This is a genomic window from Marinomonas sp. TI.3.20 (assembly GCF_038155025.1).
Lineage (GTDB): Bacteria > Pseudomonadota > Gammaproteobacteria > Pseudomonadales > Marinomonadaceae > Marinomonas > Marinomonas flavescens.
Window position 1 is genome coordinate 1 of the sequence record NZ_JBAKAS010000011.1, and the last position, 57,671, is coordinate 57,671.

The window sequence follows — 57,671 nt, forward strand, 5'->3', positions numbered from 1 at the left end:
CTTCTTTTTTTGAAACGACAGTCAAAGAAGTAAAAGCGATTAATAGTAAGGTCTTTTTGATAAGCTTTACTGAAATACCAGAAGAGTTGCCATCATTCGAGATGACATTAGAAAATTTAACCTGGCAGCCTAATGTTATCTTCAAAAACAACACCATTGAAAAAAATAGAGCCCGTGGCGCTTTAACAACAACCAAAGGGAAGGTTGAAATCACAGATAACTATTTTAATAATCAAATGCACAGTGTTCTTTTAGTTGGAGATAATGACTTTTGGTATGAATCAAGCGGCACTAAAGATGTCACTATCCGTAACAATGTATTTGATCAAGTAGGATTTTCAGACATAAACGCTTATCCTTTGTATGCATTAGTGAAGTTAACAGAAAATCAGAAACACGGTATAAAACCATATCATGGACACATCTCATTTATAGATAACAAAATTAATAGCCTTAATGGACTGCTTGCGCACTCAAGCTCCGTGGATAGCTTAACAATTGAAAATAATAGCATCACATCGACCTCAACCACTTCAGAGACTATCAGCGAATCTCCTACGATAAATCTGATTTCTGTTAACAGCGCCTCTATTAAAAACAATCAATCGGTTAACTTTATAACGCCACGATTAATTAAAAGAGAAAAAGTTAACAACTTGATCCATGAAAGCAATATTGGTTTTAATTTAATTTAATCAACTCATCACCAAACAGTATAAAATAAAGATATACAGTTACCATCTCTATTTTATACTGTTTAATAACATATAAACTTCGCCACAATCCCTGACTAAAATCCTATACTTACAAACTATAAAAAAACAATAGGCATAACTTTTGCTTCTATCCATGTCGATAACACCTTGAAAACGTAGATAAAAGCAATTCACATCAAACCAATTCATATACAAATAATACTAATTTATTCAAAAATATAAAGCAGGATTACTCAATGAACCTAAAAAATATAAAACAAAAAAATATAGACTTATCCTCTTATGGAATATCAACTAATACAGATATAACTCTAAAGCTGAGTGAAATATTGATATCAATCGAAGGCATGGATAATGTAACCCTAAGCTTTCCTAAAGGCGTATATAAGATCTCAAGAAAGTATGCATTCGAAAGCTATAAAAACATTGCAAACCATGATAACAGCCTAAAGCGAATTGCATTTTTAATGAAAAATATGGATGGGCTTACAATCGATGGAAATGGCTCATTATTTATTTTTTATGATGAAGTCATCCCATTTGCAATTGAAGACTCTAGCAATGTAACGCTTAAAAACCTTAGCGTGGACTTCATTTTACCATTTCATTCCGAATTGGAAGTTGTATCATCTGATTTAAATAAAAAAAGCTTTACTGTAAAAATAAACACCGAACTCGATTGTTATAAAATTGAAAAAAAAACACATTCTGTTCAAACGATTTGACCAATGGCATCAAGTTGGAGAAAACATCGTATTTGATAAGAACACCACTGCCCCTATTTTTAACGCGTACGCTTACGAGACAACCAGCTACCCTCACGCCGTTGATCTCGGCAATAATCTGGTAGAATTTTCACAACTTGGAGAAAATGTACAACCCATTCCTGTAGGAGGAATATGGGTTACTTATGGCGAGATGTCATTAAACAGAAACACTCCTGGGATACATATTATTGATTGTAAAAATATTATTTTAGAAAATATTACCATCCATACCGCTGGCGGCATGTCTCTTATTGTCGAACGGACAGAAAATATTAAAGTTTCTCACTATAGCGTCACCCCTTCACATGACCGCATTGTATCAACACGAGCAGATGCAACTCACTTTATGAATTGTAAGGGCGAGATTATTGTTGAAAACTGCCAACTAGATCACATGCTTGATGATGGAATTAATGTCCATGGCGCTTATGTAAATATTGATTCTTATATTGGTCATAATACGTTTTTAGCATCTATAAGCCATTTTCAACAAGAAGGGATAGTGTTTGCAGACCCAGGAGACAAGGTAGCCTTCACCAAAAAAGAGACCATCTCTTCTTTTTTTGAAACGACAGTCAAAGAAGTAAAAGCGATTAATAGTAAGGTCTTTTTGATAAGCTTTACTGAAATACCAGAAGAGTTGCCATCATTCGAGATGACATTAGAAAATTTAACCTGGCAACCTAATGTCATCTTCAAAAATAATACCATAGAAAAAAATAGAGCCCGTGGAGTTTTAACAACAACCAAAGGGAAGGTTGAAATAACTGATAATTATTTAAATAATCAAATGCACAATGTTCTTTTAGTTGGAGACAATGACTTTTGGTATGAATCAAGCGGCACTCAAGATGTCATCATACGCAACAATGTATTTGATCAAGTAGGATTTTCAGACATAAATGCATATCCTCTTTATGTATTAGTAAAGTTAACAGAAAATCAGAAACACGGTATAAAGCCATATCATGGACACATATCATTTATAGATAACAAAATTAATAGCCTTAATGGACTGCTTGCGTACTCAAGCTCCGTGGATAGCTTAACAATTGAAAATAATAGCATCACATCGACGTCAACCACTTCAGAGACTATCAGCGAATTCCCTACAATAAATCTAATTTCTGTTAACAGCTCCTATATTAAAAACAACCAATCGGTTAACTTTATAACGCCACGATTAATTAAAAGAGAAAAAACCAACAACTTAATCAATAAAAATAACATTGATTTTAATTTAATTTAATCAACTCATCACCAAACAGTATAAAATAGAGACATTCAGTTACTATCTCTATTTTATACTGTTTAATAACATGCAGATCTCATTACACGCCCTTCTTAAAACCTTATCCTTAAAAAAACTGTAAGAGATATTTTTTACCAATGAAAAACAAACCAATTCAGAATCAAACTCTGAACAAAATAATTCAATTACCTATTATAAAAACCAACCACCATTGAAAAAAACAATAGGCATAACTTTTAGTTCTATCCACACAACTAATACCTTATATCCATGAAAATTTTACGAAATATTATTAAAAACATGGTATACAAACATAAAACAGTACTGCATAATTAATTTTTCAAGATAATATAATTAAAAAAATAGATTTAATCTTTATAGGAAAATCTCATGCTGAATAAACCTAACATATTTATTTTTATGACAGATCAGCAAAGAGGGGACACACTCACCAACCCCCTCATTAGTATGCCTAACATTCGATCCCTTATGAAAGATGGCTTACATTTCGCCAACACTCATTGCCCATCTCCTCACTGCTGTCCGTCACGAGCCACCTTTTTCACAGGTAAGTACCCTTCAGAACATGGAGTATGGAACAATGTTTGGGTGCAAAATACATTGTCCGATAGGCTAACGGCAGGAACTGAACTATTTTCTGAAAGTTTTGCAAAACAAGGTTACGAAATGTGGTTTTCAGGAAAATGGCATGTCAGCCGTGAAACAGGTCCTGAAGATCATGGATTTAAAGAAGCGTTTGTTACCTCTAATAAATATTCAAAGCCAAGTAAAGCAACAGCCCATATGAGCGCTGGGTGGAATGTTTATAGAGAACTTGCAAAAACAAGAGATGAAAATGATAGTACTCCTCGAAATGCAGGACAAATAAAAAGAGCGGGATACCCGAACTTCAATCATTATGGTATTAAAGAAGACCCATTTAATGACCTTAAGGTAGTAAATACTACAATAGATAAATTGAATGAGATCCCTGATAATGGCGAACCTTGGGCTTACTACGTTGGAACACTTGGCCCACATGATCCTTACTTTGTACCCCAAAGATTTCTAGATATGTATAAAGATCTAGACATAGAGCTTACAGATATTCATTTTGATAACCTTCTTGACAAGCCAAATTTGTATCAAAGAACTCAAAAAGCATTCAACCAATTAACAATAGATGAAAAGAAAGAAGCCATACGTCATTACATGGCATTTTGTACTTATGAAGACTATTTGTTTGGCTTAACCCTGGATGTACTAAAAAAACGAAATGATTATGATGACACACTCATTTTATTTACCAGTGACCATGGCGATTATAATGGTGAACATGGCCTTTGGTGCAAAGGCTTACCGGCATTTAAAGGCGCCTATCATATTCCTGCGGTTATCAGCTGGAAAAATGGTATTAAAAATCCAAACCGCACAATTGATGAACCAGTATCTCTAGCAGATTTCGCCCCCACTTTCTTAGACATTATCGGTGAAGAATCATCAAACCTTACTGGAAAAAGTTTGTTGCTATTCCTAAATGATAAAACTCCAGATAACTGGCGAGAATATTCATTCACCCAAACCAATGGTAATGAAATATACGGAATACAAAGAGCCGTATTTAATGAAAAATGGAAACTTGTTTACAACTCGTTTGATCATGATGAACTTTACAATTTGGAAAAAGATCCTGATGAATTAATCAATCTAGCAAGTGATAAAAAATATGATGAAATTAAAAAATCTTTATATACAGAGCTCTGGACTTTTGCAGAATCTGTTAAAGATAAATGCTTAAACCCATACATTATGGTGGGACTTGCTGAATATGGCCCCGCCTACGCATACAAATAAAAATAAGATTTCAATCCAATAATCTAAAAACTTTGTATAAATCTAATTCTATTGGTAAGAATAAGACAGGATAATAATAATATGAACTCTTGGGCAATACTTTCATTTATAGCATGTACCGCACTGGTTGCTTTTATTTCTTGGAAAATCACAAAGGAAGGAGATTTAACAACATCTCGTGGTTATTTTCTGGGCGGACGCGGCTTAACAGGCATACAAATTGGTACGTCAATATTATTAACAAATTGGTCAGCAGAACAGTTAATTGGACTTAATGGTCAAGGGTTTGCTGTTGGTCTTTCAAGCATGGGATGGGCAGTAACAAGTGGTATTGGCTTAATTATCATGGCCACTATTTTTCTACCCTATTTTTTAAGTCGTGGAATAACGACGCTACCAGAACTAGTTGAAGAAAGGTTTGGCAGTACTGCACGTAACTTCATGGCTTTTTGCATTCTTGTCGGCCTGGTAGTGATGCTACTTCCAGCTGTTCTATACACTGGCGCTCTGGCGCTGACTAAGCTTTTTAATATAACTGGTCTCCTAGATATTTCATATAATGTTGCATTAACCGGAACTATTGTTTTTATTGTAATAATAGGTAGTACCTATGCCATATTTGGTGGACTCAAAGCTGTTGTCATTTCTGACACAATCAATGGAATTGGCTTTTTCTTTGGCAGTATTTTAGTTCTTATTTTAGGCTTGAATGCATTAGGTGATGGTCACATCTTATCAGGCATACACAAGCTCTTAACAGTTCATCCTCAGATGCTTAATGCAGTTACACCAGTTAAAGCTACTGTTCCTTTTTCTACCTTATTCACAGGTATGATTTTGATGAATGTTTATTTTGCTTGTGCTAACCAGCTGATAATACAGCGCGCATTAGGGGCAAAGAATTTGGCTGAAGGACAAAAAGGTGTCCTCATGGCTGCGGTAATCAAGATCTTAAGTGTTGGTATATTATTAATACCAGGAGTTATTGCTTTCCATCTTTACGGTAATGAAGGGATCAATCCTGACCAAGCTTACCCTATATTGATTCATCGTTTAATGCCAAACTACATGGTTGGAATTTTTGGCGCAGTTTTATTTGGTGCTGTAATTTCAACGTTTAATTCTATCATCAATACATGCTCCACAATCTTTGCTCTAAATATTTACAAGCCACTACTCGGGAATTATGTTGAAGATATTAAATGCATCAATGCAGGGAAAAAATTTGGTTTTGCAATAGCGGTTTTTGCAGCTTGTGCGGCACCATTTATTCAATATTTAGATCATTCTGGTGTGTATATATTTGTACATAAGTTTAACGCCGCCCTGCACCTACCTGTACTATTTATTGTATTAGTTGGCATGGTTTCCAAACGAGCAACAGCTAAATCTACCATCACTGGGGCAAGTGTTTATATTGCATTGTCGTTATACTTTACTTATTTTACTCACTGGAAATTAAACTTCCTACACCAAGCAGCAATTATGTTTGCTATTAGTCTTATTATTACTTGGTTGATGACATTGAAAAATCCAGATTTATCAAACAAAAAGTTACTGCCAAAACTAGACACAGTAGATATCACACACTGGAAGCACATACGTTTAGGATGCGTCATTGTATCTGTGATGATGGTTGCCGCTTATGCTCTTGCATCATCGATTGGTGTTGTAACAAATCCTGATAATATAAGTCGTAATGTACTTATCATTCTAGCCACCTCTATAATATCTATTTTTATTCTAAATATTGTTGTCAAAACTTTTATGAATAAAATACAGGCTAAAAGAAAAGTTAATATGCAACTAGATCCAGTAGAGCAATGCTAAACGCTTATATTTAAAATTAATGAATATCTAAAACTCTAGTTATTCTAGAGTTTGTTTTCAAGTAGTGAGTTTTTTGACATAAAAATAATAAGGTCTAATGTAATGAAGAAAATAATTCTAACTTTTGCTATCCCATCGATCATAATGACATCCGCACATGCTGCTACACTTTTTCAAACATCAAATGGCTCCAATCTAAATTTGTATGGCCATGTACGTGCTGACCTGACTGATGCGGGCCACGGTACTAAAGGCACTGCTGTAGGCAATAGCAAGCAAGGTGATCTCACAACCACTGCATTACTTGGTATTCAAGGGCAGAAACATGTCAATAATGATGTTACCTTGTTTACTAAAGGCGAATGGCAAGTTGCTGGTCAGAGTAGTGACGGGAATAAATTTTTCCCTCGTAAAGTCTATGTAGGTGCTGATTTCGGCAAAGGTGGCACCCTGACTATTGGACAGCACCATGACCTTATTTATACCAGTCTCATTCACGCCGTAGATATCTTTGATGAATGGGGAAAAGGGACTATGAAAGGAATATATGGAAAGACCTTCCAGCCAAGTCAGGTTGTTTACTCCAACAATATTGGCAATCTAGATATTATGACCAGCTATCAATTCCGGAATTCTGATGGCTTAGACAAAGGAGGTATAGATTTATTTGCGCCAAGTACAACTCCTGAAACTGTTCAGGATAACGCTTATGCAATAGCTGCTATCTATCATACAAATTTAGGGCTAAATTTGCATGCAGCTTACGCTCGCCAGAACTATGGCTACTCTTCATTTGCAAAAAATTCTGATGGGAAAATTGATACCTATGGAGCAGGAGCTGATTACAACTTAAACGCTTTATACATGAGTTTTATTTACATAGGTTCAAAAACTAATACTGGCGAAGCCTCTAAAAACTTACTGTACATTAATACTTATAACTTAGTCGCTTCTTACCAAATAGATCAATACAAACTCTATACCGGTTATGGCATTCAACACCGCAATGGTAGTGAAATTTCTAGCATTGGTTACACACCTATTAAGTCTTATAAATTAGGCGTTCAATATTTTGTCACACCGCTCACTAAGGTTTGGCTTGAATATCGTCATAACAACGGTGACTTAAAACCAGAGGATAATTTTGATGATAGCACTCTTGGATATGCTAAAAATGAAATAGCGCTAACAGGCCAATACAATTTTTAGAATAATTGATAGAGGAATATAATTCAAAGTTAGAAATATAGATATTATTTCCCCTCAATTTATATTATTCGATCAATATTGCACTCACATCATAGATCTACACTCAACTTAAACAGGTAAAGAAATACGCTCAGTTGAATATAATATTCATCAGATTTTTCTTCGATGACAGATAAAAATGAGAATCTATATTCAACTGACCATTTACCTAATAGTTCGAATCTACAACTTAAAAAACATAGTTCAAAACAAGATAGCCAAAAACAAATAACCATTCAATTTTCTAGAGCATAAATAAAATTAACAAATAAATCATTATACAATTCGCTCAATTAAAAAAGATAGATAAGCTAGATTTTTCATAAAAAAGCTTATTTTTATACTCTCCACCTCCCCCTTAAAATATAAAAAATAATTATTTCATCTACTTTCATGGCGCATAATTTAAAAATAAAATCTTAGTAAATTGATGAACTTTAAAGCTCACTCATGATATCCTAAATTACTTTTATATCATTAAATAAAAACCTACTGAGACATAACCTTTTGGAATACCCATGAGACCAATATGTTATATCAATAGGAATTAATAAAACTTAACAAAATAAACATTTCTCTTTTAATATACAAACATGAAAACTCAATGCATAATCCCTTTATATCTATTAATAATAATTATAATACCTTCATTATAAACAGGAAGACTCATGCAAAAAAATCCTAATGTTTTAGTTTTTATGACAGATCAGCAGCGAGGAGACTCTGTTTACGATGCTAGAATATTAATGCCTAACACACGCAAATTAATGCAAGATGGATTGGCTTTTACCGAAAGCTATTGCCCTGCCCCTCACTGTTGCCCATCACGAGCCTCTTTCTTTACAGGTCAATACCCAACTCAACACGGTGTTTGGAACAATGTGTGTGTTCAAAACACGTTATCAAGACGCCTTAACCCTGAAACCGAATTATTTAGTCACCAACTAAAAAAACAGGGCTATCAACAATTTTTTGCAGGGAAATGGCACGTTTGTTATGACACTGGACCTGAGGATCATGGTTTTGAAGAGCTTTATGTCACCTGTAATAAAGAATCTAAAAATGATCCAACGAATAGATCAATGTCTCCAAGCTGGGAAATATATAAAAATATTCCTACCGAGTCTCGCGACAGATATGAAGGTGAAATCCTAAGACCTGGTTACCCTAACTACATTCATTATGGCGTAACGGAAAATCCTTTTAATGATGAAGATGTTGTCGATTCTGCTTTGGTAAAACTGAAGACGTTACGCGAATCAGACACGCCTTGGATGATGTATATAGGGACACTCGGCCCACATGATCCATACTTTGTTCCACAAGCGTTTTTAGATCTGTACGAGAATGTTGAAGTAGAGCTTTCTGATATTCATTATGATTCTATGGATAAAAAGCCTGTTTATAATAAAAAAATTAAAACACTTTTTGACCAACTTTCCATTGATGAAAAGAAACAAGCCATTAAACATTATTGGGCCTTCTGTACTTATGAAGATCACTTGATTGGCTTAGTAATAGATGAACTTAAATGTCATGACAATTTCGATGACACACTTATTTTATTGGTAAGTGATCATGGGGATTACAATGGTGAGCACGGTTTATGGTGTAAAGGGCTGCCTGCTTATAAAGGGGCTTACCACATCCCAACTATCGCACACTGGCCAAATGGGATCAGTGATCCAGGAAGAACCATAACCGATCTCATTTCTTTAGCTGATATCGCACCAACACTTCTCGACATTGTTGACTGCAAAATGACTCAACCAATTGTTGGAAAAAGCTTACTTCCCTACTTTTATAACCAACAGAAGCAGCCCTTACACCCATTCTTACACACACAAACGAATGGTAATGAAATTTATGGCATCCAACGGTCTGTTTTTAATAAAGAATGGAAGCTTGTATTTAACACCTTTGATAATGATGAGTTGTACGATTTAAAGAATGACCCTAATGAATTGAATAACTTAATAGATGAAGAATCCTCTTTACCTATTATCGAGACACTTTATAAGGAACTATGGAAGTTCGCAAAGGAAACAAATGACACTATTATTAATCCATACATATTAGTTGGATTAGCTAAATTTGGCCCAGCAATACTATAAAAATAAAGAGGTTTTACTATGAATACTTGGACTTTATTAAGCTTTATTGGCTTTACCTTACTCGTTGCTATTATTTCGTATATTGCGACGAAAAAAGAAGATCTAAATAGCAACGATGGTTATTTCTTAGGTGGTCGAAGCCTAACCGGAATATCGATTGGTTTCTCAATTCTTTTAACTAACTGGTCTGCTGAGCAGTTAATTGGCTTAAACGGTCAAGGTTACAGCGTTGGTCTATCTAATATGGGGTGGGCTGTGACATCCGCTCTAGGCTTTGTTTTACTTGCCTGTGTCTTCCTTCCTTTTTTCCTTAAAAAGGGTATTACTACAATACCTGACTATATCGAACAAAGGTTTGGACCTGTTGCACGAAACTTCATTGCTTGGGTTATCCTCATCAATATGGCCGCGGTTGCACTACCAACAGTTTTATATGCTGGTGCGTTAGGGTTAAGTCGAATATTTGATGTGGCCTCTCTGTTTAATATTTCTGAAAACTCAGCACTCATTGTCTCAATTATATTCATTGCTGTTGTTGGTAGCATCTATGCCATCTTCGGTGGTCTTAAAGCCGTTGTTATCTCAGATACTGTAAATGGTATTGGTTTCTTTATCGGTAGTATTCTCATTCTATTCCTAGGTTTGCACGCACTAGGTGATGGTGACAGCTTTGCCGGTGTAAAAACCTTAATCACAAAAGACCCACAAATGCTTAATGCGGTAAGCTCTCCTAAGGTTAACGTACCGTTCGCAGCTATTTTCACCGGCATGCTACTGATTAATATCTACTTCTCCTGTACCAACCAGGTCATTATTCAACGAGCTTTTGGCGCCAAAAGTGTTGCTGAAGGGCAAAAAGGCGTACTGTTTGCTGGCGTGATCAAAATTGTCAGTATTTTAATATTGATCGTCCCTGGCATTATTGCTTACCACCTTTATGGCAGTGAAGGAATCAAGGCTGATGAAGCTTATCCTTTATTGGTTAATCGATTATTGCCTGCTTCGCTTGTTGGTTTTTTCGGTGCCATATTGTTCGGAGCAATAATTTCTACTTTTAATTCGACCATTAACTCATGCTCAACAATCTTTGCTGTCAACATTTACAAACCACTTAAAGGTGGAAATATTTCTAGCATTCAAGACATTAAAGCTGGGAAGATATTTGGTACTGGATTAGCCATTTTTGCGGCTATCTGCGCACCTTATATTAAAAATGCACCTCAAGGGCTTTACATGTTTATGCAGGAATTTAACGCCTTATTTACCGTTCCTATTTTGTTAATGGTCGTTGTGGGCATGTTCTGGAAAAAAGCATCAGCGAAATCGACGATTCCAGGTATGGTTACTTATATGGTCCTCTATCTGTTCTTTAAATTTGGCTATACTGGTTGGGATTTGAACTTCCTACATAAAACAGCTATTTACTTTGCTGCTGGTTTAGCTGTTTCAATCGTACTTACTCACATGTACCCAGCTGAAGATAAAGCAAAAGAAGAGGAACACTCCCCTGTTAATATTGAGAACTGGAAATATTTGCGCTTAGGGAGTATCGTAACTATCGTGCTTATGGTTGTTACCTATGCTATAGCATCACCAATAGGCATAGTAGCACCTTGGGAAGAAATTCCAGGCAATCTTACTAAGATTTTAATAGCTGGGTTAGTTGCTATCTTTGCATTGAACTTTATAGTCAAGAAAGTTTCAAATTCATTTGATAAGAAAATACAATCTCTTTAATCAAGCAAAGAAGTTAGTTTATAAAGATATATTCTAGCTAGACAGAGTAAGTAATATAATAATGTCGAATACATACGTGTTCGACATTATTTTTATTTCATACTAAGATATGATAAAGATATTTAATCCTACTATTTACTGAATTCTTCAAAAGGCAATGTCATGAATAAAACCCTAATACACTTCACTAAAGCGGCAGACCATATGTCAATTAGTCAAGCTAGTATTGAATTAGGCATCAGTCAGCCAGCCCTTAGTAAGAGCATACGATCCCTAGAAAACAAATTAGGGGTTACTCTCGTAAAAAGACACCCTAGAGGTATCCGATTAACTCCTGAAGGGGAAATCGTTTACATGAGAGCTCAAAAAATAGAATTTGAAATGCAAGCGATTGAGCGTGACATTAATACTCTACATTATGATCGTCAAACCTTAAAGATTGGAGCTGGTCCAGCTTGGCAAAAACCAATTACTTCTATATTACCTTTTTTTTTAGAACGCTTTCCAAATGTTGATATTTCCATTAAATCAGCTCCTATTAGCGAATTAATGTTACCATTATTTGATGACAATCTTGATTTAGCTTTTGGCGGGGAAAATGGGCAAGACTTATCAAAAAATAATGGATTGGCATTTACCCCTATTATTGACAGTCATTTAACTGTCCTTAGCCGGAAAAAACATCCATTAAATATCAACAAAACCCATCAGATTAGTTCTTTATCTAATTTTCCATGGATTGCATTTCAATCATCATCCAATATATTAAATCACATTAATAATTTATTAGAGCGTGAAGGAGGGAGTCGAGTTAGGTATATTTTAGAAACTGAATTTCTTGATATGGCATTAGAGACGGTAAAAAACACCGATGCCTTATTATGTATTTCTGATCAATTATTTAAACAACTGAATGACGACTCACTCGTTGCACTAGATTTATCCGAACCTATTTGGCATTTCCACTTAGGCGCTTGGACTAAACCTAAACATAGCAGAAGTGTATTGGTAAATGAATTTTTGACTATGTTAGAAAAAAAATTACGTCCTCTATAATATATAGCTTTGGATTAAATTTGTCATACTAGATAGAAAAATCAACAGCGCTGCAATACATAAAATTGCGCTAAGAAGTCGCTTAACCCAGATTGCACTTTTAGTCGTTAACTCACCTTCAAACTCAAATCCTGCAGTACGATAGACATAGACAATATAAAAAATAAACGTTAATACTGCCAAAGTTATACCTGCATATAAAACCGCAGCATTCTGATTGCTATACCCTACCCTAATAACCACTAGAACATTAATTAATAATACAAAAATGGTTCTAGACCAAGATAAGGATGTTCTTTGCGGCTGTAAACCACCGTCAGAGACACGCTTTACTGTCATCACTATGTCCTATAGTAAAGCATCAAATATACGATAAAAATAATCACGGCAATCATCACAAAGCTAATAACAGCCAAAACGCGTGTATATTTTAGCTCAGCATCCTGTCGCATGGCCTTTTCATTGTCAGACCAGCGACGATAGGCATAAAACGACAGAACCGCTGAAAACAAGCTTAATACAAGGACTAAAATTTCTCGATATAATTCAGGCGCAATATTAGGGGCTAATTGATCAATACCAATTGATGCCGCTAAAAAAGCCAAAGCCGTGCGAATCCATGCTAAAAAAGTACGCTCATTTGCAAGTGTAAATCGATAGTCAGGAGCTTTTCCTGTTTTACGCCACATATTATATTTCCTTCATATAACTTATTATCTAATATCTGAATTAACCAGCAAAACAACAGCGCTTAAATTTTTCACCGCTACCACAAGGGCATTGGCTATTTTTTGACACCTTAAACATAGAATAAAGTAATTTAGGTTGCTGTTGAATAATCGCCATTATATTAGCTGGAGACTGTTTATTATTGATCAAAGCCGCCATCAATCTCATATAAGGCTCAGTATGTTTGAAAAAATTAGTGTAACCTGAGCAAAAATAATTATGGTTTAAGAAACCACTTCGGGACACGGAAAATCGGTGTTTGGGGCATCCACCATGACAAGCAAATTTATATTCACACTTTAAACAGTCATCATTAAGCGTTTTGGCTTTGTCTTGACCAAATTTCTTAGCAGCCGGACTATTGTTCATTTCTTTGATGCTAATCTCATGAATGTTACCTAATAAATGTTCAGGGTAGACAAAATGATCGCACTGATATAAATCGCCATTTGATTCTAAGGCAAATGCATGACCACAAGTTTCTGAGGTAATACAAGAACCTGATGAATGACCGCACCACGTGGCTAATGTTGAGTCGAACATATTCACAAAAATACGTCCTACATCGGCTTTCACCCATACATCAAAAACACCGTTTAAAAAATCACCATAACGCTTAGAAGGCACTGACCATGAAGTTACATTTGCTTCAATTTCATCAGGGAGCACCAAGGTCAATGCTTGAGTGTCTTCAGTGGTATTCACCGCTTCCCTTTCTACTAAAGGAATAAACTGGAGATATGTGGAGCCAATTTGCTTTAAGAACTCATACACTCGTTCAGGGTGCTGTGCATTAAGGTCATGAATGACCGTCAATGTGTTGAACTCTATACGATGTTTTTTAAGGTACTCAATGCCTTTCATTACCTTGGCATGTGTAGATTTATTCGTCCGTGTCACACGGTAAGCATCATGCAAGTCTTGAGGTCCATCGATGGAAACACCAATCAAGAAATTATTTGCCTTAAATAACTCACACCACTCATCGTTTAACAAGATAGCATTAGTTTGAAATGCATGACTAATCCGTTTATTGCCGGCATATTTCGCGCACAAGGCAACCACTTTTCGGTAAAAGTCGACACCCATTAAAGTGGGCTCACCACCTTGCCAAGCAAATTGCACTTCTAAGCCCATTTGAGCTTCAATATGTTGTTGAATGTACCGCTCTAGAGTGTCTTCCGTCATTCTCCAGTTTTTATTCTGCTCTGGGTACAGTTTTTCTTTCTCTAGATAAAAGCAATAAGTGCAATCTAGATTGCAAATAGAGCTACTTGGTTTTGCCATTACATGGCAGCCAGCTACAGTAGATTGAGTCATACAAACACCTTAGGTACATTCAATTTATTCAGCCAATTATCGCAACAGTGACATTGTCACGACGCAACAACTGGCTACAACACATTTCTTATATTTATTAATCGATAAGTCAGCTTAGTTCAAACTGATATGTCGTCTGATGGCGATAGTCATCGCCGGCTTTTAAAATACTATCGCTCATGGACCATTCTGGATGATTTGGAGAGTCCGGCAGAAATTGCGTTTCAAACGCAAAGCCCGCGTAGTTAGTATAATGTTTACCACCACGTTTCGGACAATCCTTTAGAAAATTTCCAGTATACAACTGCCCTGCAGGCATCGTTGTCATTACTTTCATCGTTACTTTTTCATCAGGTGACTGGACGGTACTGACAATAGGCGCACCACCAGCAGGAAATAGATATGAGTGATCATAACCTCCTACACTTTTCTGATGATCGTCTTTTAAAAAGTCTTGGCGAATGGTTTTCTTTGTTTGGAAATCAAAACCTGTACCATCGACAGAGACAGCATCTGAAATAGGCACCCCTGAATCATTCGTTGGTAAATATTTATCTGCGTTGATAACCAACAAATGATCTCGACAATCCATTAAGTCACTCTCACCTTGTAGATTAAAGTAAGCATGGTTAGTCAGATTGACAGGACAATCTTGATCACAGTGAGCATGATAAGAAATTTCAACGCCATTAACCTGCGATAAACGGTAGCAAACAGTCACATCCAGTTTGCCAGGAAAACCTTGATCGCCATCCGGAGAACACAGCCCATACACTACATGCTGGTCAGAAAGCTCAAGCACTTCCCAACGACGAGAATTGAAGCCCTCGACACCGCCATGTAAACAGTGATCGCCCTGATTTTTTGAGATCGAAAAGTTTTTACCATTCAATACAAACTGTGCGTTCTTAATACGGTTCGCAAAGCGCCCTACCGTCGCACCTAAATAACCTGTTTGCTGATAAAAACCTTCCATTGTATCAATACCAAGCAACACTTCTCTATGCTCATTTACTAATGGCAAGGTGCAACTTAACCAAGTTGCACCTATGTCCATAAACGTCGCCGTTATTCCTGCACTGTTTTTTAGGGTCACCAGCTTAGCTGGCTTCCCATCTTTAGCAACATCATTCATATTGCTGTGTAACAATTGAACGCTTGCAGGGTATAAACTCATTACGCCAACTCCACAGAGCCTGCACCGTCAGTAGCATTACAAATATAAATGGTTTCTTTTAAGCCACTTATTGCTTGATACTGCTCTTCAACAGCGCTCTTAACCGCATCAACTAGAACGGGTGGAACAAGCGCGACAACACACCCGCCAAAACCACCACCAGTCATACGCACGCCACCTTTTGTGCCAATAACGCCTTTCACAATATCCACAAGAGCATCCACTTCTGGGCATGTGATTTCAAAATCATCTCGCATTGAGGTATGCGATTGCTCCATTAATACTGCCAAACGCGCCATATCCTCATCTCTAAGGGCATGGGCAGCTTCAACAGTACGCGCATTCTCTGTAATGACATGTCGAGCTCGTTTCGCAACGACTTCTTCTAACCCAGCTTTGCGGTTGTTAAACATATCGATATCAACATCTCGCAATGCTTTCACGCCAAAAAATTCTGCAGCAGTTTCACACTGAACACGACGGGTATTGTATTCGCTACCCACCAAGCCACGCTGTTTATTCGAGTTAATGATCACAATCGCCATGCTTTCAGGCATAGAAACTTCTTCTGTTTCTAACGATCTGCAATCAATCAAAAGAGAATGGTTACGCTTCCCTTTTGCTGAAATCAACTGATCCATAATGCCGCAATTACAACCGACAAACTGGTTCTCTGCCTGCTGTCCATTTAATGCAATATCTTGCTGAGAGATATCCAAGTTATACAGTGTTTTGAAGGTTTGCCCAATAACCACTTCTAATGCCGCTGACGAACTCAAGCCTGCACCTTGTGGAACGTTCCCGCTTACCACAATATCCGCACCATTGAACTCATAACCGCGTTTCTGAAGGCAATCAATTACGCCACGAATGTAATTAACCCACATAGTATCGTTATCAAACTCAAGCGGTTTTGAGATATCAAACTCATTCACTTGATTATCATAATCAACCGCTATAACGCGTACAATCGAGTCGTCACGAACGGTTGCCGCTACTGCTGCTTGATAATCAATAGCGCAAGGTAAAACGAAGCCATCATTATAATCTGTATGCTCACCAATCAAATTAACTCGACCTGGTGCTTGAATAATATGATCTGCAGCCTGACCAAAAATAGACTTAAATGTGTCGGATACTACTTGGATCGGCTGGTTTGAAGAATCAGTCATAATTTTTTTCCTATTTATTTTTATCTTCTAGCGCTCCCTACAGAAAAGGCTAGGTATAGAGTGTTAATCAAGAAATTCGTATTTTATGCTTTGTAATGCACATCACTTAAGACACGAAGACGTTCAGCGGCTTGCTCTGCCGTTAAGTCGCGCTGACTTTCAGCCAACATTTCGTAACCGACCATGAATTTCTTAACCGTAGCGGAGCGAAGCAATGGCGGATAAAACAACGCATGTAATTGCCAATGTTCTGTCCCTTTGTCTTCTATAGCGTCGTCATTTTCGAAGAATGGCGCATAATGCCAACCCATAGAGTAAGGAAAAGAACATTGAAACAAGTTGTCGTAACGGCTAGTAAGCTTTTTCATTGCTAACGCCAAATCATCACGCTGTGCATCCGTTAGTTCACTCATTCGACGAACATGAACTTTAGGCAACAACATAGTTTCAAATGGCCAAGCCGCCCAATAAGGAACAACGGCAATCCAATGTTCAGTTTCTACTACCGTACGAGAACCGTCTTTTAATTCTGCTTGTACGTAATCAACCAACAAGTTAGAACCATGCTCCTGATAATAATCACGTAGGTTTTTATCTTTACGTTCAATTTCATTTGGCAGAAAACTGTTCGCCCAAACTTGCCCATGAGGATGAGGTTGAGAGCACCCCATCGCCTCACCTTTGTTCTCAAACACTTGCACCCACAGGTAATCTTTACCTAGCTCTTCTACCTGATCATTCCAAGTGTCTACCACATTGCGAATTTGTGAAACAGGAAGCTCTGGTAGCGTTTTACTATGATCGGGAGAGAAGCAAATGACTCGACTTAACCCACGAACACCTTGAGTTTTAAACAATGGATTGTCTGACTTAGGCGCATCAGGAGAGTCCGGCATTAACGCAGCAAAGTCATTCTGAAAAACATAAGTACCTTTGTAGTCAGGGTTAACATCGCCTGATACTCGAGTATTTGTTGGGCAAAGAAAACAAGAAGCCTCATAAGAGCTTACATTGGCTGGGGCCGCTTTCTCGTCTTGACCACTCCATGGGCGCTTAGCACGATGTGGAGAAACCAAAACCCACTGACCGGTCAATGGGTTGTAACGACGATGTGGATGATCAACGGGATTAAATGTTATTTCTGACATTGTTTTCTACTCTCTTGTTCTGACGCTCAATCTAAACACCTCCAGAATCATCATGTAGATGATTCTGGAGGAGATCATTAAACAGTGGATTTTACCGCTTACTCTGACGACTAATCTTGGTAGCCTTGAGGATTTTTCGACTGCCAGCGCCACGTATCCGCGGTCATAGCAGCAACATCTCGATGTGCTTTCCAGCCTAGGTCTTTCTCAGCTTTGGCAGTGCTTGCCCAACATTCTGCAATATCGCCAGGACGACGTGGTTGCACTTCATAAGCGATATCATGACCACAAGCCGTAGAAAAGGCGTTTACCATATCTAATACACTACTGCCTTTACCCGTACCCAAGTTATAAATATGCAGTCCAGGTTTGTTAGTCAGCGCATTTAAAGCAGCCAAATGACCATCGGCTAAATCTACCACATGGACATAGTCACGAACCCCAGTACCATCTGGCGTTGGGTAATCATCACCAAACACGGCCAATTTTTCACGACGACCGACTGCTACTTGAGCAATAAAAGGCATTAAATTATTCGGAATTCCTTGAGGGTCTTCGCCCATGGTGCCAGATGAATGGGCACCTACTGGATTGAAGTAACGTAGCAAGGTAATGCTCCAATCATCTTCTGCGGCAAATAAATCACGAAAGCATTCTTCAACAATATACTTACTACGGCCGTAAGGGTTAGTTGTTGCCCCTGTTGGTGAATCTTCTGTAATAGGCACTTCTTGTGGGTCGCCATACACAGTAGCTGAAGAACTAAATATGATGTTTTTCACACCCGCATGACGCATTGCACGAGCCAAAACCAATGACCCATTTACGTTGTTATCATAATATTCAAGCGGTTTAGCAACCGATTCGCCTACCGATTTTAAACCAGCAAAATGAATAACCGCCTGAACATCATGTTCGACTAATACAGAATTAAGAAACGCTTCGTCGCGCACATCACCAAGATGAAAAGCAGGTCGCGACCCTGCTAATGCCTCAATACGACTCAGCACCTCTTCTTTACTGTTAGATAGATTATCAATGACAATTGGCTGATGGCCCGCAGCAATCAATTGCACACATGTATGGCTTCCGATATAACCCAAACCGCCTGTCACTAATACCTTCATAATCACCTCTAAACTTTATAAAGCATGTAAACGATTACATGCCGTTAATTGAAGTATTAAACTAGATTTATCGATAAAAATCGATAAAAAAAGAAATTTAATGTTCTTTTATTGTAAACGATACCATTACAGATAAAAACACTCAAAAAGCGCCTTTCACATTTCATATGATACTTTTACGATCTGAGCGATCCTAGTGAAAGTTATAAGATTGTTACCCTGCCCAAAAAGAACCCCATTCTCCCCTCTCATTTCTGTAATACCGGCGGCTCTGAATAAAGAAAAGAAGCTGATCTTAAAAGCTAAACCTGCGGTGACCCTTGAAAATCCAACCTATTAACTTATCGTGGGTACGCTGCTATCCGCTTGTCAGAATGTAATAATTTGCAGGCACAATGATCGGCAGATAATTAAGCGAGAAATAAGATAAAAATTGTCAGAAACAAACATCATATGTTATAAACATACTATCTTTTAATTGACTGAATCTACTTCTTAGTATTTGTGAGATGGCAGCAGTATTGGCAACTACTAAAACCTTAATAATTCGCTCAGTCAGCTCTTTAGTTGAAAATAACTTTTATGAAAATTATTGATGTGCTCCCTCAAAAAATGAGCGGTGCAACGAGGTCAAGACAAACAGCTCCTCTTTCAATCAATATAAGGTGTATTAAATGAAAAATATTGATTGGTTAATTATTGATTGGGGAACAACCAACTTCCGTGCATTTGCGATGAACAAAAACGGTGCCCTTGTCACAAAAACAGAGCGCCGACTTGGTTTGCTACAAATAGACAATAAGGAGTTTGCATTAGCATTACAGACAGTGCTTGACGACTGGCTAGATGAGTATAAAAACTTACCCATTTATATGGCTGGCATGGTCGGTTCTGCTCAAGGCTGGGTCAACGTTCCTTATACAGAAGCACCAGTATCAATCAGCCATCTAGCCCAAAAAAGTGTTCAATTCACACTCCCATGGGGAGCTCAGGCAACAATAGTGCCTGGCGTTAGTTATGAATCAACACCAAAACATTACGATGTAATGCGCGGAGAAGAAGTTCAGCTATTTGGCTTACAATCACTAGAAAATAAAGAGAGCTTCGTTGCCGTCTTCCCCGGCACTCATAGTAAACATATGTATATCAATGAAAGCGCACTATCCAGTTTCACCACATTCATGACTGGAGAAATGTTTTCTATCTTATCAAAGCACTCTATTTTAGGCATGGGTCTTCCTGATCAACATGCCTCTATTACAGCCTTTGAAAAGGGCATCAATGAGAGCGGCCAAAAGCCGTTAACCAGCCAATTATTCGCGGCTCGAACCCATCGATTGTTCGGTAATTTAAAAGAGTGTGACGTTTTAGATTACCTCTCTGGCTTATTAATAGGCGAAGAACTAAAAGCATTAACAAGCAATCGCGTTTATTTAGTCGGTGGTGACGCTCTTTGCTGCCGCTATAAAACAGCGTGTGAACTCCTTGGCATTGAAGCCACTATCGCCAATGGCGATGATGCATTTCTGAACGGTATGTTACAAATTAAAAAGGCGCTAAACGATGACAAATAAAGATTTTAAATTAAGCGAACACCTTCCTCTTGTTGCTATTATCCGAGGAATTGAGACAAAAGACGTAGTCCGTGTTACTCAGATCTTAATTGATGAAGGCTTTTCAATGATTGAAGTGCCATTAAATAGCCCTGACGCACTTACCAGCATCAAACTTTTAGTCGATACTTTCGGTAACAATTACTTAATTGGGGCAGGTACTGTCACTACGCCTGCACTAGCAAAAGCTGTTATTGCCACGGGCGCTAATTTGGTTGTTACCCCCAACTACAACGCCGAAGTAATCAAATTATCTGCTGCCGCTGGCTGCGTAACTTTCCCAGGCGTCATCACACCGACAGAAGCCTTTGATGCCCTCGAAGCAGGCGCAACAGGGCTGAAACTATTTCCTGTATCGGTTCTTGGCTTAGATGGATTCAAAGCATTAAAATCTGTTCTTCCTCCAGAAGTCGATTGCTTTCCTGTAGGCGGAATAAACCCAACGGTTGAGAGCATGAAACCTTATACAGATCTAGGCGCAACAGGATTTGGCTTAGGCGCTTCTCTCTATAAACCAGGATTGACCGACGATGAAATCCGAGCAAATGCAAAAGCATTCGCTGCCACATACACAAGCTTAAAAAAGTAAATAACGCAGCAAAAGCAAGTCTATTAAGCTCAAAATAATGCTTAAGACATATAAAATCACAGCTAATGGTAAATAAAATCGAGTAATGATCATGAAAAATTTTGCACAATTCTCAACAATAAAAACAGGTGAAGCAAAGTTAACACAAGGCTTTTGGGCAAGCCGTGTTGAAAACTATATGGATATTATCCATAACCTTGAATCCGCATTACTAAATGAAGAAAATGCAGCTCGCTTGCTCAACTTCGGTATTGCCGCAGGTGAAATTGAAGGCGAGTTCTACATGAACTTCTGGTCAGACGGTGACTGTTACAAGTTTCTCGAAGGCTGTCTAAATCAATACGCCACAACAAAAGATGCTGAAATTTTAGAGCTGGTTAACAAATACATCCCATGGATTGAAGCGTCACAAGAGGAAGATGGATATTTAGGAACTCAAACTCTTTTAACAGACCGTGAGCGCTGGGTTGATATAGAAACTCATGAGCTATACAACATGGGACATTTGCACACATTAGGTTGCGTACACTTTGAAGCCACTGGCGATGATCGCCTGCTTAAAGTTGCACTTCGCAATGCAGATTACCTGTGGAACCTGTTCTCTGATGAGCCCTATGAACTTGCCAACTTTGGATTCAATCCTAGCCAAATCATGGGATTAATCGATTTATACCGAATCAGTAAAGAAGAAAAATATTTAGAATTAGCCAATCTTTTTGTCTCTATGCGCGGTCGCAAGTTAGAAGCAAACAGTGACACTCATTCAGGTAAAGATTGCTCACAAAACCGAGTCCCACTTCGAGAAGAAACTCAAGCGGTTGGACACGCGGTAACAGGCGCGTATTTGTACGCTGGTGCAACAGACGTATACTCTCACACAGGTGAAGAGGCTCTATTAAATGCATCCACTCGAATTTGGAAAGATTTAATAAAACGCCGCATCTACATTACTGGCGCTATTGGCCCACAATATGTTGGCATATCTGATCGAGGCGATCGGGTTTTTGAATCGTTTGCGTCAGAATACAATTTACCGCATCGTGTCGCTTATAATGAAACATGTGCCAATATTGCCGGCGCGATGTGGGCTAAACGCATGCTGCAAGTAACCAATGAAGCTGAATATGGCGACTGGTTTGAAACAATCATGTTTAACTCTGGCATTTCAGGCTCAAGCCTAGATATGAAGAGTTACTTCTATTCAAATCCAGCAGCACACAGAAAATGCAATCACATTGAACCAACATTTGAGCAATTCTCCCATGTGCCAAATAAACGCTTCTTTACTTTTGATTGCTGGTGTTGCCCACCGCAATTACTAAGAACGTATACTGGGATGCCTAAGTTCATCTATTCGAAAAATGACAAGGGTATCGCGATCAACTTATTTGCGGGTTGTGATATTAAAACAACACTGGCTAACGGCAGTGCTGCAGAAGTCAGTATGGTAACGAATTACCCTTGGAGCGACTCAGTCGTTATTAACATTGACGACGCTCCTCAAGAGGGAATGGAACTTACTTTCCGCATACCTGCTTGGTGCAGTGAAGCCACATTAAATGGGCAAGCTATCGCCGCTGGAATGCACACCAAACTGGTTACTAAAGGTGAAACGCTGTCCATTATTCTGCCTATGAAAGTAGAGCTTTATGGTGCTAACCCACTATTAGAACAAAGTAATGGCATGGTTGCGGTAAAACGCGGTCCTATTGTGTATTGTCTAGAAGGTACAGATATCAGCGATGAATACACCATTGATGATCTTACAATGCCTATCAATGCAAAATTCACCGAAACAACCATCGATGATCTTCCTTACCAGATGGTCGGTCTTGAAACCACGATGAAGGTTCGACCTTCAGAAGACACACTTTATTATAAAGTTAAAGATGATCTGGATAATGAAGTAAAAGTAAGAATGATACCGTATTTTTCATGGGCAAACCGTGAAGAACAAGATATGAGTATTTGGTTCCCTCGTACATAAAGAAGCAATGACTGAGGAGGCGACTCTCGCCTCCTCAGTCATTTTTACTGAATAGAATTTCTGATTTTGAGCTATACGGCTTTAGCCAATAATTCGCTATTAGTCAGTATTAAACACGACTAAAAAATCGAAAAATCATTTCCCTACTATATTAATATTAAAGTCCCAATGAGTCGGCTTAAGATTGGTTGCGATTGCACAGGTTTTATTTTCCACCGCGCCCTCTACTGAATCATAAATCCCAGAACAAGGCTCAAGAGCAAAGTTATGATGTTCACCACAAGCACCTTGATTCTTCCAAATACCCAAGTAAGGACTAACCTTTTCATCTACAGATAACAAAACCTTATAAGCTCTGTTTTCAAATCCAAATACATCTTCTGTATTTAGCATTTCTTCGAAATAAAACTTTTCACATGACGCTTCGTTGCAACGCTCAAAGATACTTAAATCAAGATGACCATTCGACGCTTTTTCTGTTTCTGGATAGCTATGAACCTCTCCATAACGACCTAAAAAACCACCTTCAGGACACACATTGATAACACGATCCATTCTATTCGGAATGATTAAGCGCGTATCTTCATCGTAGTTAAAAAGCGCGTGTGGCGTCCATAGAAAAGGTAGTGAAGGCGTTTGCTCACTAAGCGTTAAAACATAATGACAATTTACCCCATTGGCTTGTAAATTTATCGTTTTCACCAAAGTGTAGCCAAGCTCATTGCTGCTCACTGTGAACTCTAGTGTCGATTCATCTATCTGGCTGTATTCCCATGGCATTGCCCACACTTCACCATGATCAGGAACAGCAAGAGTTCGCACACTTTTACCGTCTTTGATCGTTAATGTACAAGGATCAATGCTTGGGAAACATTCATCAAATCCACTAGAATCATAGTTAGAGAATAAATCACCGTAATTAGGTGTGATTAATTTTTCCAGAGGGGATTGATATAATAATTCATGTTGCTGATTATTACTTTTGAGGAGTAATGACGCCAATTTAGCACCATAACTTGGCAGCCATTCCAGACGTAAATTATCATTTTCCAATACAATTGAATCAATACCTTTGAATGTTCCAGTATAAAATATCGTTTTCATTTTCTATCCACCAAAGAAAAAGGAAGCAAATGCTTCCTTTTTTAAAATCTGCTCTGAGCTGCTTTTATAGCGCTTGTGAAATGCGCGTCAATGCAAAATAATCGTCTAGTGCATATCGCGAACAATCACAGCCAATACCTGATTGCTTAATTCCTACATGCGGCAAATTAATAGCATACTTAATACCATTAATCTGAACCTCACCAAACTCTAAAAACTCAGCAAAGAAATTCGCTTTAGTTTGATTCTCAGTAAATACATAAGACGCTAGGCCAGTGTCAGTATCGTTTGCTAACCCCAGGACTTCTTCATCATCGTTAAAATCAATAATAGAGATTACAGGACCAAATATCTCTTCTTGGTAGATCAACATGTCAGGAGTCACACCCGTTAATACGGTTGGTGGATAGAATGAGCCCACTTCTGAAGCATCAAATTCACCACCTGTCAGTATTTTAGCACCCTGCTCTACTGATGCCGTTACAAGCTGATGAATACGCTGACGAGATCCTTTATCAATGACCGGCCCCATCGTAATCGATTCATCACTCCCAAAACCCAATTTCATTGTTTTCGTTAGTGCCAAAACTTTATCGATAAAAGCGTCTTTAACTTTACTATGAACAAATACACGGTTCGGCGCCACGCAGATTTGACCACTATTACCATACTTTAATGCGACCAGAATCTCAGCGGCCTTGTCCAGATCCGCATCATCCAACACGATATAAGGAGTATTACCTCCTAGTTCCATTGAATAGCGCTTAATCGTTGTCGCACCAGCCTGCATTATTTTTACACCGGTATTGATCGAACCAATCAAAGTTAACATTGAAGGAATTGAAGAGCCCGACAAGTAATTGCCAACTTCTGCATCATCGCCTGCAATGATGTTAACAACACCTTTAGGAAGGCCAATTTTGTGGCAAATTGCACCAACAAGATAAGCCGATAAAGGCGCCTTTAGTGAAGGCTTAAGAATAATTGGACAACCGGATGCTAGCGCAGGTCCCAATTTATAACCTAGATTAAGTAATGGAAAGTTCCATGATAAATAAGCAACAACAACCCCTACAGGCTTGTGTGTCAAAGTATGACGATGAGTCTTTTCTACATCGTTTAACGTTGGCACAGTATAGCGCTTTATCTCTTCAGCGTAGAACTCAAGACTATCAATAAGTAATTGATAATCTTCTTGTGTTGCTTGCCAAGGTTTTCCGGTTTCAAGCTGAATGGCCTTGCGTAACTCCTCTTCATGAAGCGCAAGTTCGTCACGCAGCATGAGCATCCATTTTGTACGCGTTTCAACCGATGACATACCCCATGATTTTTTAGCACTTTGAGCCGACTCCAGTGCAAGCTGAGCAATGTCTTTATTTGCGACTGAAATCGTGTCAACTAAGGCTTCAGTTGCAGGATTATTAACCTTAAATTTTTCTGATGACGTTACTAATTCGCCATCAATGTACATTTGTGTTGCATTCATTTTAGATCCTTTTACTACCTGGATAATACATATTTAATAAAAAGCATATTTACATGCAAAACATGAACTTTTAAAAATCATCCCCATTACCTATTAAAAATAAAGGGGGCACCTAACCCTCAGAAAACACAATTTCCGTAGTGACTTCTAGCGTATTTCTTTGACAAAAGAGCCAACTCTCGGAAGAAGCTGGCTCTTTTTAAGTCTCTAAGCAATATTCGCTTACTTACATGATCAGCTTGTTAAATGGCGCTCGATTTCTTCAATCGATTTATTCTTAGTTTCTGGCAATATAAATATAACCAATATCACCCCTAAGAAACTGCATACCCCATAAATCAAAAAGGTATCGGCTGCACCAAATGTACTTAACTGCCAAGGAAAGAATTTCTGTACAAAGAATGCCGTCAAACTCGCAATCAAACCGAACGTAGGAATGGCAACAGAACGAATAACATTCGGCGTAATCTCAGATAAGACAACCCACATCATAGGCCCTATTGAGAAGAAGAATGCCGCTTTAAAGATAAAAATAGCCGCGACAATCAACGTAGAATTCAACGTAATGAATGCATTAATAATGGCACCCTCATGTAACGTGACATCTTTTTCATCATACTTACTATGAATAAATTCTTTAAAAGATTTATCAGTAGTGAAATGCTTGCCGATATCATTTTTTAGAGGCGTTACATCAATGACGTTTTCTATTTTTGTCATTCCAGCTTCTGTAATATCGTACTTCGCGTGATCGAACCCGTACCATATGCTTAGATGACTCAAACAAATAGCCAAAAGCCCAACCACTAGAATCAATTTTCGGCCATGCTTATCAACTAAAGACATCGCGATTAATGAAAATACGATACTAATAAAGCCAAGTAACGTTGTTTGAAAAAATGCACTGTCTTGTCCCAGACCTACCTGTTCAAAGATCATTGGAGAGTAATAAGAGATTGCTCCCATACCACTGAAAGACTGAACCACACCTAAACCGATACCAATAATAAGTATTTTTCTCATGCGTGTTGAAAACATGATTTTCAACTGAGCAGCAACAGAGATATTACTTTCAACGCTCACTAAGTTTTCTTTAATCTCTGCAACAATGAGATCCACATTTTCTGGTGGATTCACTTGAGAAATAACTTGAAGGGCCTCTTGATCACGACCTTTTTTCATTAACCAACGAGGAGACTCTGGAATGAAATACAACAATAAAATCCATATTGTTACTACCGGTATTTCAGTAGCAAACATGGTTCTCCAGATATTTTCTGTACTGAAAAATATTGAATTTTCGTTTAATAACAATATACAAACATAGTTAAATAAATAGGCTAAGAAAAAACCAACACCCATCATAACTTGATTGGAAGCAACATAACGGCCACGCTTATCACTAGGCGCTAGTTCACCAATGTACATCGCGGCGATACTTAGGCAGCAGAAAGCCATTCCGCCTAACATACGAGCAAGCACCAGCATCATATAGCTGGTTGCAAAGGTCGAAAGAACGGCAGATATCATATAAAAGATACCGATGATCACCATCATTTTCTTTCTGCCCAGTCGATCCACCAGACTGCCACTAAAGAGCAATGCGATAATCGCACCAAATGCCGGAGCACTCACCACGGTGCCAACTTGCAAGCTGCTCAAACCAAATTCTGCTTTAATAAATTTTATAGTACCTGACACCAAACCAGCATCAATACCGAATACAAGCCCACTCATCACTATGATGAGCATGAATTTGAACAATTTATTATTGTAATTAATCATATTAAAAGTCTTATTTTAATTTATGATATTTTCAACCTTTCAGGTTGAATCTATATTAACGAACGACTACTGATTCAATATTTTCCGAACATAATACAACCAAAATGGTGAGGTAAATCTCAATTAAGCCATTTACCTGAATGCGACTAGCTGAGTCATCCTAGCTAGCTTCATACACCCTATTTAATCGAATTATTGTTTTACAGCCACTCACCTTCGATTTTCGAGTCAACCAACCAAATAGTGAAGCTTACTGCTTCAATAAGGCCATCAACACTAATCAAAGTTAAACATATGATGTTTATATAATCAACATGTTTACCCTGGATTATCGCCGTTCTTTCCTTTACTACGTCACCAAGCAGTCAAAAGCCTAAGTAGACGAAGCCGGTAGCACCCTACCCCGCCAACAGATGCTCTGCTTTAGCATAAAAAATTAAGAAAGGATTGACGTTCAGATGATGCTGTAGCTCTTCACGCCTCCTTTCTTCATATTACAGAAAAACGTTAATAGCTTAAAAAAGCCCTTACCTGGGCTCTATAGATAGATACGATAGACGGGGATTAACGCAAGCCAATTACGACGTCATTTGATTAATTACATAAGACTAAGACTACTTACTTATTCTATTATTCATTGAATCTAACTAGTAAATAGAAAACGAAATACAAGTATCTCGTTTTCTATTTATAAGCTTCAGGCTGGAGATTGAAATGAAATATAATTAAGTTAATTACAATACGTATTTTGCACTCAAAGAAACTTCATTTTTGCCATAACCCATCGTATAGTCATCAAAAGCATGATTTTGATCTACATCACCATGATTACCACTATATTCAAGCCAAGCCATAGAATTAGATGTGATCGCGTATTTAACACCAACTTTAAAACATCTGATTGGCGTGTATGCTTTAGGAATTTCATTGCCATTACGATGTTGGATGGCATAGCCTGTATACAGCTGATATTGATCAAGATTATAAGAGCCGACTAAATCATAAGAATTGATATGCAGTTTATTTTTCGTTGCTTGCCCTGTATCTGTTGTAGACCCTAGATATGCAAACGCTAAATAAAGCTTACGATGACTATAATTAGCACCTAAACCATAAGTATCTACTTTGCCATCCGACATGCCCAGTGTTGTTGCCGTTGTAGGAATTACGGCACCTGTTTGTTTATTAACCGTACTACCAAAATTCTGACGAGCGTAAGCGGCACGAAGATTCAAACCTATTCTTGTATGGTATACTAGAGCACCAGTATAGGCATTATCTAGCACGGTGCCTTTTTGAATGCCACCAATGTTAACACCGTCCTTATTTCGGAATTGAACGCTTGTTTCAAGATCAAAGCGACCAACTTTTGTCGCGTAATCTATTTGACTAGATTGATTACTATGGCCCAAGATATTAAGTTGTGCTTCTTTTGGCCATTGATCAAAGAGATCTGTGGGTCTAACAATAGCGGTATAAATAGGATTATATAATTGGCCAACTGTAACGACTCCATTGTCGCCAAAATCAGCTCCTAAGTATATTCGTAGAGGATAAAACCTAGAGCCATCGCTAGTTTGAGACGCCACATTCCAATTGGAATCAGAAAACACGCTGACTTTATCATTAACGCGAGTTTCACCGAATATTCCAAAATGACTGTACATACTCAAATTTCCGGTTGAGTTAATACCATCAACTTTTTTATACGTCGACTGACCTCCGTGATATAAAACAGATTGTAGATAACCATGGATATCTAAACTAGTACCATCTGCTTTATATATTTCAGATGCATTTGCTGTAGACAGCATAACGCTCATCGCGGGGACCGCAAGTGCTAAAAATATCTTTTTCATTGAAACTATCCTACCGATTGAATTTATTTTTATAGGTTAGATTGAGCTAAATGGATCAGGCTGATCCATTTAACCCTAACTTCAGATGTAATTATATTAATGGGTATTACTTTTTCTTTTTGAGGGTGTCCTTCATACCTTCTTTATTAAACATTTCTTGAGCTCTAAGCATATTAGTTCCTTGAATAAACGAATATGCACCTAAATTATTTTCTGATGTTTTTGTCTCAGTATCGGCAACGATCCCTAAAGACGATTTCCAATTAGACAATCTAGTAAGGTATTTATTTCTTACTGCTTCGTAATTGGGATCATTGAAAAGGTTATTCATTTCATTAGGATCATTTTTTAAATCGTACAACTCACCATAGACTTCTTCTGAGCAAAAGAAATCACTCATTTTCAGACCATGATCCATGAATAAATAATCTTCTAATTTATTACCTTCAGGATAGCTAGACAGCTTCCATTCTTTATCTCTAGTAGCAAAAGCAGGTTCATTTTGCAATGATCCACAAAAATACTGTGCGTATATTGCTTCTTTATGATTCTCTTCCGTCCCTTCAATATAAGGCAAAAGACTTTTACCCTGAACATTAGTAGGGATAGCAATATTTAAACAATCTAATATCGTTGGCATAACATCAACAGATTCGACAAAGCTACTTAACTTTTTACCCGCGTGTTTTTGTTGTGGGAATTTAATAAGAAGCGGTGTTTTAAGGACCTCTTCATACATGTGACCCCATTTTTCAACAAAACCATGCTCTCCCATCATGGTGCCATGATCAGAGGTAAAGATAATCAGGCTATCATCGTATAACCCCTTTTCCTTAAGATGCGCAATGACACGCCCTATTCTATCGTCAACATGTGTGACTAAACCGTAATATGAGGATTTTGACTTTCTATAATCTGATTCAGTAAGTTTGTCAAAACCTCTGGATTTATAGAAATATCGCTGCAAAACAGGCTTATCATCTAATGAATGCATGAAGCTATCTGGTATATCCATAGCTTCTGGATCATACATTGACGCATAAGGCTCAGATGGGAAATAGGGAGTATGAGGGTCCATAATGGAAAGTCGAGCAAAAACAGGACCACCGTCAGGATCAATACTATCAACATCGGCCAGATAATTATTAACCACAACAGTATCTAAAGTGTCATCTTTATTTGAAGGTCTTTTACCATGAATGATCAATGATATATCACCATCATTTTTCTTATATTCTGTTGCCGCTCTAACACCCTTGTCTGAAACGCCAAAACAACTAACATATTTTTCTGGAATAGATAAATCACCTAAACCATTATCTGAGTGATCAATGCCAAATTTATTTGGCTCAACATTAGTGTGCCATTTCCCATGGTTAAATGTTCTATATGAATGATCTTTAAGAATACTGTAAAAAGACACTTCATCTTCAAACGGCTTTAATAAGTTGTCTAACGCACCATGACTAGGTGCGTATCTCCCCGTCGCGAGACTGACTCGCGAAGGGATACACATCGGTGTATTACAGTATGAATTAGTAAATGTCACTGAGTCTTCAGACAAGCTATCCATATGGGGAGTTTTTACCACAGGATTACCAGCATAGCCTAATGCATCCGCTCTCAATTCATCACAGATAATCATAAAAATATTCATATAATTCTCTCAATTATTAGTATTAATTATTACTTAACTAAAAGTTCTTCAATTTTTTCAATTGATTTGCCTTTGGTTTCTGGCAATAAGAAAATCAAACACAATAATCCGACGAGACTACAAGCACCAAATATAAAGAAGGTCATTGATGATCCAAGGTTAGCCAACTCCCAAGGGAATAATTTTTGGACAAAGAAACCAACCGTACTGTGAAGTAAAGAGAAAGTGGTGATTGTAAGGGTCCGCGTCTCATTAGGCATGATCTCAGAATAGACCACCCACATTAGAGGCCCTATCGATAGGAAGAAAGCACCTTTAACAGCGAATATCGAAATAAGAACAGCCCAAATATTTACATTCGCAAACGCCCTCATAAATACATTTTCGTGTAAGTCGATATCTCGTTTGGAGTATTTGGAAATCAACATGTTTTTAAATTTAACATCTGATTTATACACATGTCCGACTTCTTCCAATAAAGGTGCCGTATCAACGACGTGAGAAATCGAAGCTAAACTTTTAGCAGTCACTTCATATGTTGCATTTTTAAATGAATATGAAATAACAGCATGCGACAAGACAACAATGGTTAAACCAAAGATCAAAATAGGTCTGCGTCCAACTTTCTCAACTAACATGGCTGAAACGACCGCACAGAACACACAAAACAAACCAACTATTGCTGTTTGTAAAAATGCATTATTTTGACTTAAGCCTGTCTGTTCGAAAATGGTAGGTGTGTAATAAGAAATAGCCCCCATACCAACCAAAGGTTGAGCGATGGCGAGAATAGTACCAATGATTAATACTGTTCTCATTCTTGGAGTGAATAGCAGTTTAAACTGTTGTCCATAAGGAAGGTTACAGTCATTTTTTCTCACATTCTCCCTAATTTCATCTGCCACTATTAACATTTCTTCTTTTTCGTTAACTAATGAAAGAACGTCACAACACTCTTTATCGTAACCTTTAATCATTAACCAGCGAGGTGATTCTGGAAGTTTTGTTAACAAGAAAATCCAAACTGCAACAACTGGAATTTGTACGGAGAACATATAACGCCAAATATTATTTTCATTAATAGATGGGTAATGAGATAACGCATATGACACTAAGAAGTAGTTAAACGCAGCCACAATGAAAAAGCCTAAACCCATTGCTACTTGGTTTATTGTCACTGATCGTCCACGTATATTTGCAGGCGTAATTTCTCCTAAATACATGGTCGTAATCGTGATCGAACAAAAACCTAAACCACCGATCAATCTTGCGATTATAAGAATTTCATAGTTAGGAGCAAAAGTAGTACCTATTGCAGAAATCAAATATAGGAAACCAACAATTATCATGGCTTTCTTTCGACCAATTGCATGAGCCACTTTCCCACTGAAAAGCAATGCAATAATCGCACCTAGTGCTGGCGCACTAACTACAGTACCTATTTGAAGACTATCTAATTCAAACTGCGCCTTTATAAACTTCACTGTCCCCGATATTACGCCGGCATCGATACCGAAAACCAAGCCCCCGAGAACTAAAATTAATACATACTTTAATGCATTTGATTCTTTTGTAGTCATATCATCCATCTTATTTTTATAATTTATTATATTTCAAACCGATTAAGGGTTGTGCTCGATTCGATTAAATATTTTATTAACTTTACTTTTAATTAATAACAGCCATCATTAACAATAAAACAACAACTGTTATTAACTTAAAATTATTCACATATCACCAAAGGCCATAATGATTAAATATTCCTATATGGGTATCAATATGTTTTTTAAACAAAAGATCTTTTAATTTTTTACATATTTCCTTATGATTTTCATCTCCAATATCTGCTAGATTGATAAGCTCTTTAGGATCAGAATCATGATCATAAAGCTCTTCCTCATGCGTATCTAAGTAATAAGAATATCGATATTTTTCATCGTATATTGCAATGTTTCGATTGGCTTCTCGAGCGGTATAACAAGTCACCATAGGCGTATTGTTTTCTGCGTTTTCGCCGAAAATGTTGATACCTTGAACATGAGTTTCTACTTCTTCACCAATAAAATTGAAAATAGTAGGCAAAACATCTGCATTACTCATAGGAGTTTGACATGTTTTGGGTAAGGCTTTCATATTAGCGGAAGGCTTAACTATAAAAGGTAAATGCAAGAGATTATTAAAAGCCATATCGTATTTACATATCATATCCAAATCACCCATAAAATCACCGTGGTCTGATGTAAATATAATAAGAGTATCGTCGTAAATATTAAGCTCTTTTAATTTATCAACAATTTGCCCAATGGAGTTGTCAATTAATTTTATAGAGGCTGCTGTATGTCGATAAGCATTTGCAAGATCTACAGGATCTGCATTGAAATTTTCAATGGCCTGCATTACTGCTTTCGGCTTTTTACCTTGAATATCAGACTTTTTGGTAAAATCAGGCAGAGGAATATCTGAGAACTCGTCTGCAATTTCTTTTGGCGGTGTAAATGGGTGATGCGGATCAGGATAGCCGACAAATATAAAGTTAGGCTCATCACTGTCTTTGGCTTGCTTTCCTTCTAGGAATTCACAAACCTCATCTGCCAACCACATTGTGTTATGCAGCTTGGCAGGTAATTCAGACACATAAATATCATCGGCTATAGAACCTTCCTTAGTATTGATATCTTCGCCTGGAGTGACTTTCTTAACCCACTCAGGGTGGTTCTCATTTAACCAACGCCCATAATGACCACGATTATAGCCACAAGGCTGCTCACCATGACCTAGAATTATTTTTTTCGTTTTGAAACCATAATACGGTTTTTTATCATCTAGAATATTTTCTTGTTCCCAAGCACTATAAGATTCATAAAAATCATAAGATGGGTCAGCAAGGTGTGGCTCTAAGTGAATTTTACCAAACAGCGCTGTGTCATAACCTTTACCGCTTAACATATCGGCAATAGTTGGAATTCTATCTTTTACATTGACACCAAATAATCTCTGGCTAATTTGATTGTTTTTATCTTCACAACCATTATCTCTACGCCACAAAGGAATGCCATTTGATGATACGCCATGCCCTGGAACATAAAGCCCTGTCATCAAACTCGCTCGAGATGGCATACAAGCAGGGTTCGTAGATATATGACGAGTAAAGTTACACCCTTCTGCCGCTAGAGCATCAATATTTGTCGTTCTAGCATACTGACTGCCATTACAACCCAAACTATCAAATCTTTGTTGGTCTGTATGGAAAATGATAATGTTTTGCTTCATAAATACATCCTAATTACTTGATATTAGTACTGAAAAGTAAAAACATACTTTATCCAGTAGAGCTAATGCCAGCATCTCGTTCGCTACATTTCAGCTGACTGCCAACTACTATTGAACAAGCCAAACTCTTATTCGAAGAAACAAACTTTTACTCGAAAAAGACAAAACGTAACAATTCATATCAAAATTTAAACATATGATGTTTATATTATCAATATGTTTAACTCAAAAACACACCAATCACTTGATATGCTTTATCCAAATAATCAATTGATTTTATATTCGTCAATAATTGATCTATTTACGTCAATGCCAATACCTGGTTTGGTAGGAATCTGGACCTTACCATTCACCATACTAATGCCATCAAAGATCAAATCCTTACGAAATGGGTGGGAAGACTGATCAAACTCCAACATTGGATGCGTTGGATTCAAGGAGAGAGGCGAAGAAGGGATAGAGGCGATAAACTGTAAAGATGCGGCAATACCGATTCCTGACCCCCACACATGCGGAATCATCATCGTTTGATTCGATTGGGCCATAGCTGCAATTTTCTTACACTCTGTAATACCGCCAGATGAACACAAATCAGGCTGAATAATATCTAAAGCACGAGCCTCCAGCCAAGGTTGAAAACCCATTTTTCCAAATACCTGCTCACCTGCGGCAATATACGCTCCCGAAAGATTTTTAATTTGCTGGTAACCCTTAATATCTTCAGGTGGCAATAGCTCTTCAAGAAAATAAAGATTCAAATCTTCCGTAGCCTTGATAAGACGACGAGCCTGAGCCGCATTATAGGCACCATTTGCGTCAGCCATAATTTTTACTTTATCGCCAACTGCATTTCTAATTGCTTTAATAATCGCAACGTCTTCTTCGATGCCAAAACCAATCTTAAGCTTGAACGCTTCAAAACCCGCATTGACATAGCGATGCGCTTCTTTAACAGAATCTTCAGGATAGATACCGCTTTCTGTGCGGTAAAAACCAGTAGCGTAAGGCGTTACTTCAGTACGAAAAGCACCACCAATTAAAGAGTGAATAGGCTTATTAAGCGCCCTCCCCATCACATCCCAAAGAGCAATATCAACACCACTAATAGCATTAACCGCTGAGCCGCCCTGACCATAAGGGCGCGTCGTGTTATACATTTCTTCCCATAGCACCTCTACATCGAATGGACTACGACCAAGCAGAATAGGTTTAAATACCTGCTCAATAAAAGCCGCAGCGATGTGTGGTGGCTGTAAACCGTGACAAAGAGACTCACCCCAACCTGTGACACCTTCATCGGTGATAATTTCAACAATAAGCGAACTTCGCTGTTTTACCCAGCCTTGAGAAAAATAAAAAGGTTCATCTAAGGGAACCGAAATGGCATGGGGGATCACATCAATAATTTTCATAAAATCTAACCTTGACCAAGGAACTGGCTAAAAAAAACTCAAGACTTTGTATCGAGATACAATACAAAAGTAGCGGTATATTTACACAAATTTAACATCATATGTTTATAACATATGATGTTTGAGCGTGGCAATTCATATGTCTAAAATACAGCTGAATTAAACGGTTTGAGAGTTATTTGTAAGCAGAGACTTAGCGGAAAGGTGGCAACAACCTAATTTTATATAAACGAGAATCCATACTAAAAAGGCTATGCACAAGAAAAGAAAATGTGGCTGAGAAAAATTCTAATAAGCTCAACCCTAGAAAAATTCACCTAGAAAGAAACCATAATCATGCAAGCAGGCATCTCATGAGAAATGCAGCTGCCAAGCATGACCTTAAGCATAAAAACTTACAAGCTATTCGCAGTGAAACGAAAGGCGCCTTAAGTGACTTTTTCTGATAATCGATGCCTTGCATCACTTAATAATTCTTGGGTAAGGCTTTCAGCCAAATCCCCATCGCGTGAAGCAATGGCATTATAGACAGCTCGATGAAACGGGATAGAGTCTGCATTATTTCTAGGATCTCTATTGGTAATACGAATACTAACCAATAAAGCAGAATAAATAACACCTTCCATCGCCTTTAAAAACTCATTGCGAGCAGCAAGCAAGACAGTGCGATGAAACAAAGCATCAGCAACAATATAGTCTTCTACCGACCCATTTTCATTCTCCATACGAAAACAAGCTTTATCGATTTCAACGATATCTTCTTCTGTCGCACGTTCAGCCGCCCAACGAGCCGCCTTAGGCTCAAATGCCAAGCGAATATCCATCAATTGACGAAGAAAATCTTTATTTGGTGGCGCAGACAGATGCCATGCCAATACATCATCATCCCAGATTACCCAATGATTTCGTGATCGCACTTTCGTGCCTATACCACGACGAACATCCAACAACCCTTTGCTGACCAAGATTTTAACCGCGTCTCGAATGACAACCTTACTCACCTGGTAACGTTTTGTTAGCGCTGTCTCATCATCAATCAAACTACCAGATTCATAAGTACCAGCAACAATACGGCGACCTAACTCTCGAGCCACCTGAGTAGATAAACTCGGGGCCATGCCTGCTGCTTGTTTTAAATCGTAATATATTAATTCGCTCATAATTCACATTCAAACATATGATGTTTACACCGTCAATAAATAACTTATTTTACCATTAAACGCCATGGATTTTTTATGAAAACACAGCTCTAGAGTCAGTATTTAGTCAAAAAATATTAATTTTAAAGGAGATAAAAAGAATTCTTTTAACTCTCATAATAGACTAATTAGGTCATCAGTGCTTACGTGGACCTTTACTCACCAAAACAACAATCATATCATTAGGTAATAAGCTTATTACCAATCTAATCGCAACACTAATACCCTTTCTAACGAAGCAATTTTAATAAACCAACCTACTAATGAGTTTTTTGATGAAAAAAATGACATTCGAACGCATCATCCCCGCATGGAAGTGGCTCAAAACATATTCTTTGGGTGATTTACAAAACGACACAGCAGCCAGCTTAATTTTCACCATCATGGTAATACCACAAAGTCTTGCTTATGCAATGTTAGCCGGCTTACCTGCTATTACTGGCCTATACGCGAGCATCTTGCCTTCAATTTTATATTCTCTTTTTGGTACTAGCCGAACACTGGCTGTTGGACCCGTCGCTCTCACGTCCGTTATGACTGCCTCTGCGATAATGCCTTTTGCAGTCTCGGGCTCTGAGCATTACGCAACAATCGCCATCTTACTGGCACTCATGTCTGGTATGCTTTTATTAGTGTTGAGCTTGTTTCGATTAGGCTTTCTTACCAACCTAATGAGCCACCCCGTTATTTCTGGCTTCATTAGTGCCACCGCTTTAATTGTAATAATAGGACAATTCAAATATTTGTTAGGCATTGAATCAGAAGGAGATACCCTTATCCCTCTAGTCACTAGTCTATATAGTCATTTAAATGAAACAAACTCACCAACACTCATACTTAGCATTATCTCTATTGGATCTTTGCTTCTCATGCGCAGCCATTTTTCATCATTTTTAACCAAAATTGGTTGCTCAAAACATACGGTTAAACTAATAGGCAAATCAGGCCCTGTCTTTGTTGTCGCCTTTGCGACCATCGCTGTCGCTATTTTTTCATTAGATAAAATGGGGGTGAGTATTATAGGCGCAGTGCCTACGACACTCCCTAAAATTCAACTGGGCAACGTCACCCTAGCAATGGTAAAAGAATTAATACCGAGTACTATTTTAATCAGCATTGTTGGTTTTGTTGGCTCAGTCTCTGTCGCACAAACCTATGCCGCTAAACATCGACAAGACATTGATCCTAACCAAGAACTAACAGGCCTAGGACTTGCTAATATAGGCTCTGCCTTAAGTGGCGCATTCCCTGTTACTGGAGGATTTTCGCGGACAGTTCTTAATGCTGAATCTGGCGCGACAAGTCCGATGACGGGCATTATTACCGCGGCGCTTATCTTTCTGACGCTGTTATTTTTAACACCATTATTCTTCTATTTGCCTAAAGCCATTTTAGCGTCGATTATTTCTATTTCTATGATGAAATTAATCAGCGTCCAGGATTTACGTCATCTTTGGCGTTTTTCTAAAAAAGAAGCGATTCTATTATTGATTACTTTTTTTGCTGTGTTAACAGAAGGTATGGAAACTGGCTTAATCGTAGGTGTTTGTTTGTCTTTACTGTTTTTCCTTTGGCATACCAGTCACCCACACATTGCCATTGTTGGTCGTGTTCCGGGGACCGAACACTTTCGTAACGTACAACGCTTTACCGTCGAAACCCATCAAAGCCTGTTGACGATTCGAATCGATGAGAATTTATTTTTTGCCAATGCCCGCATTCTTGAAGAGCGTTTACAGCAAGTGGTGTCTGAAAACAAAGAGGTGAAACACTTAATCTTGATGTGCACCGCGGTCAATATGATTGACGCCAGTGCATTACAAAGCCTAGAGAAGATCTTTACCCGTTTGGCGGATGCCGGCGTGCAGTTGCACTTATCTGAGGTAAAAGGGCCGGTAATGGACAAGCTAAAAGACACTCAGCTACTTAAAGAGTTAAACGGAGAAGTCTTTTTGACTCAGCATCAGGCGATTAAGGCCTTAGAGGGTTGCCAAGTATAGAAAAGGCCTAACAAAAATACCGCTGAGTCATTACCGCCACAAGACTAACTTTGCGTTAGCTTGCAGCAAATAATAATCAGCGGTGTTCATTAAATCAGCGCGTTATACGTCTATTTAATGAATAATCGGCTTATAGATTACCAAGCTTACCATTGGTGTTTTTCCATTCGCTTTTCGAAAAAATTCGTTTCTATATCCCCCACACTCAATCCTTTAGCAACAAGCAGGGGCTAAAGAAAATCACCATAACGCTGACGATTAACCTCTTTGATACGTTGCTCCATAAAATCCAAAAATACTTTCACACGCACAGGGGTAAGGCGCCCTGGGGGTCTAACGGCCCAAATTTTTCTTTGTGGCCACACAGTATAATCCGGCAAAACCTGCACTACCCGACCTTCTCTCAAGGCGGGACCCACATGCCACAACGCCGCCAAGCCAATACCAACGCCGGCTTCGACCAATTCGCCAATGGCATCACCCCAATTAATGCTCACTGGGCCGGATACCGCTACATCATGCAAATCACCTTGGCTGTCTTTAAATTGCCACACATTCGATCGCTCAAAAGGAATGCACGCATGCTGCGCTAAGCTCTCGACACTCTCCGGCTGCCCAGCTCGCGCAATGTACTCAGGTGAAGCGACCAATACCATCGGACTATCATCTATGCTTCGTGCCAACAGACTAGAGGACTCTAGCTGACCGATCCGAAACGCCACATCAAAACCTTGCTCGACAATATCAACGCGCTTATCGCTGAAATCAATGTCTAACTGCAACTTGGGATAAAGGCGTAACAACTCAGGCACAAAAGGCACCACATACAAGCGACCAAACGATGCCGCGACAGCAATTCTTAATGTGCCTTGGACTTTTTCAGCGTCCCCTTTAAAGACATTACGGGTTTCTTCGATGTCATCTAAAATACGTTTTGCGTGCTCAATAAACACCTGACCATCGTGGGTTAAACTCACCGCCCGTGTCGTTCGATGAAACAGCTTAACGCCCAATTCTACCTCCAACGCCTGAATCCGCTGACTGGCATTGGTTGGCGATAAATCAAACTCGACGCCCGCTCGGCCAATGGCGCCTAAGGTGGCGACACGCATAAACAACGCCACACTTTTTAAATCTAAATTCATCACGCCCCCAAGATTTTCAACGTTTTATGTAAATCTATACTATCCCAAAATACGGGATAATTATTGTTGTTTTAGCCCGATGATCTATTAAAAAATTAATAATACGATAGATACCATTGAAACAGCAGGCAGAAACGCACGCTAGGTTTCCCCCTTTATCGTAAATTATCAACGCTAAGCGAACAGGAGCATCAAGATGAAAGCCATTGGATACCAAACACCTTCAAGTATTGATCTAGAAACCTCATTAGTCGATATCACACTAGACAAGCCCAGCGCAACAGGAAAAGACTTGCTCGTTAAAATCCATGCCGTGTCCGTTAACCCAGCAGACACAAAAATACGCGCCATGGTTCCACCACCAGCCGACAGCTGGGGCGTGTTAGGCTTTGACGCTTCTGGTGTTGTAGAAGCGGTTGGGCCTGATGTCAGTCACTTTAGCGTCGGTGAGGAAGTATATTATTCTGGCTCAGTAGCTCGCCCTGGCACCAACAGTGAATTCCACCTTGTGGATGAGCGTATTGTGGGTAACAAACCATCTAGCTTGACTCACCCCGAAGCCGCCGCATTGCCACTGACAACACTCACCGCTTGGGAAGCATTATTTGATCGTTTGGATGTTAACCGCCCAACCGTACAAGGCAGCAAACTTATTCTGATTATTGGTGGCGCAGGTGGTGTTGGTTCGATCGCCATTCAATTACTTCGTGCTATGACGGATATGACGATTATTGCGACTGCATCGCGACCAGAAACTGAAGCCTGGGTCCGTGAACTTGGCGCTCACTATGTGATCAATCATCGTCAACCTCTTGCGCCACAAATAGAAGCATTAGGATTGGGCGCACCAGGATTTGTTTTTTCAACCAATCAAACTCACAAACACTTGCCTGATATTGCTGAATTAATTGCCCCACAAGGACGCTTTAGTGTTACCGATGAACTGGAACCGTTTGAAAGCCGCCCTTTTGTCATGAAAGCCGTTTCCATCCACTTTGAGTTGATGTTCACCCGTGCCTTATTTGAAACAGCTGACATGGATGAGCAAGGCAAACTATTAAACCAAGTCGCTGCCCTAGTAGATGCGGGCAAAATCCGCACTACCTTGACGGAGATCGCAGGCAAAATAAACGCTCAAAACTTACGCAAGGTACACGCTCGAATTGAAACCGGTCAAGCACGAGGTAAGACGGTGTTAGCGGGCTTCTAAGCCCCTTTCTTCAACTCACCTCTCATTATTATTTCTCTTTATGACAGCAAGGAACAAGATCATGGCTATCACTAAAATCATTAAATTCAACGTTAAACCCGATCATTCTGATGCATTTAAAAATGCCTTATTAGACAACAAAAAAGGCACAGAAAGCGAAGCCGGTTGTCTTGAAATGCGCCTTTATGTGGACAATACAAACCCTAATCTATTCTTTGTTTATGAGCGTTGGTTAGACGATGCGGCGTTCGCCTCTCACGCAACGCAAGTTTATACTCAGCGTATGCTGGCACTCTTTGACAGCGCCCTTGCAGAGCCTGCTGAGTTTATTGATTTAAGCGATACGCAACCTGCGCCTATTGCCCTAAAACCGGCCGCTAAAGAGGACCCTTTGTTTAACATTATCTTCATCTTTAAAATCAAAGCCGGTATGCAAGCTCGTTTTGTTGCACAATTTAAAGAACACATCACCCACACGCGCCAAGAAGATGGCAACTTGTTATTTGATTTGTATACCATAGATAACGACGATCAAACCTTGGTAGTGTACGAACATTGGCGTAAAGAGTCCGACGTTTGGGACATTCACTTCCATCAGCCTTACGCCAAAATCACCGGCGCATTAATGGAAGAAGGTGTCATCGGTGACATGGAACAGTATATGAACTTCGTCACTCAAATTGCATAACGACGGCACGGCCGAATAAGCTAAGACGCCATTCGCTAAGCAAAAAAAGGGTGTGAACCTCTCAGGTCACACCCTTTTTTATCGTCTTTCAATGACTCGTTATTTTCCCATTACGCAACGGTTACGGCCTTGTTTTTTGGCTTCGTAAAGCGCGTCATCTACTGACAACAACACTTTTTTAACCGGTGTAGAATGATCCAACCATGACGCAACCCCAATCGATACAGTGATATGACCAACCACATCAAATACTTCTTCGGCAATCGCTGTTCTTAGGCGTTCTGCCACTAGTAAGGCATCGTCTTTCGAGGTTTCTTTGAGCAGTAAAACAAACTCCTCTCCGCCTGTTCTGGCCACCATATCTTGTTCTCGTGAGAAGCGGTTCATGATTTGGATTTGCTGCTTAAGCACTTCGTCACCCACATTATGGCCAAAGGTGTCATTCACTTTTTTGAAAAAATCAATATCTAAGGATAATAAAGAAAACGTTGTACCCTGTGCCGCCAACTCTTCAAGCCTCATTTGAAAACCACGACGGTTATTCGCACCAGTAAGAGGGTCGGTATCTGCATCAAGTCTAAGTTGTCCTATTTGATTTTGCAGCAATTTAACTCCGCTTAATATCGCCTTTTTGAGGCTTAAACTCTCAACATACCAAGAGTTAATGTGCTCAATTTCGTCACTTACAGTAGGACTATCCAGTGATTTGGCCTTTTCCGCAAGTTGTTTAAGAGGATACGAAATTGCACGAGCAAACCACCATATAAAAAGAAAAACAATAATACCCAGTGGTAATGTTTTTAAAATGACTTTTTCCATAATGCCGTTAAGAGGGAGCAAAGTAGATTGCAAAGGACTTTGAGTAATAATAATCCAATCGGTGCTAGGAACAACAGCGTACCCAGCCAACATATCAATACCTTTACTATTTCGTAACGATATCCCACCTTCATTATTGGCGATAATTTCATCAATACCATTATTATTCTGAACAAAGGTACCAATTCTGGCTTGATCCGGATGATATAAAATTTCTTTTTGTTTATCTATTACATAAATATAAGAACCGTTTTTGTAATAATGTTCACCTAAAATCTGGCTCAGAATATTTGGACTTCTAAGGTAAATAGTTCCCCCTAAAAAGCCTCGGTAATTATTCTGATCATCAACAATAGGAGCAGAGATAAAAACCAATAAATTATTGATTGTAGAGAGATAAGGCTTACTAATAAGAGCTTTTCTTTTTTTGAGCGCCTCTAAACTGCCTACTGATTTTAGACGTTTTCCAAGTAAATTGATTGTTTCTGGTGACACGGCTTGAGCCAAACCTGTCGAATCACTAATAACAACAGAGTTAAAACTGTTTGTTTGATATTTCAGTCGATTCGCGGCATGTTTCAGCACAGCGGCATCATCCATTTTATTGCGAACTTCATTTGCGGCATAGGTTAACTGCTGACGCGATGCTGCGAGAAATACTTCTGTCGTGTCAGACAACTTATGTGCATAAGCTCTATTTACTTCTATCGCCTGAGATATAAGCTGTTCTTTTTGTACTTCATAGTTTGAATAGAAGCTGTTTAAAAAAGTAAGTATTGTGGCGGTGATGGCTAAAAATAAAATCAAACGATTTAATTTCAAAAAATTTCTTTTTAAAGTACTCAATCGCTTTTTCCTATTTTCTCTATGGTGGTGTGTGTTCAAAAATGCCGCAAATATTCATCCATATCGCAATAAAACGACTCACTGAACGACTTTACCGCTCCACGCTCTTAAAGAGTGGAATATATCATACCTATATAGGGTATGTACCTCATAATTTTTTACCACAATATGAACAAAACCTTCAAAAAACTTACAATTAATTACATTGATAACACAATTGAAAATCATTATCATTAGTGGAATTGATAACAATTCATTACAAGGTTATTCACTCATGACTACACGAATCCCCTCTCGTTTTTTTCTTAACATAATAGTGTTAAATTTTTTAGCCTTTTTCTCTTACTCGGTGCTAGCGGATACCTTCCCCGTTACTGTTAGAGATGTGGCAGGTCGCACTATTACTATTGATAAACAGCCAGATAAAATCGCATTATCAACAGGGCGTCTACTTCCTTTACTTGAAATCATGTACCAAAAAGATGCGGTAAAACACCTAGTCGCTTGGCGAGATGATATGCGTGTCTCTGCACCAAGCATGTATGCTAGCTATATCAAAGACTATCCCGAGCTTAAAAACATCCTAAAAATAGGCAAAATTAAATCCGGTGAGTTTGACGCTGAACGCTTTATAGACATGCCAAACAAACCAGATTTATTTGTTGTCGATCTATCGAACATCAAATTAGCGGAAGACAAAGGTCTCATCGCAAAATTAGATAAAGCGGGCATTAAAGTATTGGCCGTAGATTTTCGTGAACATCCTATTAAAAATACACTACAGTCGGTAACCAGCTTAGCAACCGCTTTAGGTCGAAAAGAACAAGGTCAGCACTTTGCTGATTATTATCAACAACATATCAAAGCAATCACAAATACTGTTGCATCACTTCCTGAAGCAGAAAAACACAAAAAAGTATTCATTGAACGTGCTGCCGGCTATAACACATCCTGTTGTCGCACTTTCTCAGCAGGCAACATGGGTGCTTATATCCCTTTCTTAGGTGCTATCAATATTGCTGATAAACCTTTAAAAGGGGCTGTTTCTGGCCAAATGTCACCAGAGAGCGTCATTGTCGCGCAACCGAATGTATACATAATGCAGACGACTGGATGGATTGATAAAGAAGGGAATGCCACTGCGGGCATTCCCTTGGGTTACGCTCCAATCAATAACGCCGCCATTAAAAAATCGACTCAATCTTTAATGGACCGTCCATGGCTAAAAGCAGTAAATGCTTACCAGCATCATGATGTTTATTCGATTTACATGCCTTTTTATAACTCCCCTTATAATCTAGTCGCCATCGAATACTTTGCTAAATGGATTCATCCTGAAGAATTTAAAAACCTTGATCCAGAACGCACTTTTGAAGAAATGAACTCACGTTTCGGAAATCGCAAAGCAACAGGGATATTTGGTCAAAATAACACTGAGGCCATGAAATAATGAGTGATATGAGCTGCGCTCCCAACGTTTCAGAACATACAAACGAGTTTATAAAAAAGACACTCGATGCTGAGCTTAGTCATGCTTTAACAAGGCATCACTTACGTATTAAGAGAAAAAAACTGGCTCTTTTCGGATTTTTCCTCTTAAGTATTATCGGTCTTATTGCCGACATTCTTATTGGTTCTCATGGCCTCACGTTAACTCAGGTACTTGGTGCTATTTTTCACCCCGCCTCTAGTGATATCGCCAGTCGAACCATTGTTTGGGACATTCGTATGCCGATGTCCCTTATGGCGCCCTTTGTCGGAGGCGCATTAGCCATTGCTGGCGCCCAGATGCAAACAACGTTAAACAATCCATTGGCTGATCCCTACACTTTTGGCGTCTCTGCCGCGGCAGGATTTGGCGCGTCACTTGTTATTACAAACATCGTTGCCATTCCTTTTATTCCTCAGCAATACCAAGTGGCAGCAATGGCATTTGTAATGTGCTTGTTAACCACTTTTATGATTGCTGGTATTTCTTCAATTAAGCGTATTTCTATTGAAGGCGTAATGTTGTTTGGGGTGGCTATCATGTTTGCTTACAACGGTATGTTGACCATGATGCAATACATTGCGACTGAAACTCAGCTGCAAACGTTAGTCTTTTGGCAAATGGGATCTCTTGACCGAGGAAGCTGGGACAAAATCATCATCCTCGCTATTTTGTTACCCATTGTGTTAGCCATAATGATGAAGGATGCGTGGAAACTTTCGTCGTTAAAAGTCGGTCTTGAGCGTGCTGAATCTATGGGAATAAACGTTAAACGCCTGCGTATTAAAACGCTGTTACTCGTGTCATTAATCACCTCGCTGTCCGTCGCTTTTGTCGGGGCTATCGGCTTTGTCGGTTTAGTCGCTCCGCATATTGCTCGCATGGTTTTAGGGGAAGATCAGCGCTTTTTCTTACCCGCTTCTTTTTTACTAGGTGCCGTATTACTTGAATTCGCCTCCATCGCCAGTAAATCAATTATGCCGGGGATCATATTGCCATTAACCGTTATGATGTCGATGGTGGGTATTCCATTCTTTATCTTCTTGATCATCAAAAAGGGCGGAAAATTCTAATGACACTAAAAATAAACAAACTTTGTGCCTCCTTTGGAAAAAACCTAATTTTAGACAATATGAGTATTCCAGACATTCACCCTGGGGAAATGGTGTCGCTCATCGGTAAAAATGGCGCTGGTAAATCAACCGTGCTCAAGCAAATCACTAAACGTATACGCTTAGACCATAAATCGGTTCTACTAGCAGGCAAACCACTGGTACTTGATGACATCGGTTATCTGCCACAAGATCACCGTATATCCGCTAACATCACCGTACTTGAACTGCTGATTACCACCATGCATATCGGTTCAAATTCACTGTTCACTAAAGCCAATAGCGCCGAGAAGGCACTCACTTTATTGAAAAGTATTGGGATTATGGCTCTAGCAAATAAAGTCTGTACTGAATTATCCGGTGGTGAAAGCCAGATGGTTGGGCTGGCACAAGCCGTGATAAACACGCCAAAAGTGCTCGTATTAGACGAACCAACCGCCGCCCTCGACATGCACAACCAGTTCAAGCTGCTAGAGTTCGTTAAATTCTACACAAAACACAATAACGCCTGCGCCATCATGGTCATGCACGACCTAAACTTAGCCATTCAGTATTCTCACAAGGTGGCGGCCTTACACAACGGAAAACTGTTTGCCTACGGGGAACCAAGAAAAATCATTGATGAGCAGCTCATACAGGACATATTCAACGTCAACTCACAAATCATCCAACTGGATGACTACCCCATGATCGCCGCTCGCTTATAAAGAATTAATACATTAACGCGTGATTTAAACTAATCGATAAAGCCTGCTCTACGCCACAATGTATTATTGAAAAATACAAAAAAGCCAATTAAGAACCACCTTAATTGGCTTTTTTGATTTTCTTTATTGAAACTCTTTTTTACAAGGTTTTAGGTTTCAAATTAAGTTTCTCTTCCTCAGCCTGATCAAGTAATGGATCACCTTTACCTTTGGATATTTTAATCACATAACCGGTAATAAAGAGCATTGCGACCACACCAATAATGGTCGATACCTGCATAGGTAAACCGAAACCTAACGTACTGCTGTTTAAGATGAAAGTAATGCATACCGTCGTCATAAACATCGCAGGGATCGTCGTAATCCAATGCAACTTATTAAAGCGAAGCAAGTACGCTGAAGCCGTCCACAACATCATTACGGCCGTCACTTGATTTGCAAAACCAAAATAGCGCCAAATAATACCAAAATTCACTTGCGTTAATATTGCCCCTACGATGAACAAAGGCATCGCCATAAATAGACGGCTTTTAAGCGTTTTTTGTTCCATATTGAAGTATTCAGCTAAGATTAAGCGACTTGAACGGAACGCGGTATCACCAGAAGTAATCGGTAAAATGACAACGCCTAAAAAGGCGAGAACACCACCAAAGGTACCAAGTAAGCCAAACGATGAAGTATAAACCACATTGCCTGGACCACCATTTGATACGGCATCACCTAATGATCCCATAGTGCCAAAGAAGGACAAGGCAATGGCACACCATATTAACGCGATAACACCCTCACCTATCATGGCGCCAAAAAACACAAAGCGTCCATTTTTTTCATTTTCCAAACAGCGAGCCATCAATGGTGATTGAGTCGCATGAAAACCAGAAATAGCACCACAAGCAATGGTGATGAATAGCGCTGGCCATAAAGGTAAATGATGTGGATTCATATTAGTAAACATGTCACTAAATGAATAATTTGCTAACAGCGTATGATCACTAGAAAAACCAATAGCACCAATTAAACCAACAGACATGAAAATTAATAAGGCCCCAAAGAATGGGTATAGACGGCCAATAATTTTATCGATTGGGACAATTGTTGCTAGCACATAGTAAGCAAAAATAATGGCAACCATGGTGCCCATGGAGAGATTTACACTTGTTTTTTCATTGACTAAATGCGTGATCATACTAGCAGGAGCCGATACAAATACCACGCCAACAAGCAGTAGCAATACGATGGCGAACACATTCATAAAGTGTTTAGCGCCCTTACCTAAGTAGCGGCCAGTGATGGTTGGCACCGATGCGCCACCATTGCGTATTGAGAGCATACCTGAAAAATAATCGTGTACGGCCCCAGCAAAGATAGAACCCAGTACAATCCATAGCATGGCAGCCGGTCCGTAGAGCGCCCCCATGATAGGACCAAAAATGGGACCGACTCCAGCAATATTCAAAAGCTGCACTAGGTAAACTTTCTTATTCGACATTGGTACGTAATCAACCCCATCTTGCTTAGAATAAGCTGGAGTGGTTCGATTTTCTTTAATACCAAAAACCTTCTCTACAAAGGCACCATAGATAAAATAGCCCGCCACTAGCGCGACGACACAAAACAGAAACATCATCATAATTATTTTTATCCTATTCAAGATAGTTTCATAAATTCCAGCGTTACAATAAATCCACGCAAGACAATAATCATGTAACCTTTTCTTAAGTGGTAAAATATCGAATTTAACGGCGACACAAAGCAGTAAGTGGATTCTGACGAGCTTTCAAAACCGACTTGTTAGATTAGATTTCACCCATAATCAGGATCAAAAAAGGCTAACAAAATCTTGTCAGCCTCCGTGGCAGGAATTGAAGATGAAAATATTAAGAGTATTTAATTCAATTTCGTAGATGTGATACAAAGTTGCAAACAAAAATGCCCTTTTTAAACGAAACCTAGCACCGCTTTAAGTGACTTTAAATAGCGCCGACTTACTGGCGCGATATTCCCGCTATTGGTTGTCACCTCGGCTAAACCGTTATCTAACAATCGAATCTCTTTGATGGCTTTGGTATTAATCAAATATTGGCGATGACAACGTAGTAAATCAGTTTTTTCTTCTAGCGTTTTTAATGTTAACTGACTGCTTGCGGTTTGTTGCGCCGTTTGCACATGAACACCAGAAAGGTCACTAAATGCCATTTCAATCTCTTGCAGAGGTATGATCATTATTCGTTGATGCCCGACACATGGAACCTGCTGTAGCTGTTTCGAAGCAAATGAATCAATTTGAGCTTGAGTATGCTGCGTTTCTTGACTCCGATTTGTTTTTAATAAACGCTGAATACTTTTATTTAATCGTTTGGGGTCAACCGGCTTGAGTAAATAATCAAAGGCATTGTCTTCGAACGCCTGAATCGCATATTGATCAAAAGCGGTAATAAAAATCACATATGGCATGGTGTCAGGATCAAGCATCCCAAGTAGCTCAACACCACTAACTTGTGGCATTTGTATGTCTAAGAACACGACATCGGGTTTTAAAGCATAAATTAACTTAAGCCCTTCGATAGCGTTACTTGCTTGTGCAACGACCTCTATTTCTTGTGTTTCTTGCAGTAGTTCAGTTAATTCTTCTCGAGCAAATTGCTCATCATCAATGACGATTGCTGTTAGCATAACGACCCTTACCTTTATGTCTATTTATTATTAGGTATTAGAAAGCTCATTCGAGTGAACTCCCCTTTTCGGCAATCAATTTGCAACTCGGCTATATCGCCAAAATAGTTAATCAAACGCTTCGTTACAATCTCCATACCCAGACCTTCATAGTCTGCGGCTGGCGGTGAAAAATTCCCTGCATTGTCTTCCACTACTACTTTATAGCCAAGTGAATGTTGCTCACTATAAATACGTACTTTCCCCCCTTCTAACCTATTTGCCACTCCATGCTTTATCGCATTTTCAACGAGTGGCTGCAGCGTGAAACTCGGCAATAATTTGTCGAGCAATCCATCATCAATATTAATCTCTACATCAAGCCTATCGGTGAATCGAGCTTTCTCGATGGTCAAATAAGCATTCACGTGAGCAAGTTCGTCCTTGAGAGCGACGGTATCTATATTTTGTTTAAGATTACTTCTAAAAAAATGGGACAGATGTTGAATCAACTCTCGAGCTTTATCTGGATCACGACGAATCACTGCGCTGATGGTATTCAATGCATTGAATAAAAAATGTGGATTCACCTGGGCATGTAACAGTTTAATTTCAGCTTGGGTCAATAATGCCTGTTGCTGCTGAAAATCACCGTATAGAATTTGACTAGACAATAATTGTGCTATCCCCTCACCCATAGAACGGTTGATATTAGACAATAGCTTGCGCTTAGGCTCATATAATTTAATGCTACCAACCACCTTCTTTCCAGCTCGTAGTGGAATAATAAGCGCCGATCCTAGCTTACAAGTGTTAGAAATAGAGCAATGATAGGGAGTTTCCCGCCCACCTAAATAGATTATTCTATTCTGCTCCATCGCTTGAATCGTACTGCCAGAAGAAATTGGAGTGTTAGGTTTATGGTGGTCATCTCCAATCCCGATAAAGGCCAAAATCTTTTCATTGTCGGTAATCGCTACGGCACCTACATTTGTTTCCTCATAGATGATCCTTGCCACTTTTTCAGAATTAGTCGCGTCAAAACCTGTGTTCCATATTCCCACACTGCGCTCTGCGATAGTAAGGGCACGCCGTGAAAACGTTGCAGAATACCTTTCATATATCGTTTTTTTGTCATGTAAAATACTAATAAATAAAGCCGCGCCAATACAGTTAGCAATAATCATTGGTGCTGCAATTTCCGATACTAAGGTATAAGCATGACCGAATGGCTTGGCAACACTGACAATAATGAGCATCTGACTGACTTCAGCGACAAAAGTAACGGCAAGAACCACCAAAGGGTTAAAAAGCAACGCCGACTTATCTTTTTTGACTAAATACAAATGTAATAAGCCACCAATTAAGCCTTCTGCCGTGGTGGAAATCGCACAAGCAACATCAGTAAAACCACCAAGACTATAACGATGAATCCCTCCCGTTAAACCAACCGCAAACCCAACAATAGGCCCTCCAAGTAATCCACCCATCACAGCACCAATCGCACGAGTATTGGCAATCGCATCGTTAATGCTTAATCCAAAGTAAGTCCCCATAACGCAAAACAATGAAAACAATACGTAACAACTGAACTTGTGAGATAACTGTGACGATATATTCAACAAAGGCAAGAATATAGGCGTCTTACTGAGCATGTAAGCCAACACCAAGTACACACTCATTTGTTGTAATAGAGATAGAATTAAGTACATAAGCTTGAATTTCTTAAGAAGTTAAGAAGTAACATGAATCAATCACCGCAATATTTGATATGTCCCTGACACTATGAAAAGACACTATTTCTATTAGAAAATATTAAAGCACTCAATGAAGCAAAATAATCCACTTTCAATGACACATACTGACAAAGTGCTCATAAGATTTACTATTTACATGCTTTCTATATGTGTTTTTTTGTAACTTTTATGATGTATATTGTATCTTTACTGATTCTTGATACAAAGAAAGAATGGTTAATTATAAAAATAATTTTACCGGAGATATAATATGAGAAAAACGACCTCTTTGAGCCTTGTATCGGCACTTACAGTAACGGCCGCCTTAGCTTTTACCACTTCAAGCGCTCAAGCTTCTGATTTAACAGTTAGATTTGCTTGGTATATGCCTCCCCACACAGCGACAGCTGATCAAGCTCAATTAATATCTGAAAATATTAAAAAAATGAGCCATGGTAGTATTAACGTACTTACTTACCCTTCAGGCTCTTTGCTTAAAGCATCCAATATTGCTAATGGCTTAGTCAACAATACTGCCAATATGGGAGTCAATGCCATGCACTGGTGGTCTAAATATGACCCTGCATTAGAATGGGACACAATTCCTTTTCTTGTTCCTGATGCAAATACACTGTTAACGGACTTACACGGAAAGCTGGGGAGTGACGTAAATAACATTTTAGAAAAACATGGAGTCCATGTCATCGCGTGGGGATTTTATGGGTATGCCAAATCCTATTTAAATAATAAACACCCCATCATTAAACCTAACGATCTAACTAATTTAAGAATGCGCTCTGAAGGAAAGTTATCCGCTCTTTTCTTACAAAGTGAAGGTGCTACTCCTGTCGCTATGGACTCTAGTGAAGTTTATACATCTATGCAGCGCGGCGCATTAGACGGTGCTACTTCTGGATTGTCTTCTATTGTTTCTAGGAAATGGTATGAAGTGGGTAAGTATGCTACCGCTATACATTACGTACCGTTAGTTTACCCAGTACAAGTTAACTACCAATGGTGGAAAGGCCTGACACAAAATCAGCGAGATATCATTAGCAAAGCAGCACAAGCATCAGAAAAATCAGCGGTTACTGACATTGAAACGGAGTATAAACATGATATTCAGTTACTGAAAAAAGCGGGTAATCAAGTCACTACACTAACTAATGATCAATTGATTCCATGGAAAGAATCAGCTGGGGCACTCGCTCGTAAAAACTATTTAAAAGAAACAGGGGCTACCGGAAAAATGCTTTTAGACGACATTAAGTCATCATAAATAACGCCCTCTCTGTCAAAGATCTGCCTTGATTTCATTAATTCATAAGGAATGAAATGTCACAAATTCACCTTTCGACACCCCGCGATCATTTGATCACGGGGTGTCAGTACCTTACCGGCTTCATAACCAAAGCAATAGGTATTATTGCTGCATTTTCACTAGTAACACTTACTGTATCCATTATTTTAGGTATTGGTCTACGTCTCTGCAAAATTGATAATGCTTGGACCTACGATCTCGATATGTTTTGTCTAATTTGGCTCGCCTTTACTGGAGCAGTAACAGCCGCAGTTAATCGGCAACATGTCACAGCTGGCGTGTCATTAGAAAACCTAGTAGGCAAAGCACGCCTGTTAATCTTTTTACGATTTGTCGTTATTTTTAGCTTTTTAGTTTTTATGACTGTATCGGCATTTTCCGAGGCTATGGGGAGTTTTCAAATGCAAGAAGTTACACTTGATGTTGTTCAATGGCCTGTGTGGATTGCAAAGATATCTATTCCTATCGGAACTGGTGCTTGGGCAATTGCAGAATTACATGCATTTTTAAGTGATATATCCCAACCATCTAATTGATATCTTCTTTTTAACAACACATTTCCGGATAATTTATGGTCTTTATATTAACGATTGCCACGTTGGCAATTTTGCTCGTGCTGGGAATACCCATTGCCATTTCACTTCTTATCAGTGGCATGCTTGGGTATATGATAACCATTGGTATTGGGCCAGGAATAAATGCCCTTACCCAAACAGCTTATAGCGATTTGAATTCATTCGTCATCATTGCTATCCCCCTCTATATTTTCATGGGTCAATTAATGTTAAGAGGTGGATCAGGTAAAGACCTTTTTAACTTTGCTCAACGTATTGTAGGAAAGCTCCCTGGAGGACTTGCCATTGCCGCGACTATTGCTAGTGCTATCTTTGCTGCTATTTCTGGGTCATCTACGGCAACTGCGGCAACTATTGGCTCTATAAGCATTCCTGAAATGCGTGAACGCGGCTACCCTAAACGTTTAAGCGCTGGATGTGTTGCCGTATCAGGCACCTTAGGAATTTTAATCCCTCCAAGTATCTCTTTTATTCTTTATTCACTCGTAACGAATACTTCCGTAAATAAACTATTTTTGGCCGGTGTGATACCTGGATTGATGTTAATGATGCTTTTCATTATTTACTCAATATACGCCATGCGTAACCATAATACAGATACAAACGAGAAAGAAAAACCTCAAGAAATCGTACCAATTACTGTAAACATGATTGGTAGCTTAATGATGATTCCAGTCGTGTTAGGTGGAATTTATGCAGGTTGGTTTACACCAACAGAAGCTGCTGGAGTAGGTGTTGTATATGCATTTATTCTTACTGTTTTTTTCAAACGCACCATGACGTGGAGTCACTTTAAACAAGCAACAATGTCAAGTGTTGGAACCAGTGCGATGATTCTAATGCTCATCGCTGGTGCGTCGGTTTTTGGTAATACCTTATCCCTATTACAAGTGCCACAGGATGTAGCCCAATGGATGGACAGCCTTCATATGTCGGCTTGGCAATTCCTTATTTTGGTCAATATTCTTTATTTAGTACTCGGTATGTTTATGGATGCCGCGGCCGCTATTTTGGTAACCGTGCCTATTTTATTACCTGCTCTACAAGCGCTTAATATCGACTTAATTTGGTTTGGGGTTATCTTAGTTATCAACATGGAAATTGGTGCTGTCACGCCTCCAGTGGGTATGAACCTATTTGTAGTGAAAGCAATATGTGAAGATTTTACTATTAAAGATGTTCTCGTAGGTGCCTTCCCATACGCATTAATGGGGATCCTTGGACTCGTATTGATCATGGTCTTCCCTGAAATATCATTATGGCTACCCAACATGATACCCCAATAGTTTAGGCTGTATTGCTCGAATAAAACCTGACACAATTCGCGAGTTAAAACAACAATGAAAGTGTCTCTGTAAATACAAATACATCGTATTTATAGAGACTTTTGGCAGCGTACAAAAGCACTAAGTAGAAAAAACATCTCCACCATTAGCCAATATTTACAACCATGACCTATAAATACCATGCTATCTTTGAATTAATGTATTGAGATAGAGCCTGTTTTTAAGTCTATCGAGGTTAATTTTTCACATCATTGTGTCGAAAATACAAACTCATCGTTTCCAAAAGTTAGTCAATGACGAAACACTGACAGTTAAAAATAAACACAAACTATTGATTTTTAATGAAAAAAATATCTTGTCGATGAATAAATTAAAAAATGTCAGTTTTTAAAAATAGATCCTCTCAAAGTACTAGATAGTCTTTACTTTCTCTCTCCCTATAATTGGCGGCTGCCCATTGCCGCTAATATGCAGCAAACAATAATAAGATAATGCCCTTAAGGGCGTTCAGTGGAGAATTTTCAATGGATTTATTGGTATCCATATTACCTATTGTTTTATTAATCTACGCAATGACAAAAAAACGTCCCATTCCTTCTTACATCGCTTTGCCGGCCACCGCCCTTTTAATCGGTATCTTCCAAGTATTTTATTTCCATGCGGATAATGTGCTTCTTTTAGCCAATACCATGTCAGGGATTTTATCAACATTAACGCCTATTTCTATCATCGCTGGCGCCATACTCTTAAATCGAGTAATGGTGCTTTCCGGTGCTGAAAAAACCGTTCGCCATTGGTTAGAAAGCATAAGTACCAATGCTGTCGCGCAACTCATGATTATCGGTTGGGCTTTTGTTTTTATGATTGAAGGAGCTTCAGGGTTTGGCACACCTGCGGCCATTGCGGCGCCTATTTTGGTCGGTTTAGGGTTCAATCCAATAAAAGTGATCTTGCTCACCTTGGTAATGGACTCGATTCCCGTTTCTTTTGGGGCCGTTGGTACACCAACTTGGTTTGGTTTTGCGCCTTTAAATTTAGACAATACTGATATCTTGAGCATTTCCCAATGCACAGCACTTATTCAGACCATTGTGGCTCTTTTTATTCCTGTTCTGGCTTTGCGATTTGTCGTCAGTTGGCAAGATATAAGTCGTAATATTGTATTTATCATGCTGAGTATTTTGTCGTGTACTCTACCTTATTTACTGATTGCTCAATGGAACTATGAATTTCCTGCTTTACTCGGTGGTGTCATCGGTTTGGCCATCAGCGTCTTTCTTGCTCGACATCACATTGGCTTGTCTAAAGAAACTCGCCACACAGAGAAACATAAAGGTGTAAGTGGTAAAGCCTTAGCCATTGCGATCAGTCCTATGATTTTATTGGTCGGTATTTTAATCATTACTCGAATCAAACAATTAGGCCTAAAGCAAATAATCACGGATATGACACCTTGGGTAAATGGCAGTATTGGCAACACTCAAGTTAGTGTGAGTGATTCCTTAGCCATTTCCTTTACTCATATTTTTGGCACGGACGTTTCATGGGCATATAAAACCCTTTATGTTCCCGCGTTGATCCCTTTTCTTATCGTGGTACTCATTTCGATCCCTGTTCTTCGTATGTCAAAAGAACACGTTTTTGAAGCCTTTTCTGATTGCCGTCGCCGTATCATGTTACCTACTGTTTCGCTAATGGGCGCCCTAGTGATGGTGAAATTTATGATGCTAGGAACAACTGATTCTCCAGTGCTCGTCATTGGGAATTCATTTGCAGCCATCACAGGTGATAAATGGACTTATTTTGCTTCCTTCCTTGGCGCGTTGGGCGCTTTCTTCTCAGGCTCAGCCACGGTCTCCAATTTAACCTTTGGTGGTATTCAGCAAAGTATTGCGACGAGCGTCGGTTTGTCGCAAACCCTGATTCTGTCGTTGCAATCCGTAGGCGGCGCAATGGGCAACATGGTTTGTTTGAATAATATCATTGCGGTATCGACCATACTGGGCATCAGCCATAAAGAAGGCTACATCATGAAAAAGACGGTAATACCTATGGTAATTTATGGGTTAATTGCCGCTGTGGTCAGTGTCTTTCTATAAGGTGACATACTGGTCATAGTCACACAGGCTCAATCAAGAAAGCCTTTGCTCACTAGCAAAGGCTTTCTTCGTTTCAGGCGCTACACAATTTAAAGCTTGTATGGTTTTTATAAGGTTTTTTAACTGTATCGTTCTAACTACATCGTTCTAACGACATAGCGCTAACGTCAGAATTAACGTAATGCCTAAAACATGTCCTTCATCTGTACGTACCCTTCTCTAATATGTTCAATCAGAGCATGTATACGCTTCGAGGGTGTTCGGGTATACGGATACACCGCATAGATTCCAACAACTTTACCAACATGATCCGCTAATATTTCGGTGAGTTCGTTTTTATGAAATTCATCGTAAACAAAACAAGATGGAAGATAGGCAATGCCATTACCAGCAAGCGCTGCTTTTTTTAAAGCACCGGCATTGTCCGATGCAAAATTACCAGAGACTTTGTGAGTATATACTTGATTATCACGAGTGAATTGCCAATCGAATGTCCCAGTACTTTGGTATGTATATCCCAAACAGTTATGACGGGCTAAGGCCGTAGGTGTCTGCGGAATACCGTTGCGTTCCAAGTAAGCAGGTGAAGCACAAATAACCCAACGAGAATTGGTAAGATGCCTTGCTATGAGACTAGAATCTTCTAAGTAACCCGTCCGAATAACTAAATCATAATTGTCAGCAACAAGATCGACAAAATCGTTTTCCATCGACATATCAACAGTCAATCCTGGGTGGCGGTTACAAAAATCCGAAATAACCTCTGCTAACACTAATT

The 57,671-nt window shown here is 38.9% G+C and carries 43 protein-coding genes and 1 pseudogene (1 of these 44 running past the window's edge); 22 read left to right on the plus strand and 22 right to left on the minus strand.

Annotated elements, in window-relative coordinates; all coding sequences use genetic code 11:
• The 9 genes and pseudogenes from V6259_RS11840 to V6259_RS11880 all read left to right on the plus strand — a co-directional run.
• Nucleotides 1-695, plus strand: a pseudogene (locus V6259_RS11840) (hypothetical protein); the annotation flags it as partial.
• A 257-nt stretch (nucleotides 696-952) separates the two neighbouring features.
• On the plus strand, nucleotides 953-1,441 hold the full coding sequence (locus V6259_RS11845; protein WP_341584662.1) for a hypothetical protein: 489 nt from the start codon (nucleotides 953-955) through the stop codon (nucleotides 1,439-1,441).
• Entirely contained in the window at nucleotides 1,407-2,732 is a 1,326-nt protein-coding gene (locus V6259_RS11850) for an alpha-1,3-galactosidase-related protein (protein ID WP_341584663.1), read from the plus strand. Before V6259_RS11845 ends, V6259_RS11850 begins: the two co-directional genes overlap by 35 nt.
• A 393-nt stretch (nucleotides 2,733-3,125) precedes the next feature.
• Entirely contained in the window at nucleotides 3,126-4,589 is a 1,464-nt protein-coding gene (locus tag V6259_RS11855; protein WP_341584664.1) for a sulfatase-like hydrolase/transferase, read from the plus strand.
• Between the two features lie 81 nt (nucleotides 4,590-4,670).
• Nucleotides 4,671-6,419 (plus strand): solute:sodium symporter family transporter, encoded by a 1,749-nt coding sequence (locus tag V6259_RS11860; RefSeq protein ID WP_341584665.1) that lies wholly within the window; start codon nucleotides 4,671-4,673, stop codon nucleotides 6,417-6,419.
• 102 nt (nucleotides 6,420-6,521) lie between these two features.
• The gene (locus tag V6259_RS11865) at nucleotides 6,522-7,628 is read left to right on the plus strand and encodes a porin (protein WP_341584666.1); all 1,107 of its coding nucleotides are present in this window, start codon (nucleotides 6,522-6,524) and stop codon (nucleotides 7,626-7,628) included.
• 707 nt (nucleotides 7,629-8,335) lie between these two features.
• Entirely contained in the window at nucleotides 8,336-9,781 is a 1,446-nt protein-coding gene (locus V6259_RS11870; protein ID WP_341584667.1) for a sulfatase-like hydrolase/transferase, read from the plus strand.
• Between the two features lie 18 nt (nucleotides 9,782-9,799).
• Nucleotides 9,800-11,518, plus strand: a complete 1,719-nt coding sequence (locus tag V6259_RS11875) for a solute:sodium symporter family transporter (protein WP_341584668.1) — start codon at nucleotides 9,800-9,802, stop codon at nucleotides 11,516-11,518.
• A 162-nt stretch (nucleotides 11,519-11,680) separates the two neighbouring features.
• A complete protein-coding gene (locus V6259_RS11880; protein WP_341584669.1) occupies nucleotides 11,681-12,574 on the plus strand; it encodes a LysR family transcriptional regulator in 894 nt (297 codons plus the stop codon).
• Here the strand turns inward: V6259_RS11880 and V6259_RS11885 are convergent.
• The 7 genes from V6259_RS11885 to galE form a co-directional block, all read right to left on the minus strand.
• Nucleotides 12,569-12,913, minus strand: coding sequence for a DUF202 domain-containing protein (locus V6259_RS11885; protein WP_341584670.1), 345 nt, complete (start codon nucleotides 12,911-12,913; stop codon nucleotides 12,569-12,571). The genes V6259_RS11880 and V6259_RS11885 overlap by 6 nt on opposite strands.
• A 2-nt stretch (nucleotides 12,914-12,915) precedes the next feature.
• Nucleotides 12,916-13,263: a YidH family protein gene (locus tag V6259_RS11890; protein WP_133012082.1), complete on the minus strand. Its 348-nt coding sequence runs from the start codon at nucleotides 13,261-13,263 to the stop codon at nucleotides 12,916-12,918.
• Between the two features lie 40 nt (nucleotides 13,264-13,303).
• The gene (locus V6259_RS11895) at nucleotides 13,304-14,623 is read right to left on the minus strand and encodes an anaerobic sulfatase maturase (RefSeq protein WP_341584671.1); all 1,320 of its coding nucleotides are present in this window, start codon (nucleotides 14,621-14,623) and stop codon (nucleotides 13,304-13,306) included.
• A gap of 109 nt (nucleotides 14,624-14,732) precedes the next feature.
• Nucleotides 14,733-15,800: a galactose-1-epimerase gene (gene galM, locus V6259_RS11900; RefSeq protein ID WP_341584672.1), complete on the minus strand. Its 1,068-nt coding sequence runs from the start codon at nucleotides 15,798-15,800 to the stop codon at nucleotides 14,733-14,735.
• Nucleotides 15,800-16,972, minus strand: a complete 1,173-nt coding sequence (gene galK / locus V6259_RS11905) for a galactokinase (protein ID WP_341584673.1) — start codon at nucleotides 16,970-16,972, stop codon at nucleotides 15,800-15,802. The genes galM and galK overlap by 1 nt, the downstream gene beginning before the upstream one ends.
• An 83-nt stretch (nucleotides 16,973-17,055) precedes the next feature.
• A complete protein-coding gene (locus tag V6259_RS11910; RefSeq protein ID WP_341584674.1) occupies nucleotides 17,056-18,120 on the minus strand; it encodes a UDP-glucose--hexose-1-phosphate uridylyltransferase in 1,065 nt (354 codons plus the stop codon).
• 110 nt (nucleotides 18,121-18,230) lie between these two features.
• Complete coding sequence (galE, locus tag V6259_RS11915) at nucleotides 18,231-19,247, minus strand: UDP-glucose 4-epimerase GalE (protein WP_341584675.1); 1,017 nt, start codon at nucleotides 19,245-19,247, stop codon at nucleotides 18,231-18,233.
• Between the two features lie 674 nt (nucleotides 19,248-19,921).
• Here galE and V6259_RS11920 point away from each other — a divergent pair.
• The 3 genes from V6259_RS11920 to V6259_RS11930 all read left to right on the plus strand — a co-directional run bounded on the left by V6259_RS11920 (nucleotide 19,922) and on the right by V6259_RS11930 (nucleotide 23,436).
• A complete protein-coding gene (locus tag V6259_RS11920; RefSeq protein ID WP_341584676.1) occupies nucleotides 19,922-20,821 on the plus strand; it encodes a 2-dehydro-3-deoxygalactonokinase in 900 nt (299 codons plus the stop codon).
• A complete protein-coding gene (locus V6259_RS11925; protein ID WP_341584677.1) occupies nucleotides 20,811-21,449 on the plus strand; it encodes a 2-dehydro-3-deoxy-6-phosphogalactonate aldolase in 639 nt (212 codons plus the stop codon). Before V6259_RS11920 ends, V6259_RS11925 begins: the two co-directional genes overlap by 11 nt.
• A gap of 91 nt (nucleotides 21,450-21,540) precedes the next feature.
• Nucleotides 21,541-23,436, plus strand: a complete 1,896-nt coding sequence (locus V6259_RS11930) for a glycoside hydrolase family 127 protein (RefSeq protein ID WP_341584678.1) — start codon at nucleotides 21,541-21,543, stop codon at nucleotides 23,434-23,436.
• A 135-nt stretch (nucleotides 23,437-23,571) separates the two neighbouring features.
• On the opposite strand, the gene V6259_RS11935 is transcribed toward V6259_RS11930, so the two are convergent.
• The 9 genes from V6259_RS11935 to V6259_RS11975 form a co-directional block, all read right to left on the minus strand.
• Nucleotides 23,572-24,540 carry a hypothetical protein gene (locus tag V6259_RS11935; RefSeq protein WP_341584679.1) on the minus strand — a complete coding sequence of 323 codons (969 nt, stop codon included), beginning with the start codon at nucleotides 24,538-24,540 and terminating at the stop codon, nucleotides 23,572-23,574.
• 64 nt (nucleotides 24,541-24,604) lie between these two features.
• Nucleotides 24,605-26,026: an aldehyde dehydrogenase family protein gene (locus tag V6259_RS11940; protein ID WP_341584680.1), complete on the minus strand. Its 1,422-nt coding sequence runs from the start codon at nucleotides 26,024-26,026 to the stop codon at nucleotides 24,605-24,607.
• A 234-nt stretch (nucleotides 26,027-26,260) separates the two neighbouring features.
• Entirely contained in the window at nucleotides 26,261-27,811 is a 1,551-nt protein-coding gene (locus V6259_RS11945) for an MFS transporter (protein WP_341584681.1), read from the minus strand.
• A 734-nt stretch (nucleotides 27,812-28,545) separates the two neighbouring features.
• Nucleotides 28,546-29,670: a porin gene (locus tag V6259_RS11950; RefSeq protein WP_341584682.1), complete on the minus strand. Its 1,125-nt coding sequence runs from the start codon at nucleotides 29,668-29,670 to the stop codon at nucleotides 28,546-28,548.
• 106 nt (nucleotides 29,671-29,776) lie between these two features.
• Nucleotides 29,777-31,327 carry a sulfatase-like hydrolase/transferase gene (locus V6259_RS11955; RefSeq protein ID WP_341584683.1) on the minus strand — a complete coding sequence of 517 codons (1,551 nt, stop codon included), beginning with the start codon at nucleotides 31,325-31,327 and terminating at the stop codon, nucleotides 29,777-29,779.
• 29 nt (nucleotides 31,328-31,356) lie between these two features.
• A complete protein-coding gene (locus V6259_RS11960) occupies nucleotides 31,357-32,907 on the minus strand; it encodes an MFS transporter (protein WP_341584684.1) in 1,551 nt (516 codons plus the stop codon).
• 154 nt (nucleotides 32,908-33,061) lie between these two features.
• The gene (locus V6259_RS11965; RefSeq protein WP_341584685.1) at nucleotides 33,062-34,597 is read right to left on the minus strand and encodes a sulfatase family protein; all 1,536 of its coding nucleotides are present in this window, start codon (nucleotides 34,595-34,597) and stop codon (nucleotides 33,062-33,064) included.
• A 266-nt stretch (nucleotides 34,598-34,863) separates the two neighbouring features.
• On the minus strand, nucleotides 34,864-36,009 hold the full coding sequence (locus tag V6259_RS11970) for a mandelate racemase/muconate lactonizing enzyme family protein (protein ID WP_341584686.1): 1,146 nt from the start codon (nucleotides 36,007-36,009) through the stop codon (nucleotides 34,864-34,866).
• Nucleotides 36,010-36,437: 428 nt separating this feature from the next.
• Nucleotides 36,438-37,169 (minus strand): FadR/GntR family transcriptional regulator, encoded by a 732-nt coding sequence (locus tag V6259_RS11975; RefSeq protein ID WP_341584687.1) that lies wholly within the window; start codon nucleotides 37,167-37,169, stop codon nucleotides 36,438-36,440.
• A 314-nt stretch (nucleotides 37,170-37,483) separates the two neighbouring features.
• Here V6259_RS11975 and V6259_RS11980 point away from each other — a divergent pair, with 314 nt between their 5' ends.
• A complete protein-coding gene (locus V6259_RS11980; RefSeq protein WP_341584688.1) occupies nucleotides 37,484-39,208 on the plus strand; it encodes a SulP family inorganic anion transporter in 1,725 nt (574 codons plus the stop codon).
• Between the two features lie 230 nt (nucleotides 39,209-39,438).
• On the opposite strand, the gene V6259_RS11985 is transcribed toward V6259_RS11980, so the two are convergent.
• Nucleotides 39,439-40,353: a LysR family transcriptional regulator gene (locus tag V6259_RS11985; RefSeq protein WP_341584689.1), complete on the minus strand. Its 915-nt coding sequence runs from the start codon at nucleotides 40,351-40,353 to the stop codon at nucleotides 39,439-39,441.
• Between the two features lie 196 nt (nucleotides 40,354-40,549).
• Between V6259_RS11985 and V6259_RS11990 the strand changes: the two genes are divergently transcribed.
• The gene (locus V6259_RS11990) at nucleotides 40,550-41,563 is read left to right on the plus strand and encodes a zinc-binding alcohol dehydrogenase family protein (protein ID WP_341584690.1); all 1,014 of its coding nucleotides are present in this window, start codon (nucleotides 40,550-40,552) and stop codon (nucleotides 41,561-41,563) included.
• A 61-nt stretch (nucleotides 41,564-41,624) separates the two neighbouring features.
• On the plus strand, nucleotides 41,625-42,251 hold the full coding sequence (locus V6259_RS11995; RefSeq protein WP_341584691.1) for a putative quinol monooxygenase: 627 nt from the start codon (nucleotides 41,625-41,627) through the stop codon (nucleotides 42,249-42,251).
• Between the two features lie 99 nt (nucleotides 42,252-42,350).
• On the opposite strand, the gene V6259_RS12000 is transcribed toward V6259_RS11995, so the two are convergent.
• Complete coding sequence (locus V6259_RS12000) at nucleotides 42,351-43,892, minus strand: sensor domain-containing diguanylate cyclase (RefSeq protein ID WP_341584692.1); 1,542 nt, start codon at nucleotides 43,890-43,892, stop codon at nucleotides 42,351-42,353.
• A 298-nt stretch (nucleotides 43,893-44,190) separates the two neighbouring features.
• Between V6259_RS12000 and V6259_RS12005 the strand changes: the two genes are divergently transcribed.
• From V6259_RS12005 to V6259_RS12015, 3 genes are read left to right on the plus strand one after another with little or no spacing between them, the layout of a single operon-like run.
• Nucleotides 44,191-45,366 (plus strand): ABC transporter substrate-binding protein, encoded by a 1,176-nt coding sequence (locus V6259_RS12005; RefSeq protein WP_341584693.1) that lies wholly within the window; start codon nucleotides 44,191-44,193, stop codon nucleotides 45,364-45,366.
• The gene (locus V6259_RS12010) at nucleotides 45,366-46,478 is read left to right on the plus strand and encodes a FecCD family ABC transporter permease (protein WP_341584694.1); all 1,113 of its coding nucleotides are present in this window, start codon (nucleotides 45,366-45,368) and stop codon (nucleotides 46,476-46,478) included. Before V6259_RS12005 ends, V6259_RS12010 begins: the two co-directional genes overlap by 1 nt.
• On the plus strand, nucleotides 46,478-47,224 hold the full coding sequence (locus V6259_RS12015; RefSeq protein WP_341584695.1) for an ABC transporter ATP-binding protein: 747 nt from the start codon (nucleotides 46,478-46,480) through the stop codon (nucleotides 47,222-47,224). Before V6259_RS12010 ends, V6259_RS12015 begins: the two co-directional genes overlap by 1 nt.
• Nucleotides 47,225-47,363: 139 nt before the next feature.
• Here the strand turns inward: V6259_RS12015 and V6259_RS12020 are convergent, their stop codons facing one another.
• The 3 genes from V6259_RS12020 to V6259_RS12030 all read right to left on the minus strand — a co-directional run bounded on the left by V6259_RS12020 (nucleotide 47,364) and on the right by V6259_RS12030 (nucleotide 51,588).
• Nucleotides 47,364-48,854 carry a carbon starvation CstA family protein gene (locus tag V6259_RS12020; protein WP_341584696.1) on the minus strand — a complete coding sequence of 497 codons (1,491 nt, stop codon included), beginning with the start codon at nucleotides 48,852-48,854 and terminating at the stop codon, nucleotides 47,364-47,366.
• A 308-nt stretch (nucleotides 48,855-49,162) separates the two neighbouring features.
• The gene (gene btsR / locus V6259_RS12025) at nucleotides 49,163-49,897 is read right to left on the minus strand and encodes a two-component system response regulator BtsR (RefSeq protein WP_341584697.1); all 735 of its coding nucleotides are present in this window, start codon (nucleotides 49,895-49,897) and stop codon (nucleotides 49,163-49,165) included.
• A gap of 20 nt (nucleotides 49,898-49,917) precedes the next feature.
• Nucleotides 49,918-51,588, minus strand: coding sequence for a sensor histidine kinase (locus V6259_RS12030; RefSeq protein ID WP_341584698.1), 1,671 nt, complete (start codon nucleotides 51,586-51,588; stop codon nucleotides 49,918-49,920).
• A gap of 295 nt (nucleotides 51,589-51,883) precedes the next feature.
• On the opposite strand from V6259_RS12030, the gene V6259_RS12035 reads away from it, so the two are divergent.
• The 4 genes from V6259_RS12035 to V6259_RS12050 all read left to right on the plus strand — a co-directional run bounded on the left by V6259_RS12035 (nucleotide 51,884) and on the right by V6259_RS12050 (nucleotide 56,893).
• On the plus strand, nucleotides 51,884-52,891 hold the full coding sequence (locus V6259_RS12035) for a TRAP transporter substrate-binding protein (RefSeq protein WP_133013441.1): 1,008 nt from the start codon (nucleotides 51,884-51,886) through the stop codon (nucleotides 52,889-52,891).
• 56 nt (nucleotides 52,892-52,947) lie between these two features.
• Entirely contained in the window at nucleotides 52,948-53,469 is a 522-nt protein-coding gene (locus tag V6259_RS12040) for a TRAP transporter small permease (protein ID WP_133013442.1), read from the plus strand.
• Nucleotides 53,470-53,504: 35 nt separating this feature from the next.
• Nucleotides 53,505-54,794 (plus strand): TRAP transporter large permease, encoded by a 1,290-nt coding sequence (locus V6259_RS12045; RefSeq protein ID WP_341584699.1) that lies wholly within the window; start codon nucleotides 53,505-53,507, stop codon nucleotides 54,792-54,794.
• 524 nt (nucleotides 54,795-55,318) lie between these two features.
• Nucleotides 55,319-56,893, plus strand: a complete 1,575-nt coding sequence (locus tag V6259_RS12050) for an L-lactate permease (protein WP_341584700.1) — start codon at nucleotides 55,319-55,321, stop codon at nucleotides 56,891-56,893.
• 185 nt (nucleotides 56,894-57,078) lie between these two features.
• Here the strand turns inward: V6259_RS12050 and V6259_RS12055 are convergent, their stop codons facing one another.
• A protein-coding gene (locus V6259_RS12055; protein ID WP_341584701.1) for a LysR family transcriptional regulator crosses the window boundary here: on the minus strand, nucleotides 57,079-57,671 show its 3' portion. Its footprint extends 310 nt past the window's final position; 593 of the gene's 903 nt are visible here — the last part of the coding sequence; its start codon lies off the right edge, out of view; the stop codon is at nucleotides 57,079-57,081.

What these genes read in the sequence shown, in the direction of transcription:
- V6259_RS11950 (WP_341584682.1), bottom strand. Translation starts at nt 29,670, where the DNA reads ATGAAAAAGATATTTTTAGCACTTGCGGTCCCCGCGATGAGCGTTATG.
- V6259_RS11945 (WP_341584681.1), bottom strand. Translation starts at nt 27,811, where the DNA reads ATGATTAATTACAATAATAAATTGTTCAAATTCATGCTCATCATAGTG.
- V6259_RS12035 (WP_133013441.1), top strand. Translation starts at nt 51,884, where the DNA reads ATGAGAAAAACGACCTCTTTGAGCCTTGTATCGGCACTTACAGTAACG.
- V6259_RS11975 (WP_341584687.1), bottom strand. Translation starts at nt 37,169, where the DNA reads ATGAGCGAATTAATATATTACGATTTAAAACAAGCAGCAGGCATGGCC.
- V6259_RS11930 (WP_341584678.1), top strand. Translation starts at nt 21,541, where the DNA reads ATGAAAAATTTTGCACAATTCTCAACAATAAAAACAGGTGAAGCAAAG.
- V6259_RS11935 (WP_341584679.1), bottom strand. Translation starts at nt 24,540, where the DNA reads ATGAAAACGATATTTTATACTGGAACATTCAAAGGTATTGATTCAATT.
- V6259_RS11875 (WP_341584668.1), top strand. Translation starts at nt 9,800, where the DNA reads ATGAATACTTGGACTTTATTAAGCTTTATTGGCTTTACCTTACTCGTT.
- V6259_RS11885 (WP_341584670.1), bottom strand. Translation starts at nt 12,913, where the DNA reads ATGACAGTAAAGCGTGTCTCTGACGGTGGTTTACAGCCGCAAAGAACA.
- V6259_RS12030 (WP_341584698.1), bottom strand. Translation starts at nt 51,588, where the DNA reads ATGTACTTAATTCTATCTCTATTACAACAAATGAGTGTGTACTTGGTG.
- V6259_RS11910 (WP_341584674.1), bottom strand. Translation starts at nt 18,120, where the DNA reads ATGTCAGAAATAACATTTAATCCCGTTGATCATCCACATCGTCGTTAC.
- V6259_RS12020 (WP_341584696.1), bottom strand. Translation starts at nt 48,854, where the DNA reads ATGATGATGTTTCTGTTTTGTGTCGTCGCGCTAGTGGCGGGCTATTTT.
- galK (WP_341584673.1), bottom strand. Translation starts at nt 16,972, where the DNA reads ATGACTGATTCTTCAAACCAGCCGATCCAAGTAGTATCCGACACATTT.
- V6259_RS11860 (WP_341584665.1), top strand. Translation starts at nt 4,671, where the DNA reads ATGAACTCTTGGGCAATACTTTCATTTATAGCATGTACCGCACTGGTT.
- V6259_RS11940 (WP_341584680.1), bottom strand. Translation starts at nt 26,026, where the DNA reads ATGAATGCAACACAAATGTACATTGATGGCGAATTAGTAACGTCATCA.
- V6259_RS11995 (WP_341584691.1), top strand. Translation starts at nt 41,625, where the DNA reads ATGGCTATCACTAAAATCATTAAATTCAACGTTAAACCCGATCATTCT.
- V6259_RS11985 (WP_341584689.1), bottom strand. Translation starts at nt 40,353, where the DNA reads ATGAATTTAGATTTAAAAAGTGTGGCGTTGTTTATGCGTGTCGCCACC.
- V6259_RS12045 (WP_341584699.1), top strand. Translation starts at nt 53,505, where the DNA reads ATGGTCTTTATATTAACGATTGCCACGTTGGCAATTTTGCTCGTGCTG.
- V6259_RS11865 (WP_341584666.1), top strand. Translation starts at nt 6,522, where the DNA reads ATGAAGAAAATAATTCTAACTTTTGCTATCCCATCGATCATAATGACA.
- V6259_RS11960 (WP_341584684.1), bottom strand. Translation starts at nt 32,907, where the DNA reads ATGACTACAAAAGAATCAAATGCATTAAAGTATGTATTAATTTTAGTT.
- V6259_RS11980 (WP_341584688.1), top strand. Translation starts at nt 37,484, where the DNA reads ATGAAAAAAATGACATTCGAACGCATCATCCCCGCATGGAAGTGGCTC.
- galM (WP_341584672.1), bottom strand. Translation starts at nt 15,800, where the DNA reads ATGAGTTTATACCCTGCAAGCGTTCAATTGTTACACAGCAATATGAAT.
- V6259_RS12010 (WP_341584694.1), top strand. Translation starts at nt 45,366, where the DNA reads ATGAGTGATATGAGCTGCGCTCCCAACGTTTCAGAACATACAAACGAG.
- V6259_RS11880 (WP_341584669.1), top strand. Translation starts at nt 11,681, where the DNA reads ATGAATAAAACCCTAATACACTTCACTAAAGCGGCAGACCATATGTCA.
- V6259_RS11845 (WP_341584662.1), top strand. Translation starts at nt 953, where the DNA reads ATGAACCTAAAAAATATAAAACAAAAAAATATAGACTTATCCTCTTAT.
- V6259_RS12015 (WP_341584695.1), top strand. Translation starts at nt 46,478, where the DNA reads ATGACACTAAAAATAAACAAACTTTGTGCCTCCTTTGGAAAAAACCTA.
- V6259_RS11920 (WP_341584676.1), top strand. Translation starts at nt 19,922, where the DNA reads ATGAAAAATATTGATTGGTTAATTATTGATTGGGGAACAACCAACTTC.
- V6259_RS12005 (WP_341584693.1), top strand. Translation starts at nt 44,191, where the DNA reads ATGACTACACGAATCCCCTCTCGTTTTTTTCTTAACATAATAGTGTTA.
- btsR (WP_341584697.1), bottom strand. Translation starts at nt 49,897, where the DNA reads ATGCTAACAGCAATCGTCATTGATGATGAGCAATTTGCTCGAGAAGAA.
- V6259_RS11870 (WP_341584667.1), top strand. Translation starts at nt 8,336, where the DNA reads ATGCAAAAAAATCCTAATGTTTTAGTTTTTATGACAGATCAGCAGCGA.
- V6259_RS11990 (WP_341584690.1), top strand. Translation starts at nt 40,550, where the DNA reads ATGAAAGCCATTGGATACCAAACACCTTCAAGTATTGATCTAGAAACC.
- V6259_RS12050 (WP_341584700.1), top strand. Translation starts at nt 55,319, where the DNA reads ATGGATTTATTGGTATCCATATTACCTATTGTTTTATTAATCTACGCA.
- V6259_RS11970 (WP_341584686.1), bottom strand. Translation starts at nt 36,009, where the DNA reads ATGAAAATTATTGATGTGATCCCCCATGCCATTTCGGTTCCCTTAGAT.
- galE (WP_341584675.1), bottom strand. Translation starts at nt 19,247, where the DNA reads ATGAAGGTATTAGTGACAGGCGGTTTGGGTTATATCGGAAGCCATACA.
- V6259_RS11855 (WP_341584664.1), top strand. Translation starts at nt 3,126, where the DNA reads ATGCTGAATAAACCTAACATATTTATTTTTATGACAGATCAGCAAAGA.
- V6259_RS11895 (WP_341584671.1), bottom strand. Translation starts at nt 14,623, where the DNA reads ATGACTCAATCTACTGTAGCTGGCTGCCATGTAATGGCAAAACCAAGT.
- V6259_RS11925 (WP_341584677.1), top strand. Translation starts at nt 20,811, where the DNA reads ATGACAAATAAAGATTTTAAATTAAGCGAACACCTTCCTCTTGTTGCT.
- V6259_RS12040 (WP_133013442.1), top strand. Translation starts at nt 52,948, where the DNA reads ATGTCACAAATTCACCTTTCGACACCCCGCGATCATTTGATCACGGGG.
- V6259_RS11965 (WP_341584685.1), bottom strand. Translation starts at nt 34,597, where the DNA reads ATGAAGCAAAACATTATCATTTTCCATACAGACCAACAAAGATTTGAT.
- V6259_RS11890 (WP_133012082.1), bottom strand. Translation starts at nt 13,263, where the DNA reads ATGTGGCGTAAAACAGGAAAAGCTCCTGACTATCGATTTACACTTGCA.
- V6259_RS11955 (WP_341584683.1), bottom strand. Translation starts at nt 31,327, where the DNA reads ATGAATATTTTTATGATTATCTGTGATGAATTGAGAGCGGATGCATTA.